The sequence below is a fragment of the Curtobacterium sp. MCBA15_001 genome, from assembly GCF_001864835.1.
In the GTDB taxonomy this organism is placed as follows: Bacteria; Actinomycetota; Actinomycetes; order Actinomycetales; family Microbacteriaceae; genus Curtobacterium.
In genome coordinates, this window is record NZ_MJGI01000007.1 from 84,371 (window position 1) to 141,685 (window position 57,315).

Consider the following 57,315-nt stretch of genomic DNA (forward strand, 5'->3'; position numbering starts at 1 on the left):
GGCGGGCTGCTGGCCGTACGGCTTCGGCTGCCCGTACGGGTCCTGCGGCGGGTTCTGGTCGGTCACGGTTCCCCCTGGGGTCTGAGTGGTCGTCAGGGCGATTCAACCAGAACCCCGGTCGTCCGGATCGCGCGACCGCTACCCCCGATCGGGACGGTCGAACCGCTGCCCCTCGGCGCGCGAGCCCTGGAGCGTCATGATGAACAGCACGATCCAGCCGATGAGGGGGATCACGCCGATGATCCACCACCAGCCGCTGTGCCCGGCATCGTGCAGGCGGCGCATGAGCAGCGCGATCGACGGCAGCAGGATCGCCAGCCCCCACAGGAAGGCCGGCAGCGTGGCGACGAAGTTGTCCGAACTGGCCCGGACACCGAAGTAGCCGGTGCTGGTCGAGGTCACGGTGGTGCCCGTCGCGCCCGCGAGGAGACCGTCGAGGATGTTCACGACGATGCTCGCCAGGAACGCCCAGAGGATCCACCACCAGAACTCGCTCCGGCTCGCGCGGCCGTCGAAGCGGACGTACTTCTTCCAGAAGCGCCCGAAGGCCTTCGGGAACGAGATGCCGTACCAGGGTGCCCAGAGCGGAGGCTCTCCCCCCTTGCCCACCGGCGCCGGCGAGCCGTACTGCGGCGCACCCCCGGGCTGCTGGCCGTACGGGTTCGGTTGCGGGTACTGATCGGTCACGGGTCCCCCTGGGAGTCGAGTGGTGCTCGCTCCGAGTCAACCAGAAGCGCGCGTCTCAGGGCAGGAGTGCCAGCTTGCCGCCCGGGTGCCCCGACTCCAGCAGCTCCGCCGCCTGCCGCGCCTCAGACAGAAGGAAGGTCCGTGCGACCGGCACCTGGAGCGCCCCGTCGGCCGCCAGGTCGATGAGCCGCTGTCGGACCGAGTCGCGGAACGCCTTGCTCTCGGGCTGCGCTCCCCCGACCATCGGGACGCCCTCGGCCGCAGCGCGCCGCTGCGCCGCGATCGTCACGATGCGGCTGCGGTCGGCCACGAGCGCCAACGAGACGTCGACGGCCTCGTCGGTCCCGACGCAGTCGACGGCCACGTCGATCCCGCCCGGTGCGAGGTCACGCAGACGTGCCTCCAGGCCGTCGCCGTAGGCGATCCACTCGCCGCCGAAGCGGCGCACGGTCTCCGCGCTGCCTGCCGACGCCGTCCCGATCACGCGCGCGCCGACCAGGCGGAGCTGTTGCAGCACGCTCACACCGACCGCCCCGGAAGCGCCGTGCACCAGCACGGTGTCCCGTCCGGAGGCCCGGGTCACGCGGATCACGTCGGCGGCGGTCGTGCCCGCCAGCAGCAGGTTCGCCGCCTCGGGGAACCCGAGCGACGCCGGCTTGGCGAACACGTCCGCGGCCGGCACGGTCAGCTCCTCGGTCCAGCCGCCCTGCACCCGGAACGCGAGGACCGCGTCACCGACGGAACCGCCGCCCGACGCGATGGTCGTGTCGGGCCCGATCGCGCTGATCACGCCGGCCACCTCGTACCCGATGGCGATCGGGTACGCGTCCGCGTCGGCGGCCCGCGTGTGCTTGGTGTCGGCAGGGTTCATCCCGGCGGCACGCACCGCGATCGTGACCTCGCCGGGCCCGGGCGCCGGCACGTCCACGTCGACGGACTCCAGGACCTCGCTGCCACCGGGACGGGGTGCCACCCACTGCTTCGTCATGCACCGGACGCTACGCCTCGACGCAGTACTGTCGGCTGCGTGCCGTCCCCCGAGCGCTCCCCCGACCCGACCGCCCTCGGCACGCCGTTCGCCGCCGTCGTCGTGAACCCGTCCGGCATCGACGTCCGGGTGCTCCGGGCGGCCGTGACCACCGAGCAGGAGTCGTCCGGCTGGGCCGACACCCGCTGGTTCGAGACCGACCGTGACGACGACGGTCGGGCCGCGGCGCGGGCAGCCGGCGCCAGTGGCGCCGCCGTGGTGCTCGTCGCCGGTGGTGACGGGACGCTCCGGGTCGCCGCCGAGGAACTGCACGAGACCGGCATCCCGATCGCGCTCGTCCCGACCGGCACCGGGAACCTGTACGCCCGGAACCTCGGGCTGCGCCTGAACGACGTGACCGGTGCCGTCCGACGGGCCTTCCACGGCACGGACCGCCCGGTCGACATCGCCTTCGCCGACCTCACCACCGCCGAGGGTGTCACCACCCGCCACGCGTTCCTGGTGATGGCGGGCATCGGGCTCGACGCGAGCATGGCCGCGAACACGAACGCCCGGGCCAAGAAGTGGTTCGGCTGGGTCGCCTACTCGGACCCGATCGCCCGGTCGGTCATCGGGAACCGACGCATCGAGCTGCGGTACCGCCTGGACGACGCCCCGGAACGGAGCATGCGCGCCCACACCGTCATCGTCGGCAACTGCGGGACGCTCACGGCCGGGGTGCTCCTGTTGCCGGCTGCCCGGCCCGACGACGGCGTCCTGGACGCGGTGGCGTTCCGCCCGGACGGGGCGCTCGGCTGGACCAAGGTCGGGTACGGACTGTCGATGAACCGCTTCCACCACCGGACCCGCTTCGGCCGGCTGCTCGCCTGGTTCCTGCCGAAGTCCCGCGCGCTCGGCTACACGACCGCCCGGCGACTCCAGGTGACGCTCGACGAACCGCAGCAGGTACAGCTCGACGGTGACCCGTTCGGCACGGTCGTCGGGACGGTGCTCACCGTCCGCCACGGCGGCCTGACACTGCGCGGCGCATGACGGGAGGCCCGGTGCCAGCTGGCACCGGGCCTCCAGTCAGTCACGTGGTGACGCTACGAGCGCGCGGACCGCACCCGGTCGGTGAGCGCAGCGTGCAGCGGGTGCTGTGCGTCGAGGCCGGTGATCTCGGTCGCGACGTCGGCGTCGCTCCGCTCCGAGGTCAGCAGCGCCTGCAGTTCCACGCTCTGCTCGTCGTCCGGGACGTCGAAGCGCAGCGCCGCGCCCATGGCGTCGAGCAGGGCGACCGGTTCGGTCCCGTCCTCGGCCAGCGCGGCCGCGGGCGAGACGAAGCGCTCGTCACGCGACAGCTTGCGGAGCGGCTGCCGGCCCACGCGGGTCACCGTGTCGGGCAGGTGCACGTTCTCGAACCGGGCGATGATCGCCTGGACGTACGCACGGTGCACCTCGGGGTCCAGCTCGTGCCGACGGACCAGCAGGTCGCTCGTCTCGGCGAGCACCGACTCGAGCTCGGACCGGACCGCGGGGATCGCGATCGCGTCGGAGATCTTGTCCGCCCCCGCGAGGAACCCGTGGTACGCAACCGTGGCGTGTCCGGTGTTGACCGTGAAGAGCTTGCGCTCGATCGATGCGGCCAGCCCGTCGACGTAGTGCGCGCCGGGGATCTCCGGCTCGTTGCCGCCGAACGGGGTGCGGTCGATGGCCCACTCGAAGTAGGTCTCGACGGTGACGTCGAGCCCGCCGTCCGCGGCCTGGGCCGGGACGATGCGGTCGACCGCCGTGTTCGCGAAGACCGCGGTGGCGAGCGCCCGGTCGCGCACGTCGCTCGGCAGGGCGTCGACGATGAACTCGCGCAGCCGGTCGGTCGCGTTGAGGGCGTTCTCGCAGGCCATCACGGCGATCGGGGCGGCCGACGGGTCGCGCTGCTGGAGCGCCTTCGCGATGACCGGCGCGATGAACTTCAGGACGTTCGGCCCGACGGCGCAGGTGACGACCTCAGCGGTCGCGATCGCGTCGACGACGGCCTGCTCGTCCTGGGCGCTGTTGAGCGCGCGGAACCCGGTGACCTCGTGGTCCTGGGCACCAGCGCCGACCTCGTGCACGGTGTACGAATCGGCGGCGGCCAGCGCGTCGATGAGCGGGGCGGCGACGTCGGCGAAGACGACCTCGTAGCCGGCCTGGTGCAGCAGGAGTCCGACGAAACCGCGGCCGATGTTGCCGGCGCCGAAGTGGACGGCGGTGCGGTGCGCGGAGCTCACTCGTTGACCTCGCCCAGGATCGCCAGGATGCTCGCGGTGTCCGGCGCCTCGGTCAGCTTGGCGACCTCGTCCTCGTCGGAGAACACGATCGCGATCTTGGACAGGATGTCGAGGTGCTCGTTGTTGACGCCGGCGATGCCGACGACGAAGCGGACCTCGTTGCCGTCCCAGTCGATCGGCGACGCGTAGCGGATGAACGACAGGGCCGAGGACTTGATGGCGTCCTTGGCGTCGTTGGTGCCGTGCGGGATCGCGAGGAAGTTGCCCATGTACGTCGAGACGCTCTTCTCACGCTCGAGCATCGCCGGGTAGTACTCGGCCGTGACCGCGCCCGCCGCCTCGAGGATCTCGGCGGCCTCCTTCATCGCCTCCGACTTGGTCGGGGCGGTGTCCTCGGTGTGGATCCGGATCTGGCTCTCCTGCAGGACGGGCATGCGGTGTTCTCCTTGCTTCGTTGTCGTGCACGTCGTGGACGTGTGCGTCCGGGACGTGGTGGAGGGGACGGGCCGTGGCCCGTCCCCTCCGATACTGCACTTGCTTACTGGTTCTTGAGCTGCTCGACGACCTGGTCGTACTGCGGCGCGTTCATGAAGTTGCCGACCGACACGTGCTGCGCGTTCGGGTTCTTCTGCTTGGCGCGGTCGGTGAGCTCCTCCTGCGTGATGATGAGGTCCTCGGTGCCGTCGAGGTTCGCGATCGCCTTGTTGACGACCGTCACGCCCTCGATGCCAGCCTTCTTGACCTTGTTGCGCAGGACACTGGCGCCCATCGCGCTCGATCCCATGCCGGCGTCGCAGGCGAACACGACGTGCTCGACCCGGGTCGCCGTCGCGGTGCCGGTACCGACGCCACCGAAGGCGGCCTCGGTCTCCTCGTCGGTGCGGGGGGCGGTGTTGCCCAGGAGCCCGGCGGTCGCGGCGTTGACGTCGCGGCCCTTGTTCGCCTGGAGCTTGGCCATCGCGGCGGTCATGTCGCCACCGCCGTTCGCCAGGTCACGCTTGCGGCTCGCCAGGAGGAAGAACGACGCCACCGCGAAGGTCACACCGGCCGACAGGATGACGGACAGGATGACGCCGACGTAGCTGTCACGGGAGGTGTTGAACAGGACCGCGAGGATCGATCCCGGAGACGCCGGGGCGGTCAGACCGGAGTTGAAGATCACGTTGGTCAGGACGCCCGTGCCACCGCCGAGGATGACGGCGATGAACAGGACCGGCTTCTGCAGCACGTACGGGAAGTAGATCTCGTGGATGCCACCGAAGAACTGGATGATGATCGCGCCGGGGGCGGTCGAGCGGGCGATGCCGACACCGAAGAAGGTGAAGGCGAGCAGGATGCCCAGGCCGGGGCCGGGGTTCGCCTCGAGCAGGAACAGGATGCTCTTGCCGGACTCCTTGACCTGCTGTGCGCCGAGCTGGTCTAGCACACCGTGGTTGATGGCGTTGTTGAGGAAGAACACCTTCGCCGGCTCGATGAAGACGCTCGCGAGGGGCAGCAGGGAGTGGTTGATCAGGAACTCCACGGCGGACCCGAGCGCGAGGGCGATGCCCGTGAAGAGCTTGGAGAGCCAGAAGAACCCGGCCATGAACAACCCGAACCCGAGGATGCCCGCGGCGTAGTTGTTCACGAGCATCTCAAAGCCCGGCTTGATCTTGCCGTCCCACAGACGGTCGACCTGCTTGATGATGTACGCGCCGAGCGGGCCGCAGATCATGGCACCGAGGATCATGGTCGTGTCCGAACCCAGGATCACACCCATGGCGAAGATCGAGCCGACGACCGCACCGCGGATGTCGTAGACCATCCGGCCGCCCTGGATCGCGATCGCGAGCGGGATGAGGTAGGTCAGGATCGGACCGACGACGCCGACGACGCTGCCGTCCTTCGACCCGCCGAGGGCGGCGACCGGCGTCCACCCGGTGGGGATGAAGAACGCGGTGATGATGCCCCACGCGATGAAGATCGCGATGTTCGGCATGACCATGCCGGACAGGAACGTGCCGAACTTCTGGACGCGGACACGCCCCTGCCCCCGCGCGGGGGCGCCTTGCGATGCAACGGACGACGTTGTCATGTGCGGTGACTTTCTGTGTGGTGGAACTGCTGCGTGGAGGGTGTGACGGGTGTGGAGCGCGGGCTAGACGGCGTGCGCGGCCGCAGCGGCGGACTTGGCAGCCGCCGCCGTGGACGCGGCGAGTGCCGCCCGGGCCATCTCGCGGGCCTGTTCGAGCGTGTGCTTGCCGAGCTCGGCGCGCACGTCGGCCAGGGCCGCGGGGGTCATGGAGAGGGTCGTGGCGCCGAGGCCGACCAGGACGACGGCGAGCAGCGGGTCGGCCGCGGCCTCGCCGCAGATCCCGACGCCTTTGCCGGCGTCCGCACCGGCGCTGCCGAGCTGCGCGACCAGGCGCAGGACGGCAGGGTGCCACGGGTCCTGGTAGGACGCGACGGTGCCGAGCATCCGGTCGGCGGCCATCGTGTACTGGGTCAGGTCGTTCGTGCCGATCGACACGAAGTCGGCGGACTGCAGGACCTGCTCGGCCATCAACGCGAGCGAGGGGACCTCGGCCATCACGCCGGCGGTGCGGATGCCGAGCTCGCGGGCCAGGTCGACGAAGTACTCGGTCTCCTCGGCGTCGGCGACCATCGGGGCCATCACCCAGAGGTCGGCCTCGGTCTCGGCGTCGGCCTGTGCGAGCGCGGTGAGCTGGTCGCGGAGCACCTCGGGGTGGTTCCGGAGTGCACGGAGACCGCGACGGCCGAGCGCCGGGTTCTCCTCGTCCTTGTCGGTGAGGAACGGCAGCGGCTTGTCGGCACCGGCGTCGAGCGCACGGACGACGACCTTCTTGCCCGGGAACGCGGTGAGGAGCTGCCTGTAGGACTCCTGCTGCTCCGCGACGGTCGGCGCCTTCGGCGAGTCGAGGAAGAGGAACTCGGTGCGGAAGAGCCCCACGCCCTCCGCACCGAGAGCGACGGCACCGGCGGCGTCGGCGGGGCTGCCGAGGTTCGCCAGGAGCGGCACGGTGTGGCCGTCCGACAGCGCACCGGCGGTGAGCGGTGCGGCTGCGGCGGCCAGGCGGTCGGCGATGCGCTGGTCGACGTCGGCGACCAGGTCGGCCGAGGGGTCGGTCACGACGGTGCCGGCGGCGGCGTCGACGACGACGTGGGTGCCGTCGGACAGGTCGTCCGCACCGGTCACGCCGACGATCGCGGTGATGCCCTTGGCACGGGCGAGGATCGCGGTGTGCGAGGTCGGGCCGCCGTCGCGGGTGACGAGTGCGAGCACCTTGTCGAGGTCGAGGAGCGCGGTGTCCGCCGGGGCGAGGTCGCGGGCGACGAGCACGAAGGGCGTGTCCGACTCGGGCACACCGGGTGCGTGCACGCCGCGGAGCTTGGCGATGATGCGCTGGGCGACGTCGTCGAGGTCGGCCGCACGCTCCCCCATGTAGCCGCCCATCGAGACGAGCAGGTCGCGGAACTGCGCGAACGCCTCGTACACCGCGCGCTCGGGGTTGGTGCCGCCGTCGATGCGGGCGTGCACGTCGTCGAGCAGCGTCGGGTCCTGCGCCATGAGGGCCTGCGCCTCGAGCACGGCCTGGGCGTCGCCGCCGGCGAGCTGTCCGCGCTTGTTGAGGTCCTCGGCGACCGCGGCGAGCGCGGCGTGCACGGCCTGCTTCGCGTCGTCCGCCGATCCCTCGAGTGCCGCCGTCGACGGTTCGCCGAGCGGGTCCGCCATCCGGAGCACGGGGCCGTGGGCGACGCCACGGCCGACGCCGGTTCCGAGCAGTTCGGGCATTCGAGACTCCTTCATCTCACGTGCGGGGCGGTGGGCCGGCAGCGGTGGGGCAGGTGGGGCAGATGCGGTGTTCCCGGTGTGCCCGCGGGTGACGGAGCACACCGCCGAACGGACCACGCCCGTGCGGCTTGGCAGCACCATACATCGATCAGCGTTGACAAACAAACACATCCGGGGATAAAAATGCAGAAACAGATGCCCGTTTGCGTCTGGAGGATGAACCGGTCCGGCGCGTTCCATCGTGATCGTGCCCGGTCATGTCCGTTCCGATCCGAACCCGACAACGAGGTCCGATGTACGCACCAGAGCGCCACCAGCGCATCGTCGAACAGGCGCGCGCGCACGGCCGGGTCGACGTGAAGGACCTCGCCGAGCTGCTCGCGGTCACCCCGGAGACGATCCGCCGCGACCTCACGTCGCTCGAGCGTCGCGGCCTCGTGCGGCGGGCGCACGGCGGCGCGATCCCCGTCGAGCGCATCACCCTGCACCCGGGCGTCGGGGACCGGGGCGGGATCAACCAGGCCGAGAAGATGGTCATGGCCGAGGCCGCGCTCGAGGAGCTCCCGGAGAACGGCTCGGTGATGATCGACGCCGGCACCTCGACGATCTGCCTGGCCGAGATGCTGCCGACCGACCGGGGGCTGACGGTCGTCACGCACTCGCTCCCCGTCGCGATGGCCGTGGCCAACCGCGCGGGCATCGACCTGCACCTGCTCGGCGGCAACATCCGGAGCGACTCGCTCGCGGGCGTCGGCACGTGGACGCACCAGCTCATCGGGATGGTCAGCGTCGACGTGGCGTTCATCAGCATCAACGGCATCACTCCCGAGCGCGGCCTGACGACGCACAACATGGCCGAGGCCGCCGTGAAGTCCGCGATGATCAAGGCCGCCCGCCGGAGCATCCTGCTGGCCGACCACACCAAGTTCGGGCGCGAGGAGTTCGGCCGCGTCGCCCCGCTCGCCGCCATCGACACGATCATCACCGATCCCGGGGTCAACCTCGACCTGGTCCGCGAGGTCGAGGCCGCCGGCACCGAGGTCTTCTGGCCCGGACGCACCTGACCGGCCGGACGCACCTGACCGGCACCCCGGTCCCATCCACCGCGCGCTCGCTACCATGAGCGCTCCACCCATCGACGAGGAGTCCATCGATGTCCGAAGCCACCCGTACCGTCACCGTCGCCAGCGGATCCGGCCTGCACGCCCGTCCGGCGTCGCTGTTCGTCCAGACCGTCACCGCGTCCGGCCACCAGGTCACCATCGCCAAGGGCGAAAAGTCCGCCAACGCGGGCAGCATCCTGGGCCTGCTCGGCCTGGGCGTCGAGAACGGCGACGAGGTCACCCTCACGGTGACCGGCGACGATGCCGAGAGCACTGCGGACAGCCTGGTCGAGTTCCTGAAGACGGACCACGACGCGGCCTGACGCGCGCCCGTCGCGACCACGTCCGGACGGGAGGCCCGGTGCCAGCAGGCACCGGGCCTCCTGTCTGCGCGCGCTCGCGTCCACAGCCGTGCGCCGATGCGTCGCACCCCGCCGATAAGGTGGTCGGCATGACTCGCCTGCGCCTCGCATCCGTCAACGTGAACGGCGTCCGCGCCGCCTTCCGCAAGGGCATGGGCGACTGGCTGGCGACGCGCGACGTCGACGTGCTCGCCCTGCAAGAGGTTCGCGCGTCGACCGACGACCTCACCGCGCTGCTCGGCGACGAGTGGGACGTCGTGCACGACCCCGCGTCGGCGAAGGGCCGGGCCGGGGTCGCGATCGCGTCGCGCCACCGGGCGCACGTCCACCGCGTCGAGCTCGGTCCGTCGGAGTTCGACTCCGCCGGGCGGTGGCTCGAAGCCGACTACGAGATCGGCGGCACGCTCGTGACCGTCGTCTCGACGTACGTGCACTCGGGCGAGGTCGGCACCGACAAGCAGGACGAGAAGTGGAAGTTCCTCGACGCGATGACCGAGCGGCTGCCCGCCGTCCGAGCGCACAACCCGCTCGCGGTCGTCGTCGGTGACCTCAACGTCGGCCACGACGAACGGGACATCAAGAACTGGAAGGGCAACGTCAAGCGCGCCGGGTTCCTGCCGCAGGAGCGCGCGTACTTCAGCCGCTTCTTCGGCGCCGAGGGGACGCCGGTGCAGGGCGCCGACGGCTCGACGGGTCCGGGGCTCGGGTGGGTCGACGTGGGGCGGCAGCAGGCTGGCGACGTGGACGGGCCGTACACGTGGTGGTCCTGGCGTGGTCAGGCGTTCGACAACGACTCCGGCTGGCGCATCGACTACCAGATGGCCACGCCCGAGCTCGCCGCCAAGGTCGACGCGTACACGGTCGACCGGGCAGCCGCGTACGACCAGCGATGGTCCGACCACGCCCCCGTGGTCGTCGACTACGCGCTCTGACCCCTCACCACTCCCGGCAGTACAGGACCAGCACCATGACCAAGACCCGCATCTTCTCGGGCATCCAGCCGTCGGCCGGCTCGCTCCACCTCGGCAACTACATCGGCGCGCTCATGCAGTGGCGGGACCTGCAGGACGAGCACGACGCGATCTACTGCGTCGTCGACATGCACGCGATCACGTCCCCGCAGGACCCGGCGGAGCTCCGCGCGAGCACCCGGGCGACCGCGGCGCAGTACATCGCCTCGGGCATCGACCCGTCGAAGTCGACGCTGTTCGTCCAGTCGCACGTGCCCGCGCACGCCGAGCTCGCGTGGGTGCTCAACACCCTGACCGGCTTCGGCGAGGCCAGCCGGATGACCCAGTTCAAGGACAAGTCGGCTCGGCAGGGCGCCGAGGCGGCCTCGGTGGGCCTGTTCACCTACCCGGTCCTGATGGCCGCGGACATCCTGCTGTACGACACCGCCGTGGTGCCCGTCGGCGACGACCAGCGGCAGCACGTCGAACTGACCCGCGACCTGGCGAACCGCTTCAACTCGCGCTTCGGCGACACGTTCGTCGTCCCGACGGCGCAGATCGGGTCCGAGACGGCACGGATCTACGACCTGCAGGACCCGACGAGCAAGATGAGCAAGTCCGCGGCGTCGGACAACGGTCTCATCCGGCTGCTCGACGAACCCGGGCGCACCGCGAAGAAGATCCGGTCGGCGGTCACCGACACCGAGCGCGAGATCCGGGCAGACCGCACCGCCAAGCCCGGCGTGACGAACCTGCTCGCGATCCTGTCCGCGTTCACCCGGACGCCCGTCGCCGCGCTCGAGGCGTCGTTCGCCGGCAAGGGCTACGGCGACCTGAAGGGCGCGGTCGCCGACGCGGTCGTGGCCGAGCTCGAGCCGGTCCGGGCGCGCACGCTCGAACTGCTCGACGACCCGGCCGAGCTCGACCGGCTGCTGGCCGTCGGGGCCGACCGTGCCGCCGCCATCGCCGAGGACACCCTCGCGCGGGTGTACGACCGCATCGGCTTCGTGCCCCGCGGTCGTCGCTGACGTGCTCCCCGTCACGCTGCGGTCCGACCGGGTCCTGCTCGAGGTCCCGACCCGCGCCGACACCGTCGCCATCACCGAGGGCTGCCAGGACCCCGAGGTGATCCGCTGGACGACCATCCCGACGCCGTACCGCCCGCAGGACGCCGCTGCGTTCGTCGACGCGCTCGTCGGTCCCGCCTGGGCGTCGGACCGCGAGTACACCTGGGCGATCCGGCAGCCCGGCTCGACCTGGCTCGACGGCGTCATCTCCTACCGGACCGCGCGTCGCGACCTCGGGTTCTGGCTCGCGCCGTCCGCGCGGGGCAAGGGGCTGGTCCACGACGCCGTGCGCATGGTCGCGGACTGGGCCTTCGAGCGCGGTGCGCCCGACGTGTCCTGGGAGTGCTACCTCGGCAACACCGCCTCGGCGGCCGTCGCGCGCCGTGCGGGGTTCTCCTACACCGGGACCGGCGAGGCGAACATCCCGAACCGCGACGGCTCCCCCACCACCGCCTGGAAGGGCCTGCTGCGCGCGGACGGCACCCCGGCCTCCGACCTGTCCTGGCCGGACGCGTCCTACGCCCCGGGCACGGCCCCCGAGGGCACCCCCGGGTCCGCAGCGTCCGCCGGTAGTCTCGGTCCGTGAACGAGCACGTGTCGGCGGCGGTCTCCCCGGCCGAGGTCCGCGCCATGCACCGAGCCCTCGAGGTCGCAGCCCGCGGCCCCGCCGTCGGTGACCACGCCCGCGTCGGCGCAGTGGTCCTCGACGCCGACGGCGAGCCGCTCGCCGAGGGGTGGCACCGCGGCGCGGGGACCCCGCACGCCGAGGTCGACGCGATGTCCCGCTGCACGCCCGAGCAGCTGCGCGGCGCGACGATCGTCGTGACCCTCGAACCCTGTGACCACACCGGTCGGACCGGACCGTGCTCGGTCGCGCTCATCGACGCCGGCATCGGGCGGGTCGTCTACGCGATCGACGACCCCGGCCCCGCGGTGCACGGCGGCGCCGATCGGCTCCGTGCCGCCGGCGTCGACGTCGTGTCGGGGGTGCTCGCCGACCAGGCGTCCGCGTTCCTGGAGCGCTGGCTGGTGTCCGTGCGACACGGCCGGCCGTGGGTGACGGTGAAGTGGGCGTCGAGTCTCGACGGTCGTGCTGCGGCTGCCGACGGCACGAGCAAGTGGATCACCGGCGCGGCCGCTCGGCAGCACGTCCACGAACAACGTGCCGCCCACGACGCGATCCTCGTCGGCACCGGCACCGTGCTGGCCGACGACGCCTCGCTCACCGCCCGGGGCGACGCCGGCGAACTCCTGCCCGACCAACCGCTGCCCGTCGTGGTGGGCGACCGCCCGGTCCCGGCCGACGCCGCGGTCCGACGCCACCCCCGCGGCCTGGTGCAGCTCCCCGGCCACGACCTGCACGCCGCGATGCAGACCCTCGCCGACCGAGGCGTCCGCACGGTCCTGGTCGAGGGCGGCCCGACGGTCGCGTCCGCCTGCATCGCCGCCGGCCTGGTCGACGAGGTCCTGGTCTACATCGCCCCGGTGCTGCTCGGCGGTGCGCATGTTGCACTGAGCGACATCGGCGTGGGAAGCATCAACCAACGTCTGCGGTTGGACGTACTATCGACCACCAGCCTCGGCCCCGACCTGCTGGTGCGTGCACGACCCGTCACGACCGCCCCCGGTGGGCGTCACGAGGACGGCGCAGCCGACGGGGCCCGTACCGACCGGAGCACCCCATGACCGACGCACTGACCTCCGCCACCCCGGGCAGTCCGGTCCAGTTCGAAGTCGCCACGAACGTCCCGACCACCCACGGCACCTTCGAGATGCGCGCCTACCGCGACCTGGTCACCGGCGCCGAGCACGTCGCGATCATCGGCACGACACCGGACGGCGCGGCTCCGACCGACGGCGCGCTGGTCCGCGTCCACTCCGAGTGCCTGACCGGCGAGGCGTTCGGGTCGCTGAAGTGCGAGTGCGGCCCGCAGCTCGACGCAGCGCTCGACACGATCGCTGCCGAGGGCGGCGTCGTGGTGTACCTCCGCGGACAAGAGGGCCGCGGCATCGGCTTGGTGAACAAGCTCAAGGCCTACCGCCTGCAAGAAGACGGCCTCGACACGCTCGACGCCAACCTGGCGCTCGGGCTGCCCGCCGACTCGCGGGCCTACGGCGGCGCCGCCGGCATCCTCGCCGACCTCGACATCCGCCGCGTGCGGCTGCTCTCGAACAACCCCGAGAAGCAGCGGCAGCTCGAGGAGCACGGCATCACGGTCGACGCGCTCGTGCCGCTCGTCGTCGGCATCTCGGTGCAGAACGCCGGGTACCTCGACACCAAGCGCGACCGGATGGGGCACCAGCTGCCCACGCACCTCGAGGCCGGCGCGCACCACTAGCGATCGGCGGGGCCGCTCCTGTCTCGGCGGATTCGCAGCTCCGCGACATCCGTCGTACACTGGTGACCCCGTCACGAGCGGCCCACCACCACCCGAACGCACCCGAACCGAGTCCCGCCCACCACGCGGAAGGGTCGGAGTCCGCCGTTCGCGCCGCCTCTCGCGTCGCCTGCCATCGCCGCAGCGCAACGTTCCTCGGAGTCCTCGCATGCCTGCCACCTCGGCCGCCCCCACGACCCCCGCACCTCCCGCGACGAACCCGCGCTCCCGCGTCGTCGTCGCCAGCCTCATCGGCACGTCGATCGAGTTCTACGACTTCTACGTCTACGCGACCGCAGCCGTCCTGGTCTTCCCCACGCTGTTCTTCCCGAACGAGGACCCGACCGCGTCGCAGCTGTCCTCGTTCGTGACGTTCGCGCTGGCGTTCTTCGCCCGCCCCGTCGGCTCCGTGCTGTTCGGCCACTTCGGTGACCGCATCGGCCGCAAGACCACCCTCGTCGCGTCACTGCTGGTGATGGGGACGGCGACGTTCCTGATCGGCTGCCTGCCGACGTTCGACACCATCGGGATCTGGGCTCCCGTCCTGCTCGCCGTGATGCGCTTCGCCCAGGGCGTCGGGCTCGGTGGCGAGTGGTCCGGCGCCGCCCTCCTGGCGACCGAGAACGCCCCGAAGGGCAAGCGCGGCGTCTTCGGCTCGATGCCGCAGCTCGGCGCCCCGATCGGGTTCCTGCTCGCCAACGGCCTGTTCATCGCGATCAACGCCGCGATGCCCGCCGGCGCCGACGGCACCCCGAACGCGGACTTCCAGGCGTGGGGCTGGCGCCTGCCGTTCCTGCTGTCGGCCGTGCTCGTGCTCGTGGGCCTGTACGTCCGCTTCCGCCTGGTGGAGTCGACGGTGTTCCGCGGCGTGCAGGAGTCCGGCACGGTCGCGAAGCTGCCGCTCGGCCGGGTGTTCCGCACCTCGTGGAAGGCGCTCATCGTCGGCACCTTCGGCATGGTCGCGACCTACGTGCTCTTCTACTTCATGACGACGTTCACGCTGTCGTACGGCACGACCGGGTCCACCGCCTCGGCCCTGGTCCCCAAGGTCGGTCTCGGGTACTCGCGCGGCGAGTTCCTCACCCTGCTCATGATCGGCGTCGTGTTCTTCGGCATCTTCACGCCGATCGCGGGGCTGCTGGCGGACCGCTTCGGTCGTCGCCGGACGCTCATCCCCACGACCGTCGGCATCGCGCTGTTCGGCCTGACGTTCCAGCTCTGGTTCGCCGCCTCGACCGGGCCGATCACCGTCGTGACGTTCCTCATCGTCGGCCTGTCGCTGATGGGGCTCACGTTCGGGCCGATGGGCGCGCTGCTGCCCGAGCTCTTCCCGACGAACGTCCGCTACACCGGCTCGGCGATCGCGTACAACGTCGCGTCGATCCTGGGCGCGTCCCTGGCGCCGACGATCGCGCTGGCGCTCTGGAAGCCGGACGGGAACATCTTCCTCGTCGGCCTGTACCTGACGATCGCCGCCGTGGTCACGCTCGTCGCGCTGCTCTTCATCCGCGAGACCCGCAGCAGCGACTTCGCCGACGCGGACACGCGCGCCTGACGCCGGAGTCCTGCTCGCCCGACTCGCGAAAGCGACAGTTCCCCGCCGATCGTCGGCGGGGAACTGTCGCTTTCGCGGTGGTGACGGGGTGCGCCAGCGGGGAACTGTCGCTTTCGCGATGGTGACGGGGTGGGCCAGCGGGGAACTGTCGCTTTCGGGATCGAGACCGGACCGCCTCCGGACGGGAGGCCCGGTGCCAGCTGGCACCGGGCCTCCCGTCCGTCTGGGCGCACGTTCGTCGCCGCCCGCGCGACAGAACCGCTGTCGTACGACGACGGGCGTGTCGTTCCGAGTCGGATGCCACGTGAGGACGCGACCCGCGCGACTGAACCGCTGTCATACGACAACGGAGACGTCGTTCCGAGTCGGATGCCCCCCCGCCCGTACGCCCGCCTGCATGTCAACTCAGGTTGACACTGTCAGTACGTCAATGTAGGTTGACACCCATGGACCGGCCGACGATCACGCACCTCGCCGCAGGGGCCTCGGGGGACGACCCGTTCTCCGCCCTGGCCAGCGTGCGGGAACTCCGACGCGAGCTCGACCGGACCGAGGAACTCGCTGCCCGCCGCGCGCGGAACGCCGGGGCGTCGTGGCAGGAGATCGCCACGCTGCTGGGCGTCAGCCGCCAGGCAGTGCACAAGAAGTACGGCAGAGACTAGGACACGATGAGCTCCCCCTTCGCCCGCCCGAAGAAGACCGACGGACCCCGCGCGACCTTCGGCCGTCTGCTGTCCTACCTGTTCGAGAACAAGCCCGCGATGGTGGTCATCATCGTGCTGAGTGTCCTCGGTGCGGGCGCCTCACTCGCGCAGCCGCTGCTGGTGAACCAGGTCGTCACCGCCGTGCAGCAGGGCAACACACTGAGCACGCTCGTGTGGCTGCTCGTCGGCCTGGTCATCGTCGCGGGTCTGCTCAACGGCATCCAGCACTTCCTGCTCCAGCGCGCGGGCGAGGGCGTCGTGCTGTCGACGCGCCGCAAGCTCATCGCGCGCATCCTCAACCTGCCGATCTCGGAGTTCGACACCCGCCGCACCGGCGACCTGGTGTCGCGCGTCGGCAGCGACACGACCCTGCTGCGCGCCGTGCTGACCCAGGGCCTCATCGAGTCCATCGGCGGCATGCTGACCTTCGTCGGGGCGATCATCGCGATGGCGATCATCGACCCGCTGCTGCTCGGGATCACCCTGGGCATCGTCGTCATCGCGATCGTGGTCGTCGGAGGCCTGAGCCGTCGGATCCGCATCGCCTCGAAGCGGGCGCAGGAGAAGGTCGGCGACCTGACGGCCGCGGTCGAGCGCGGCATCGGCGCCGTCCGCACCATCCGTGCCGCCGGCGCCACCGAGCGCGAGGTGCACGAAGTCGACAGCCACGCCACCGAGGCCTACCGCCGCGGTCTGGACATCGCGAAGATGTCCGCCTTCGTCGTCCCCGTCGCGAGCATCGTGATGCAGGTCGCGTTCATCGCCGTCCTCGGCGTCGGCGGCGCGCAGGTCGCGGCCGGCACGATCACGATCGCCACGCTGATCACGTTCATCCTGCTGCTGTTCATGATGATCATGCCGCTCGGCCAGGCGATGGGCGCAGCGGTCGCGGTGGCGCAGGCACTCGGTGCCCTCGGCCGGATCGAGGAGATCCTGCACCTGCCCACCGAGGACCAAGACGACGCCGCCGTCCGGCCCGCAGCGGCCATCGCCACCGACGACGCGATCTCCTTCGAGCACGTGTCGTTCCGCTACGCCGCCACGGCCGACGCGGCTGGCCCCGACGGTGCTGTTGCGTCGCAGAGCGCGGACCGGCCTGGAGGCCCCACTGACGGCTCCGACGCCGGTGACGCCGACCAGGTGGTGCTGCAGGACGTGTCGTTCCGCGTCCCGCGCGGCTCGCGTGTCGCCCTCGTGGGCCCCTCCGGCGCCGGGAAGTCGACCACCCTGGCCCTCATCGAGCGGTTCTACGACCCGACCGACGGGGTGATCCGCCTGGGCGGGATCGACGTCCGCGGGCTCGACCGTGACGAGCTCCGTGCCCAGATCGGCTACGTCGAACAGGATGCCCCGGTGCTGGCCGGCACGATCCGCGCGAACCTGCTGCTCGGCTCGCCGAACGCGTCCGAGTCGGACTGCGAGCGCGTGCTCGAGGCGGTCAACCTGGGCGACGTGCTGCACCGCGACCCGCGCGGCCTCGACGCGCAGGTCGGTGAAGACGGCGTGATGCTCTCGGGTGGTGAACGCCAGCGTCTGGCGATCGCCCGCACGCTGCTCGCCGCTCCCCCGATCCTGCTGCTCGACGAGTCGACGTCCTCGCTCGACGGCGTGAACGAGCAGAAGATGCGACTGGCGATCGATGCCGTGGCCGAGGACCGCACGCTGCTCGTCATCGCCCACCGGCTGTCCACCGTCGTGGACTCCGACGTCATCGTCGTGCTCGAACACGGACGCGTCGTCGGGGTCGGCACGCACTCAGAACTCGTCGAGTCCACACCGCTGTACCGCGACCTGGCGAAGCACCAGCTCCTGGTCTGACCCGACCCGAGCGGCGCCGGGTTCAGAGCTGGGCGCCGCCGGGACGGGCGATGCCCTCGTCCATGTCGCTGACGTCGACGTGCCCGCCGGCGTTCGCGATCTCGGCCAGTGCGGTGGCGCTCCGCTCGGGGTCGACACCGACGACCAGGTCGCGGAGGACGACGACGTCGAGGCCCGCACGCAGCCCGTCCTGCGCGGTGGCCCGGACGCAGTGGTCGGTGGCGATCCCGACGATGGCGATCTCGTGGACCTGCCGGTCGAACAGCACGTCGGCGAGGTCCTGCCCGGTGTCGGTGGTCCCCTCGAAGGCCGAGTACGCAGGCTCCCCCTGCCCCTTCATCACGTGCACGTCGATCGGCGCGGTGTCGAGGTCGGGGTGGTAGTCCGCACCGGGTGTGCCGGCGACGCAGTGCACCGGCCACGTGGTGGTGAAGTCGGGTCCGGCCGCGCCGGCGAAGTGACCGCCGTTGTCGCCATCGCCGTCGTGCCAGTCCCGCGAGCCCACGATCAGGTCGTACTCGTCGGCGTGCCGCCGCAGGAAGGCGGAGATGCGGCCCGCGAGGGCGTCCCCGCCCACGACACCGAGCGCACCGCCCTCGGTGAAGTCGTTCTGCACGTCCACGACGATGAGTGCCCGGGTCATGTGTCCATCCAACACCGCCGACCCGAGGGCACCGGGCGGGCCAGTTGCCGCGGGCCAGTTGCGGCGGGTCAGTTGCCTCGGGTCAGTTGCCGGAGAGCTTGTTCCCGCAGGAGTACGCGGCCGCGGTGACGGCGTCGAGCGCGGGCAGTGCTGCCGCGCGCGAGGAACCGATCGCGTAGAACGCGAACGTCAGCTTCGTGCCGTCGGCGGCGTCGATGTAGCCGCCGAGGGTGTTCGCGCTGTCGATCCACCCCGTCTTCGCGTGTACCTTGCCCCGGGCGACGGCGTTCGCCCCGGTGAAGCGGCTGGACAGCGTGCCCGACTGTCCGGCGACGGGCAGCGCCTGCGCCAGCGTGCCGAGGCCGTTCGCCCCGGCCGCGACCGGGACCATGAGGTGGGCGACGAAGTCCGGGGAGACGGCGTTGGCGGCGCTCTCGCCGGAGCCGTCCTTGATGACGATCCCCGACGGGTCGACGCCGTAGGTCGCCAACGCCTTCTGGTACACGCCGGTCAGGGACGCCGCGGACCCGTTCGCGCCGGACACCCGGGAGGAGATCCGCGCGAGCATCTCGGCGAGGGTGTTGTCGGAGTTCGGGATCATCTGCCCGATGAGCGTCGACACGGGCTGCGAGTCGACCTGGGCGATCGTGGTCTGGCTGGTGGTCGCTCGCTTGACGATCTGGGCGTTCCCCGCGCCGACGACCCCCGCGTTCGCGAGAGCGGAGCGGAACGCCGCACCGGCACGGCCGACCGGGTCCTCCGAGCGCGGTGAGGTCGCAGCGCCCGGGTTCGCACGGTCACCGTCGACCATGAGCGCCGTGACCTCGGGCTGGTACCCGATGGTGCGCTCGCTGACGGGCCACGTCGGGTCCCAGGCGTCGGCGTCGTCCCAGTAGGAGTCGTCGGTGACGATCGTCGTGACCGGGGTGTCGCCGAGCTTCGCCTTCACCTGGGCGGCGAGCTGCCCCAGCGTCGGTGCGCCCGGGTAGACGGTCGCCCCGCCGGCGGACAGCGTGGCATCGCCGTGTCCGACGATCGCGATCACGCCGTTGCCCTCGTCCGTGACGGTGGTCGGGATGGTGTGCCCGGCACCGAGCACTGCGAGGGCGGTGGCCGTCGTCAGGGTCTTCATCACACTGCCGGTCTGCGCGGCCGTGTCGCCCTTGCGCGAGAACAGCTGCTCCCCCGTCGTGGCGTTCATGACGTAGCCCTCGAATTCGCCGAGGCCGGCTGCGGACGCGGGCCCGGCGATCGAGCACGTCCGGATCGCACTCGGACCGGGAGCGTCGGCCGGCTTGGTCCGCGGCGCGACCGTCGGCGTCGGCGTCACGCTCGGGGAGGCCGTGGCGGACGCGGTGCCGCTGGATGCCGAAGCCGACGCTGCAGCGACCGGGGTGCTGGACGGCGAAGTCATCGCCGTGGCGACGGCGACCGCGCCGCCGGACCCAAGGACCAGGACCGCGGCCAGTCCCCCGACGGCCCACGGCACGGGCTTCCGCGCGATGGCCGCACGCAGACCCGCCAGTGCCCCGGACAGGCCCGTGGCCCCGGACACGCGCGCGGCACCCGGCAGGCGCGCCGCGCCGGGACGCTTCGTGGTCTCGGACGGACGCGTGGGCTCGGACGGACGGGTGGGGTCGGTCGGTTGCTCGGACATCGGGGACGATCCTACGGAACTGCGGCAGGAGCCTCCAGGCCGTCCCCCCGGATCGGTGGAGCGACGAGCGGTCTCAGCCGTCTGTGGAGGAGGTCCCGTCTGCCGCGTACCGGACGCCGACCTGTCGACGTGCCTCGTCCATGACCGCCATCACGGCGACCGTGCCGTCGGGCGTCATCGCACCGGTCCCGTGGTCGCCGGAGGCGATCATCGCCTCGAACGCCCGGACCTCGTGCGCGTAGCCGGTCAGCTCCTCGCGCCCGTCGAACTCCTCGACCACGGCGCCGTCGCGGTCGCGGATGCGCCACGTCGTCGGGGTGAACCAGGTGTGGTCGAGGTCGATCCGACCGTCCTCGCCGATGACCGAGGCCGTGTTCGGGCTGGCGAGGTCGAGCGCGAAGTGCAGCGTCGACTGAGCGCCGCCGTCGTGGGTGAGCACGATGCCCATCTGTGTGTCGACGCCCTGGTCGCTGAGGGTCCCGGCAGCGGCGACGCCCGTCACCGCGCCGAGGACGTCGACCGCGAACGACACCGGGTAGACGCCGAGGTCGAGGATCGCGCCACCGCCGAGCGCGGGGTCGTTGAGCCGGTGAGCGGGATCGCTCGGCAGCGCCTGGTGGTGCGTGGCCTCGACGAGCCGCGGACGACCGATGCGTCCCTCGGCGACCACCTGACGGATCATCGTCATCTGTGGCAGGAACCGGGTCCACATCGCCTCCATGACGGCGACCCCGCGCTCCCGGGCCGCGTCGAACACCCGCTCGGCCTCGGCAGCGGTGATCGTGAACGCCTTCTCGACCAGGACGTGCTTGCCGGCGGTGATCGCGAGCAGGGCGTCCTCGGCGTGCCGCGAGTGCGGCGTGGCGACGTAGACGGCGTCGACCTCCGGGTCCGCGACCAGGTCCTCGTAGCTGCCGTGCGCCCGCGGGACGCCGAACTCCGCCGCGAACGTGTCCGCACCCGTCTGCGTGCGGCTGCCCACCGCGACGAACTCCACCCCCGCCCGGACGCAGTCGCCGACGAAGGACCGGGCGATGCCGCCGGTCCCGATGACTCCCCATCGAACGGTCATGAGGCCTGTCTACCAGGCGGTCCTCCGCGGGCCGTCCTCCACAGGTCGGTCGGACAGACGACGTGTCCACAGCCACCGGGTCGGTCTGGACTTCACGGCCGATTGCCAGCTAGCGTGCTCGAACGGCCCTCGATCGGGGGTCGTCGACTGTCAGATCAGGAACCCCATGCGCCGTACTGCGTCCTCGTCCCGGTTGTCCTCAGCATCTCGTCTCCTCACCGTCGCCGCGGTCGGCACGGCGCTCGTGGTCACCTCGACGGTCGTGGGCGGTGCGTCCGCGTCGGCACACGGCTGGGCGCCACCCGGGCACGGGCACGACCCGGACGCGGGTCTGACGCCACGCACCTCCTTTACCATGGCTGCCGACGGGTCCTCCGGCGCGACGCAGGGCGGCGAAGGCATCCCGAACATCGACTCGGTCAAGAAGACGATCGCCACCTACTACGGCGACCCCGGCACGGGCATCGCGGACAAGACCGATTCGCCGTACATCCGTGAGATGCGCTCGATCGTCGACCAGCAGACCCGCCAGCTCCGGCAGGTCCACGACCGCGCTGTGCGCCGGGGTCAGAAACCCGCGATCGTGCTCGACGCCGACGACACCACCCTCTGGACCTACGACATGGAGGTCGCCGACATGCACTTCGTGTTCGACCCGGCCGAACAGGACGTCTGGGTCCAGGACCAGCGCTTCCCCGCCACGCCCTCCATGGTCGAGTTCGTCGACACCGCGTCGAGCATGGGCTTCACCGTGTTCGGGTTGACCGGCCGGAACGACGACCAGAAGGCCGCCACGCTGGCCAACCTGACCAAGGTCGGGTACCAGGGCTTCACGGCCGACCACTACTTCACGAAGTGGACCGGCGTCGGCGCCTCACAGCAGCCCGACTACGTCACGTGCGCCACCGCGAAGTGCACCACGGTGGAGTACAAGGCCCAGACCCGCAAGCACATCGAGCAGGACCTGGGCTACGACATCACGCTGAACATCGGTGACCAGTGGAGCGACCTGCAGGGCGGGTACGCGGACCGCAGCGTGAAGCTGCCGAACCCGACCTACTTCCTGCCCTCAGCGGACCTGCCGGGCGTCTCGGAGCCGTGGCTGGCTCCGCGGACCCACTTCACGATGGCTGCCGACGGGTCGTCCGGTGCGACGCAGGGCGGCGAAGGCATCCCGAACATCGACTCGGTCAAGTCGACGATCGCCACCTACTACGGCGACCCGGGCACGGGCATCGCGGACGAGACCGATTCGCCGTACATCCGTGAGATGCGCTCGATCGTCGCCCGCCAGGCGCCGGTGATCGCCGCCCAGTGCGCCGCCGGGCGGTACCAGCACCGCAACCCGGCGATCGTGCTCGATGCCGACGACACGACGCTCTGGACCTACGACATGGAGGTCGCCGACATGCACTTCGTGTTCGACCCCGCCGAACAGGACGTCTGGGTCCAGGACCAGCGCTTCCCCGCGACCCCGTCGATGCCCTCGCTCGCCGGGATCGCGCAGCGCGCCGGATGCACCGTGATCGGGCTGACCGGTCGGAACGACGACCAGAAGGCGGCGACGATCGCCAACCTGCAGCGCGTGGGGTACCCGCAGGTCGCCGCCGAACAGCACGGCACCCAGACGTACTACACCAAGTGGACCGGGGTCGGTGCCTCACAGCAGCCCGCGTACGTCACGTGTGCCACGGCGAAGTGCACCACCGTCGAGTACAAGTCGCAGACCCGCGTCCACATCGAGTCGCCGAGCGGCGGCCGGTACGACATCGTCGCGAACGTCGGCGACCAGTACAGCGACCTGCTCGGCGGCGCTGCCGACCGCAGCGTGAAGCTGCCGAACCCGACGTACTACCTGCCGTGAGCGCGTAGCGTCCGACGTGACCGGTGTGCCGGACAGGAGGCTCGGTGGCGGGATCGCCACGGGCCTCCCGTCCGGCTCGTCGTCAGCCGCTCCCGTGGTGTGCGGCGGCACTGTCCGGTCGGGTCCGCGCGCCGACGCGGACGGCGCGAGGAGGCGACCGTGGACGAACCAGCACCGTGGTGGACCGACGCGGTCGTGTACCAGGTCTACCCACGCAGCTTCGCGGACGGCAACGGGGACGGGGTCGGCGACCTGGCCGGGCTCCGCCGTCGGCTCGACCACATCGCGGACCTCGGCGTCGACGTCGTCTGGCTGTCGCCCGTGTACCGATCCCCGCAGGCCGACAACGGCTACGACATCAGCGACTACGAGGACATCGACCCGCTGTTCGGCACGCTCGACGAGTTCGACGCGCTCCTGGTCGAGGTGCACCGCCGCGGGATGAAGCTCGTGATGGACCTGGTCGTCAACCACTCCAGCGACCAGCACCCCTGGTTCCAGGCCGCGAAGACCGGCCGACACTGCCCGAAGCACGACTGGTACATCTGGCGCGACCCGGTGGACGGACACGAGCCGAACGAGTGGCGCGCCGCGTTCGGTGGCCCAGCCTGGTCGTGGGACCCCGGCACCGGCCAGTACTACCTGCACATGTTCACGCCGCAGCAGCCGGACCTGAACTGGGACAACACCGACATGCGCGCCGCGGTGTACGCGATGATGAACCACTGGCTGGACCGCGGCGTCGACGGCTTCCGGATGGACGTCATCAACCACATCGCGAAGGACCCCGCCGCCCTCGCGGACGGCAGCGCCGCGTACGTCATGCAGCCGCGCATCCACGACCACCTACAGGAGATGCACGAGCGGGTGTTCGCCGGCCGTGACGCCCTGCTGACCGTGGGCGAGATGCCGGGGGTCACCGTCGAGGACGCCGCGTTGTTCACCGACCCGGCACGCCACGAGCTCGACATGGTGTTCCAGTTCGAGCACGTCGGGCTCGACCACGGTGCGGGGTCGAAGTTCGACAACCGGCCGTTCGACCTGCCCGCGCTCAAGGCCTCGCTCGCCCGCTGGCAGACCGGGCTGGCCGCGGCCGGGTGGAACTCGCTCTACCTGGCCAACCACGACCAGCCGCGGCCGGTTTCCCGCTTCGGCGCCGCCGCGGTCGCCGCTGCCCACGGCTTCGAGGCCGACCCGTTCGCCCTGCGCTACGAGTCGGCGACCCTGCTGGCGACCGTGCTGCACCTGCACCGCGGGACGCCCTACCTGTACCAGGGCGACGAGATCGGCATGGTGAACGCCGGGTTCGACGCGCTCGACGACTACCGCGACGTCGAGTCGCTCAACTGGTTCCGCGGGGCCGTCGGCCGGGGCATGCCCGTGGCCGAGGCCCTCCGGTCCCTCGCGGTCCGCAGCCGGGACAACGCGCGGACGCCGATCCCCTGGGACGACACCACACCGGCCGGCGGGTTCTCCGAGGTCGAACCGTGGATCGGCATGGGCCAGGGCTGGCCGCGGGTCACCGTCGCCGCCGACCGGGCAGCCGGGGACCGGTCGGTGTACGAGCACCACCGTCGGCTCATCGCCCTGCGGCACGCGTCACGCACCGTCCAGCTCGGGGAGTTCACCCTGCTCGAGCCCGACCACCCGGAGCTCTGGGCGTTCACGCGGTCGCTGTCGGACGGGTCGGAGGTGCCGCTCGTCGTCGTCGCCAACCTGTCGTCGTCGGAGCTCACCCTGCCGGCTGTCGTCGAGGGACGGCTCGGCCCGTGCGTGCTCGGCAACCTCGGGGCGGTGTCAGCCGGGACGGTGTCGGCCGGTGCGGTGTCGGCCGGGACGGCGCCGGTTGGGACGGTGCCGGCCGGTGCGGTCGGCCGGCTCGCTGCGTGGGAGGCCCGGGTGCACGAGCAGGCGTGATCTCATCCGTTCGGGGGAGGATACCGCGTCACGCCCTGTCGTACCGTGGCCGCCGTGATCGAAGTCGACCATCTCACCAAACGATACGGTCCGAAGCTCGCCGTCGACGACGTCTCCTTCGTCGTGCGACCGGGCAGCGTGACCGGCTTCCTCGGGCCGAACGGCGCCGGGAAGTCCACCACGATGCGCATGATCATGGGGCTGGACCGACCCACCTCCGGCAGCGCCACGGTGAACGGGAGGCCCTACCAGACCTTCCGAGACCCGCTGCGGCAGGTGGGCGCCCTCCTCGAGGCCAAGGCCGTGCACACCGGCCGGAGCGCGTACGCCCACCTGCTCTCGCTGGCCGCGACCCACGGCATCCCGAAGGCCCGCGTCCACGAGGTCATCGAGATGACGGGGTTGGAGTCGGTCGCGCGCAAGCGTGTGGGCGGGTTCTCGCTCGGCATGGGGCAGCGTCTCGGCATCGCGGCCGCGCTCATCGGTGACCCGAGGACGCTCATCCTCGACGAGCCAGTGAACGGACTCGACCCGGACGGCGTGGTGTGGGTCCGTCAGCTCGCCCGGCGGATGGCCGCAGAGGGACGGACCGTCTTCCTCTCCAGCCATCTGATGAGCGAGATGGCGCAGACCGCCGACCGCGTCGTCGTGCTCGGCCGCGGTCGTGTGCTCGCCGATGCGCCGATCTCCGAGTTCGTCGCCGGTCCCGAGGGCGGTGGCGCACGCGTCGTCGTCCGGACGCCCGCTCCGGACCAGCTCTTCGCCGCGATCGGCCAGGCGGCGACCGCCGTGACGCCGCGCGACGACGGGTCCTTCCTGGTCGTCGGCCCCGACGCACCGTCGATCGGTGCCGTCGCTGCACGGGCCGGCGTCGTCCTGCACGAACTCACCCCCATGGGCGCCAGCCTCGAGGAGGCCTACATGGCGCTCACCCGCGACGACGTCGAGTACCGATCGGAGGGCGCGCGATGACCGCCGTCAGCACGCCGACGGGGACCGGCCTGTCCTTCCCCCACCTCGTCCGCAGCGAGTGGATCAAGCTCCGCAGCATCCGGTCCACGGTGTGGTGCTACGGCATCCTGGTCCTCCTGACCATCGCCATGGCCGTCCTGCTCGGTGCCCTGGTCAACCGCGGCGGCCCCGCGGTGCCCACCGAGGCCGCGAACGCGCAGCTCGTCAGCATCAACACCGCCGGCGTCTCCATCACGGCGCTCGTGGTCGGGGTGCTCGGCGTGCTCATCATCACGGGTGAGTACGGCACCGGACAGATCCGCTCGACGTTCACCGCCGACCCCCGCCGCACCGGGGTCGTCCTCGCGAAGGCGTTCGTCCTCGCGGTGACCACGTTCGTCGTCAGCGCGGTGGCGACCTGGATCGGCGTCGCGATCTCGACCCCCCTGCAGGCGGCGAACGCCGTCCGTCCGGACCTCGCCGACCCGGCTGTCATCATGCCGATCCTGGGGTCCTCGGTCTACGTGACGCTGCTCGCGCTGCTGGCGTACGGCATCGGGCTGCTCGTGAAGTCGAGTGCGGGAGGGATCGCCATCACGCTCGGGATCCTGCTCGTCCTGCCGGTCATCCTGTCGGTCTTCGCCGGACTGACGAACGCGCAGTGGGTGATGGACCTGCTCGCGCTGCTGCCGGACCAGGCCGGTTCGCACCTGTTCGCGTACGGCACCGCGGCCGCGGGGCCAGGGCCGCAGGCCGGGCTCGTGCTGAACGGGTGGGGCGGGTTCGCAGTGCTGGCGGGCGAGGTCCTCGTCGTCGGTGGTGCGGCGCTGGCTGCGGCTCGCGCGCGGGACGTCTGACGACGCTCACGCAGACCGGCCGGCCGGCCGGTCTGACCGGCTGGCCGCCGGCTGGCTGGCCGCCGGCTGGCTGGCGGCTGGCTGGCTGGAAGCACGAAGGGCCCCGTTCCGTGGATCGGGGCCCTTCGTCGTGGAGCCGCCTGTCGGAATCGAACCGACGACCTATTCATTACGAGTGAATCGCTCTACCGACTGAGCTAAGGCGGCGGACACTCCGGAAGACCGGAGCGGCACGGGTCACGACTATACAGGTTCAGACGAGCGAGCGCGAAACGAGCGTGCCGAGTTCGTCGAAGGAGCGCTGCAGATCGTCGACCAGGTGCGATTCCGCCGGGGACTCGGACCACTCCCACCAGGCGTGTCGCAGCGTGGCGAGGGACACCAACGACGCGAGTCGGGCGCGTCGGTGCAGGCGCGGCTGATCGTCCGCGGCGAGCGGGTCGTCGTGGGTCATCCGCCGCGCGATCACCGACTCGAGCTCGGCCTGGAACTCCTTCATCGAGGCCATGCGCTGGCTGAACAGCTCCGGGTTCGCCCGGAGGACCGACTGCCGCTCGTTGATCAGGCCACGTTCCTCGATGAGTTCCCGCGCCGAGTGCACGAGCAGCGCGCCCACGTCGCCGAGCAGCTCCCCCGTCGGGCCGCCCTCCACGAAGATGTCGAGCGCTTCGTCGTCCGGCAGCGTGGGGTCGTCCCCGAGGATCGCCTGCTCCTTGCTCGGGAAGTAGTTGAAGAACGTCCGTGGCGAGATGTCGGCGCGGCGGGACACCTCGTCCACCGTGACCGCGGCCAGGCCGTCCTCGATCGCGATCCGGAGGGCTGCCTGCTGGATGGCGAGTCGGGTGGCGCGTCGCTTCCGCTCCCGCAGGCCGGGTTCTGCTTCGGGCATGCGCTGATCCTCCCACGTACGAGCCGCTCTCCGGCCGCTCCTCGGTGTGCCCTCAGCGAAGGACGTCCCGGTCAGCGCAGCGCGCGCACCACGGTGACGAGCAACGCCTCGAGTGCGAGCAGCGCGGCCACGTTCGCGGCGATCCGTGTGCGGGCGAGCGCGACCGCGTCGAGGATCTCGAGCGCGGCAGCGGGCGGCACCGAGTCACGCGCTCGGTCGAGGTCGTCCTGCATCGACAGGTTCACGGGGTCGCCCGGCGCACCGAGGCCCATCAGCAGCAGGTCCCGGTACAGCGAGGACACGTCGACCAGGATGCGGTCGAGGCCGTCACGCAGGCTCCGGGTGGCTCGACGCTTCTGGTCCTCCTCCATCGCGCGCAGCTGGGACCGCAGTGCGGGTGGGACGGTCCCCCCGGGTTCGACGCCGAGCGACCGGAGTGCGGCGTCGCGCTCTTCGGCATCGCGCTCGAGGGTGATCGCCTTGGCGTCCTCGTCGGCGACGGCCAGGAGTTCAGCAGCGGCACCGACCGCGTCACCGACGCTCCGGATGCGCAGGACGGTCTGCAGGGTCCGGCGACGGCGATCCCGCGCGTCGGCGCTCGTCGCGAGTCGCTGGGCCATGCCGATGTGGCTCTGCGCCTGCCGTGCGGCGTCCAACGCCAGTACCCGGTCGACGCCGTTGCGCGCGACGAGCAGGTCAGCGACGGCCTCGACACCGGGCACGCGGAGGCGGACCGAGCGGACACGGGACCGGATCGTGGGCAACAGGTCCGCTTCGCTCGGCGCACAGAGGATCCAGACCGTGCGCTCGGGCGGTTCCTCGAGCGCCTTGAGCAGCAGGTTCGACGTGCGCTCGGTCATGCGGTCGGCGTCCTCGATGATGACGACACGCCACCGCCCCACCGACGGCGAGTAGTACGACGAGGTGACGAGCTGGCGGATCTCGTCGATGGTGATGATGACGCGCTGCGTCGTGAGGACGGAGACGTCGGGGTGCGTGTGGGCCGTGATCTGCCGCAGCGTGTGGTCGTCGTCGGGGCCGGACCCCACCAGCGCTGCGGCGAACGCCGTCGCGACGTTCGACCTGCCGGAACCGGGCGGACCGGTGATGAGCCACGAGTGGGTCATGCCACCGGTGCCGTCGGGCGACTCGGCCGCGTTCCGCAGCGCGGCCACGGCGTCTTCCTGCCCGGTCAGGCCGTCCCAGACGCTCACGGTGCCATCCTGGCAGCGACCACCGTCACGGAGCGATCCCCACGACGGGTGCGAGGCCCGCACGGATGGCGGCCTGCACGTCGTCCTGGGCTGCGGACGCATCGACCGTCAGGAAGCGCTCCGGCTCGGCGCTGGCCATGTCGAGGAAGGCCTGTCGGACCGTCTCGTGGAAGGCAGCCGCCTCGGACTCGAGCCGATCGAACGTGTCGCCGCGGGCAGCGGCGACACGAGCGCGGCCGACCGTGACGTCCAGGTCGAGCAGCACGGTCGCATCCGGCACCAGGCCGTCGGCGGCCCAGTCGGACATCCCGCGGATCGCTTCGGCGCCGAGGCCCCGGGCGACGCCCTGGTACGCCACCGACGAGTCGATGTACCGGTCCTGCAGCACGACGTCGCCGCGAGCGACGGCCGGCCGCACCACCGTCTCGATGTGGTGGGCACGGTCAGCGGCGTAGAGCAGCGCCTCGGCCCGGGGCGACACGTGGCCGCGGTCGTGCAGCACGATCTCTCGGATCCGGAGGCCCAGGTCGGTGCCGCCGGGCTCGCGCGTCCGGACGACGGTGCGCCCGTGCGCTTCGAGCCACGCCGTCAGGAGCTCGGCCTGGGTGGTCTTCCCAGCGCCGTCACCGCCCTCGAGCGTGATGAAGCGTCCGGTCACTTCTTCTTGGCCGGTGCGCGTCGGGTGGCGGGCTTCTTCTTGACCGGACCCTTGGCACGCTTGTCCGCCAACAACTGCACGGCACGGTCGAAGTCGACGCTCTCGACTTCCTCGCCGCGGGGGATCGTGGCGTTCGTCTCGCCGTCGGTGACGTAGGGGCCGAAGCGGCCGTCCTTGACCTTGATGGCCTTGCCGGAGACCGGGTCCGCCTCGAACTCCTTGAGCGCCGCGGTCGCAGCACGCTTCGCGCCGTACTTGGGCTGGGCGAAGACCTCGAGCGCTCCGGGCAGGTCGATGTCGAAGATCGCATCCTCGCTCGGCAGGGTCCGGGTGTCGGTGCCCTTCTTGAGGTACGGGCCGTAGCGACCGTTCTGCGCGGTGATCTCGGCCCCGGACTCGGGGTCGGTGCCGACCGTGCGCGGCAGGTCGAGCAGCTTGAGCGCCGTCTCGAGGTCCACGGACTGCGGGTCCATCGACTTGAACAGCGACGCCGTGCGTTCCTTCGGCGCGGCCGCCTTCTTGGTGGTCTTCTTCTTCGGTGCGGCAGCGGTGTCCGAAGCAGTGGCCTTCGCGGACGTGGCCTTCGCGGACGTCGTCTTCGCGGACGTCGACTTCGTGGACGTCGGCGCGGCCGGTGCCTGGTCGAGGACCTCGCCGGTCGACGGGTCGACGGCGGGCTCGGGCTCGGGGGTGCGCTCGGTCACGTACGGCCCGAAGCGGCCGTCCTTCGCCAGGACTTCCTTGCCGGTCTCCGGGTTGATGCCGACGACACGGTCGCTGACGACCGGTGCCTCGACCAGCTCGCGGGCCTTGTCGGCCGTCAGCTCGTCCGGAGCCAGGTCCTCGGGCACGTTGACCCGGCGTGGCTTCTCGGGGTCGTCGCTCGGGGTCTCGATGTAGGGCCCGTACCGACCGATGCGCAGGGTCAGCCCGGGCGAGAGCTCGACGGAGTTGATCTCGCGCGCGTCGATCTCGCCGAGGTTGTCGATGACGGTGCGCAGGCCGCGCTGGTCGCCGCCGCCGAAGTAGAAGCCCTTGAGCCAGTCGACCCGGTCCTCTTCACCGCTGGCGATGCGGTCGAGGTCGCTCTCCATCTCGGCGGTGAAGTCGTACTCGACCAGGTCACCGAAGTAGTCCTCGAGCAGCCGGACCACGCTGAACGCGATCCAGTTCGGCACGAGGGAGCTCCCCCGCGGCGTGACGTACCCACGGTCGACGATCGTCGAGATGATCGCGGCGTAGGTCGACGGACGGCCGATCCCGAGCTCTTCGAGGGTCTTCACCAGGCTGGCCTCGGTGTAGCGCGGCGGAGCCGAGGTGTCGTGCCCCTTGGCCTCCACCTCGTCGACGCCGAGGTGGTCGCCCTCGGTCATCTGCGGCAGCTTGGCGTCCGCGCCGCTCGCCGAGGCGTCGTGACGGTCTTCGTCGCGGCCTTCCTCGTAGGCGTTGAGGAAGCCACGGAAGGTGATGACCGTGCCGGACGCGGTGAACTCGACGTCGGTGCCGGCGGCGGTGGACGCGAGCCCCTCGACCGACTCGGTGGAGGTGATCCCGAGCACGACGGACGCGGTCGAGCCCTTGGCGTCCGCCATCTGCGACGCGACGGTGCGCTTCCAGATCAGGTCGTAGAGCTTCCAGTCGTTGCCGCGCAGCACCTTCTCCATCTGCGACGGCGTCCGGAAGACGTCGCCGGCGGGACGGATGGCCTCGTGCGCTTCCTGCGCGTTCTTGCTCTTGCCGGCGTAGCTGCGCGGCTTGTCCGGCACGGTCTCCGCGCCGTACAGGTCAGCCGCCTGCTTGCGGGCCGCGGTGACCGCCTGCTGCGAGAGCGAGGCGGAGTCGGTCCGCATGTAGGTGATGTGGCCGTTCTCGTACAGCGACTGCGCGACGCTCATGGTCTGCCGTGCCGAGAAGCGGAGCTTGCGCGCGGCTTCCTGCTGCAGCGTCGAGGTGGTGAACGGTGCAGCCGGACGACGCGTGTACGGCTTGGACTCGACGCTGCGGACGACGGCGTCACCAGCCCGCTCGAGCACGGTCGTGAGCGCGGTGGCGGATGCCTCGTCGAGCCGGACGGCCTCGGAGGTGGTCTGGCCGCGGTCGTCGAAGTCACGCCCGGAAGCGACCCGGGTGCCGTGGATGCGTGCCAGGCGAGCGGAGAACGCCGCGTCGCCGGCCTTCTCGAAGCGGGCGGTCAGGTCCCAGTAGTTCGCGGAGACGAACGCCAGGCGCTCGCGTTCGCGGTCGACGACGAGTCGGGTCGCTGCGGACTGCACGCGGCCGGCGGACAGCCCGGGGCCGACCTTGCGCCAGAGCACGGGTGACACCTCGAAGCCGTAGAGGCGGTCGAGGATGCGGCGGGTCTCCTGCGCGTCGACGAGCGCCGTGTCGAGCTCGCGCGTGGCTTCCTGGGCGCGCTGGATCGCTTCCTTGGTGATCTCGTGGAACACCATGCGCTTGACCGGCACCTTGGGCTTGAGCACCTGGAGCAGGTGCCAGGCGATGGCCTCGCCCTCGCGGTCTTCATCTGTTGCGAGGAAGAGCTCGTCGGCGTCCTTCAGGGCGCGCTTGAGGTCGGCGACCGTCTTCTTCTTGGCGTCGGAGACGACGTAGTACGGCTCGAACCCGTTGTCGACGTCGACGGAGAACTTGCCGAGCGACCCCTTCTTCAGCTCAGCAGGCAGGTTCTTGGGCTCGATGAGGTCACGGATGTGCCCGACTGACGCCTGGACCTCGTATCCGTCACCGAGGTATTGCGCGATCGTCTTCGCCTTCGCGGGGCTCTCGACGATCACGAGCTTCTTCGTGCCTGGCACGTGTCTCCTTGATCGATGGTGCTGTCGGCCCGGGGACGCTCGCCGCGTCCGGGTCGACCGGGACATCGATGACCGGCGGGCCGACAGGCACACCATACACACAGTGCTGCAGGATGCCTGCCGGACGGTCATCGGGCGCTGCCGGTCAGTTCGGTGCCGGACCGGCCACGGCGTGCGCCGTGACGGTGAGCGCGCCGGACCGGGCGGCGACCGCGACCCGGACGTGACTGCCCGCGGTCTCGCAGGTCATCACACGGACGCCCGATGCCGCCGCGACCGCCCCTGCCCGGGCGCACGGTCCACCGGGAACGAGCCCGACGAGCGAAGCCGCCGCCGCGGTCGCCGCGGCGTCGGCACCGCCCTGGGCGCGGACCGTGGCGACCCGGACCGCCGCGGCCGCCAGCACGATCCCGGCCAGCACCAGCACGGTGGCGACGACGGCGACCATCACGACCGTGGCCGATCCGCGGTCGTCCGCACGACCATGCCCGGGCCGGGTCATCCCCCACCGTCCGCTGCGCATGCGGTGCCGTGCAGGAGGACGGGGAGCGGTCCGGCCGGTCGGCGCTCGAGCGTCACGCACACCAGGACGTCGCGGTGCGTGACCGACGAGGCCGTGCCGGGACCGGCGGCGGCGAGCGCCGCCCGTGCGGTGTCGGTGTCCGCGCGGCCGAGCGCTCGGGACGCCGTCGCCGCCGCGAGTTGCAGCCGCCCCTGTGCGTCGACGAGCACGACCCCGGCGATCGCCAGGCCGACGACCACGGCCACCACCGGCAGGGCGACCGCGAACTCGACCGTGACCGACCCGCGGTCACACCGCGCTCGACCTGGCCCCCGATCCCGCCGAGCGCGACCCGACCCGCGGTCACGATGTGAGCGCACCGCGGACGAGGTCGGTGAGGATCGCCTGGACCTCGCCGGAGCGCATCACGGCGACGAGCACGCCGGCGAAGGCGACCGCCGCCAGGATGACGACCGCGTACTCGGCGGTGGCGGAGCCCTGGTCGTCCGCCGGTCGTGGCAGTCGGAGCGACGGACGAGGACGAGGCGCGACGGGACGTGCGCCGTGTGGATGGTCGGACCGTGTCATGGTGTTCCCCTTCGTGTCTGGTCCGCCCAGCGTGCCGACACCCGGTCACCCGCTGCGGGCCGAGGTCCTGCGGTGTGGATGCCTCACGTGAGGTCCCCGACTGTGGAGGAGAGGAGCGCGACCACGACCGGGACGACTCCGACCAGGACGAACGCCGGCAGGACGCACACCCCGAGCGGGACGACGAGCCGGACCCCGAGCCGCTCGGCTGCCGCGAGCGCGTCGGCAGCGGCGTCGTCGCGCAGGTCCTCGGCCGCCGATCGCAGGAGCGCCGCCGCCGGGACCCCCGCACGACGAGCGAGCGTCAGCGTCTCGGACAGCCGCGCCTGCGCCACCGGGTCGTCAGCACCCCCCAGGCCGGTCTGGCGGACCGCGTCACCCGCTCCGGACCACGACCCACCGCCGGACAGCGCCACCGCCCAGACGTCGAGCAGGACCCCCGGGATGCGGCCGTCCGGCTCCACGGCCCGCACCAGCCGCCGCGACCACCAGCGTCCGAGGGCGACGAGCGCAGTGGCGGCAGCCAGGCTCACCCGGCCGAGCGGTGCACCGGTCAGCGCACCGAGCGTGTCCACGCCGCCGACGGCAGCGAGCAGCATCCCGACGACGGGGAGCGCGAGGACGACGGTCGCGCTCGTGCGGGGTCCGGCGAGGGCCACCACGACGGCACGGTCGGCGCCGGCGCTGCGTCGGAGTGCGGCCGCCACGGAGTGGAGCGTCGGCGCCACGGGTGCTCCGGTCCGTGCAGCGACCTCGAGCACCGCGCGGACGTCCGGGTGCGCCGAGACGAGTCGGGCGGCACCACCTGCGTCGGGGCCCGTGCGCACGGCTCCGACCAGTTCCCAGGCGCGGGGCGGGCTCGCCCCGGCGGCGACGAGCGTCGCGACGCGGTCGAGCAGTCGAGCTGCCACGACCGGGTCGAACCCGCCGTGACGACGACCGGTCCCCGTCACGGGCGCCGACGACCAGGCGCCGTCCCTGCGACCGGACGTCCGACAGCCGCGGACGCACCTGAGCGTTCGACAGCCGCGGACGCACCTGAGCGCTCGACGGCCGCGTGCACCGCGCCGGGGCGCTCAGCCGCCACCCGCTCGACGACCAGCCGACCGGCGTCATCCAGCCGGAACCGCCCCGCGGCACCGAGCCGGCGCACTCCGCGGCGCCGCTCGACGTGCAACACGAGGTCGAACGCACTGACGGCCTGTCGGGCCAGGACGGTGGGCTCGAGTCCAGCGAGGGCACCGAGGGCCTCGAGCCGGGCCGGGACGTCGTCGAGTCCGTTGGCGTGCACGGTGCCCGCTCCGCCGTCGTGCCCGGTGTTCAGTGCCGACATGAGCTCGCGGACCTCGGCACCGCGGCACTCCCCCACGACGAGCCGGTCCGGGCGCATCCGGAGCGCTTCACGGACCAGGCGGTCGAGCCCGAGCGCACCGGCACCCTCGGCGTTCGCCTGACGCGCTTCGAGCCCGACCACGTGCGGGTGGTCGATGCGGAGTTCGGCGACGTCCTCGACGGTGACGATGCGTTCGTCGGCGGGGACCCGCGCGAGCATCGCCCCGAGGAGCGTCGTCTTGCCGCTGCCCGTCGCCCCGGAGACGAGCACGTTGCGTCGGAGCCGGACGGCGTCCTCGACGACCCGCCGCGGCACCCGGTCGAAGGTGGCGGAGCGGTCCAGGTCGTCGAGCGTCGGACGACGGCCGCTCGGCAGCCGGATCGAGATCGCGGTCCCGCGGACCGCCACGGGCGCGAGCACGACGTGCACCCGGATGCCGTCGCCGTGGCGGACGTCGGCGACCGGCGTGGTCTCGTCGACGTGTCGCCCGCCTGCGGCGACCAGGGCCCCGGCGAGGTCGCGCGTCCGTCGTTCGTCCAGCCGGAGTCCGGTCCGGACGAGGCCGTCCCCCCGGTCGACCCAGACCCCGGCGCCGCCCTGGACGAGCACGTCGGTGACGGCATCGTCGAGGACGAACGGTGCGAGTTCCTCGAACACCAGGGGGTCGGCCCCGGTCCTGAGGCGGTCGGGTGCGGCCGCACCGGGGAGGAACGGGGCAGCGTGGGCGCGGTGTCGGTGCATCTGCCGCACGCTAGGGCGGCGCTCGGACCCCGGCAGCGGTGCGGTGTGCTCCTGTGCGGAACGGCGAGTGTCCCCAGCAGTGCGAACTTTTGTCCCCCGATCACTGGCGCCGTACCCCACACGGTGTCGCGACCGTCACCGACGTCGAGCACCACCGGAGGGCGCCTGCGAGGCGCGCGGACGGGCATGCGACCGAGCGGGTCGCACCACGCGACGGCGTTCCCCACCATGGACCGGTCTGTCCATGCATCCGCGGCGCTGCGCCGATCGGCCCGGAACCAGCGTGCGGACAGTCGGCGACAGGTGTCGAGCGAGTCCGGGAAAAAGAAGAGGCGGCACCGGTTGGGGGGAACAGGTGCCGCCAGGACAACGGAGGATTGGGGGGAATCCGATCCGATGCCGCCGGAAACGAGTCCGGCAAGAACGAGTGTACCCCACGCGAGGGTGCCGCGGGCAACCCCGACGCGCCGCTGTGCGCCGACCGGCTGGTGCGCAGTGCACACCCCCGCCGGTCCGGCGATCGGAGCGGCTGGCCCCGGGGGTAGTCTCCGACTGGCACCACCAGCACCACGGACGAAACGACGCAACGACGCGAAAGGACATCGATGTCCACTCCGACCCAGGTCGACCCCCGCAACGAGGACCACGGAGCCGACGGCGACCGCACCTTCCCACCGTCTCCCGAGTTCGTGGCGGACGCCGTCGCGCACGAGGACCTGCACGAGGCCGCCAGGCAGGACCGACCGGCCTTCTGGGGCGAACAGGCCCGGACGCTGCTGGACTGGCGCACGCCGTTCACGAAGACGCTCGACTGGTCGGGAGCGCCGTTCGCGAAGTGGTTCGACGACGGCACCCTCAACGTCGCCGAGAACTGCCTCGACCGTCACGTCCGCGCGGGCAACGGCGACCGGGTCGCGATCCACTTCGAGGGTGCTCCCGGCGACACCCGACGCATCACCTACGCCGAACTCACCGCCGACGTGCAGCGCGCCGCGAACATGCTCACCGACCTCGGCGTCACCCAGGGCGACCGGGTCGTCGTCTACATGCCCCTCATCCCCGAGGCCGTCGTCACGATGCTCGCGGTCGCCCGGATCGGCGCGGTGCACTCGGTCGTGTTCGGCGGGTTCAGCGCCGAGAGCCTCCGTGCCCGGATCGAGGACGCCGGCGCGAAGCTCGTCGTCACCGCGGACGGCGGCTGGCGGCGCGGCGCGGTCGCAGCGCTCAAGCCCGCGGTCGACGAGGCACTGCAGGGCGAGGGCACCGACAGCGTCGAGCGCGTGCTCGTCGTCCGCCGCGGCGGCAACGACGTCGCCTGGGACGACGACCGCGACCTGTGGTGGCACGACGCGTTCGCACAGGCCGCACCCGAGCACGAGGCACAGGCCTTCCCCGCCGAGAACCCGCTCTTCATCCTGTACACGTCCGGCACCACCGGGAAGCCCAAGGGCATCGTGCACACCTCCGGTGGCTACCTGACCCAGGCGTCGTACACGCACAAGAACGTCTTCGACATGCACCCGGAGAAGGACGTCTACTGGTGCACGGCCGACATCGGCTGGATCACCGGCCACTCCTACGTCGTCTACGGCCCGCTGGCGAACGGCGTCACCCAGGTCCTCTACGAGGGAACGCCGGACGAGCCGAAGCCCGGCCGCTGGTGGGACATCGTCGACTCCTACGGCGTCACCGTCCTCTACACCGCACCCACCGCGGTCCGCGCCGCCATGAAGGCCGGCCGACAGATCCCCGAGGCCCGCAGCCTGGCGTCCCTCCGCCTGCTCGGCAGCGTCGGCGAGCCGATCAACCCCGAGGCCTGGCAGTGGTACCGGCAGGTCATCGGCCATGACCGCACCCCGATCGTCGACACGTGGTGGCAGACCGAGACCGGCGCGATCATGGTCTCCGCACTCCCCGGCGTCACCAAGCTCAAGCCCGGCGCAGCGCAGACACCGCTGCCCGGCATCGTCGCCGAGATCGTGGACGAGGACGGCCACCGCGTCGACCCCGGCGGCAGCGGCTACCTCACCATCGCCGAACCCTGGCCGTCGATGGCACGCGGGATCTGGAACGACCCGGAGCGCTTCGTCGAGACGTACTGGGACCGCTTCCCCGGCCGCTACTTCGCCGGCGACGGCGCCCGGCTCGACGGCGAGGGCGACATCTGGGTGCAGGGCCGCGTCGACGACGTCATGAACGTCTCCGGCCACCGGCTCTCCACCGCGGAGATCGAGTCGGCCCTCGTCGGACACGAGGGCGTCGCCGAGGCCGCCGTCGTCGGCGCAGCCGACGAGACGACCGGTCAGGCCATCGTCGCGTTCGTGATCCTGACCACCGAGGCCGCCGAGGGCGTCGACCGTGACGCCGTCGCGGCCGAGCTGCGCGCCTGGGTCGGCACCCGCATCGGCGCGATCGCGAAGCCCCGACAGATCGTCATCGTGCCCGAGCTGCCGAAGACGCGGTCCGGCAAGATCATGCGGCGGCTGCTCCGCGACGCGGCCGAGGGACGCAGGATCGGCGACACGACCACGCTGGCCGACCCGACGATCATGGCGACCATCGCGGAACTCATGTAGACCGCGGAACGTGATGAGGGCCTCCAGTCAGTACCGACTGGAGGCCCTCATCACTTCCGGCAGACGGGGAACACCCGTCAGGCGGTCAGCTCCACCACCAACTCGACCTCGACCGGTGCGTCCATCGGGAGCACCGCGACGCCCACCGCGCTCCGCGCATGGACGCCGGCGTCGCCGAAGACGTCGCCGACCAGGGTCGACGCGCCGTTCGCGACACCGGGCTGCCCGGTGAAGGCGGGATCGGAGGCGACGAAGACCGTCACCTTGACGACCCGGGCGACGCGGTCGAGCGAGCCGGCGACGGACTGCACGGCGGCCAGCGCGTTGAGTGCTGCCTGGCGCGCCTGCGCGGTCGCGGTGTCGGCGTCCACGTCCGCACCGACCTTGCCGGTCACGGGCAGCGCACCGTCGACGAAGGGCAGCTGCCCCGCGGTGTACACGTACTGCCCGGTCACGACGGCCGGCACGTAGGCGGCCACGGGGGCTGCGACCTCCGGGATCGTGAGCCCGAGCTCCTGCAGACGCGCGTCGATGCTCACGCGTCGGCCTTCGGACGCTTCAGGTAGGCGACGAGTCCGCCCTCGGGACCGGTGACGATCTGGACCAGTTCCCAGCCCTCGCCCCCGTGCGCGTTGAGGATCGCGGTGGTGTTGTGGATCATCAGCGGCGTGGTGAAGTACTCCCAGCGAGTCATGCGGTTCCTTGCCAGCCTTTCAGTCGGGGGTGTCGTTTAGGCTGCATCATATGTCTGCCCAGAAGACGTCTGCCTCGCGGACCAAACCAGTCTCTGCAGTCGGCGCCTTCGTCGGGTTCGTCGGGTTCAGCGTGCTGGCCGGCCTGTTGGTCACCATCGGTGTCACCCCGGCGATCGCGGTGGCCGGTGTCACCACGACCTCGACGATCGGCGTCTTCGAGTCGCTGCCGGAGTACATCGAGATCGGTGACCTGCCGCAGCGCAACGAGGTCCTGGCCTACCAGGGCGGGCAGCCCGTGCACCTGGCGACGGTCTACGACCAGAACCGGCAGGAGCTCAAGTTCGACCAGATCAGCGACCAGCTGAAGAACGCCGCGATCGACGGCGAGGACAAGCGCTTCTACGACCACGGCGGCGTCGACATGACCTCGCTCGTGCGCGCCGGCGTGGGTTCGCTCGCCGGTGGTCTGGGTGAGTCCGGCGGCGGGTCGACGCTGACCATGCAGCTGGTCCGCAACATCAAGATGCAGCAGGCACTCGAACTCCCCACCCCGGAAGAGCGCGACAAGGCCTACAACGACGCGGTCGAGCAGACCATCCCCCGCAAGCTCGAGGAGATGAAGCTCGCGATCGGCCTGGCGAAGAAGTACTCGCACCAGGAGATCCTGACCGGCTACCTCAACATCGCCTACTTCGGCGACCAGACCTACGGCGTGCAGGCCGCCGCGCAGCACTACTTCAACAAGAACGCCACGGACCTGACCCCGCAGGAAGCGGCGTCGATCCTGGCCATCGTGCAGTCGCCGAACACGCGCAACCTGTCCGACCCCAAGTACTACGACGCCAACGTCGCCCGACGTGACGTCATCCTCAAGTCGATGTTCGCGCAGAAGCACCTGACGCAGGAGCAGTACGACGCCGCCATCGCCTCGAAGCCGGCCGACTACGTGCACCTGACCGAGCCGAACCAGGGCTGCAAGTCCGCAGCGGGCAACGGCTCGCAGTTCTTCTGCGACTACGCCGTGAAGGTCGTCAAGCAGATGTCGCAGCTGGGCTCGACCGACAAGCAGCGTGCGACCGCCTGGCGCAACGGTGGGTACACGATCCAGACCACGCTCGACCTCGACGCCAACGGCACCCAGAAGGACGTCCTCAACAAGTACGACCGCAACACCGAGACGCGTCTGGCCCTCGGCGCCGCGTTCGACTCGGTCGAGGTCGGCACCGGCCGCATCCTGACGATGGCGCAGAACAAGGACTACGACCAGTCGCTGCAGTCCCCGCCGACCGCCACGTCCATCAACTACAGCGTGGACAAGGAGTACGGCGGCTCGATCGGCTTCCAGGTCGGGTCGACGTACAAGGTCTTCACCCTGCTCGACTGGCTGAAGGCCGGGCACGGGCTGAACGAGGTCGTCAACGGCACCCCGCACAACACCTCACGGTGGACGATCTGTGGACAGACCGACTACACGAACTGGGCACCGAAGAACGACTCCGCTGGTGAGAAGGGCAACTTCACCGTCATCGCCGCGACCGCAGCATCGGTGAACGCCGCGTTCGCCTCGATGGCCGCCAAGCTCGACATCTGCGACATCAAGCAGACCGCCGAGGACCTCGGCGTGCACTCCGCCGACGAGAAGACCCCGCTGAACAGCTACCCGTCGTCCATCCTCGGTACGAACAACATCGCGCCGCTGACGATGGCCGCTGCCTACGCCGGCATCGCGAACAACGGCACGTTCTGCTCCCCGATCGCGATCGACAACGTGACCGACGCGGCGGGCAAGAGCCTCGGCGGGCAGCCCAAGGACTGCAAGCAGGTCCTCGACCCGTCCGTCGCCCAGTCCGCGATCTACGCCATGAAGCGCACGATCTCGAGCGGCACCGCGGTCGGCGCCCAGACCCCGGACGGCACGCAGCTGTTCGGCAAGACCGGCACGACCGACGACGCGGACCAGATCTGGCTCGTGGGCTCCAGCTCCAAGGTCGCCACCGCGTACTGGCAGGGCAACACGGACGGCAAGAAGCTCAACCTGCGGCACTACAGCAACGGCGTCAGCAACACCTACGCCGGGTACCGTGCGAATGCCTGGCGTCAGGCGCAGGCACCGCTGAACGCCCTGTACCCGGCCGGCCCGTTCACCGATCCGTCGGCGACGGCGCTCAAGGGCAACAGCATCGCGATCCCCGACGTGTCGGGCAAGACCGCTGACGAGGCCCGCGCGATCATCTCGGGCGCAGGACTCACATACGTCGACGGCGGCACGCAGCCCGGCGGCGGCGCAGCGGGCACCGTCTCGTCCACCTCGCCCGACGTCGGATCGCTCCTCTCGCGGGGATCGAGCGTCACGGTGTACACCACCGACGGCAGCCAGGCGAACGTGCCCGACGTGAACGGCCAGTCCGTCGGCGACGCCCGCGCGGCCCTCGGCGCGGCCGGGTACGGCACGGTCAACCTCACCCCCGACTACGCCAAGGGCGACGGCAAGAACCAGTGCACCGTCGCCGCGATGGACCCGGCTGCCGGCACTGCGATGGCGAAGGCGACCGCCGTCACGATCAAGCTCTTCGGCGACAAGGACGGCAACCCGCCGAAGGACTGCAAGTGACGCGGAGCCGCGCCGCGCTCGGGGCCCTCGCCGTCGGGGCTGCCGCCGGCGTCGGCGCGGCAGCGTGGGGCACGCTCGTCGAACGGCGACGCTTCGGCATCCGCTGGGAGACCGTGCCCGTACTGCCCCCGGGGTCGCGCGACGTCGTCGTCCTGCACCTGTCCGACATCCACATGGCACCGTGGCAGGCCGACAAGCAGCAGTGGATCCGCGACCTCAGCCTGGTCGAGCCGGACTTCGTCATCAACACCGGCGACAACCCCGGGCACGAGACCGCGAACGCCGCGATCGAGTACGCCCTCGAGCCGTTCCGCGGCGTCCCCGGCGCATTCGTCCACGGGTCGAACGACTTCTTCGGTCCCGCGCCCCGCAACCCGCTGCGCTACTTCAGCGGCCCGAGCGCGATGCACACGAAGGCGACGCCGGTCGACCTCGACGTCGAGCGCCAGACGGCGTTCTTCGAGTCGCTCGGATGGCTCGACCTCAACGACCACGCCCGCGCCATCGAGGTCCGCGGTTCGCGGTTCGAGCTCTTCGGCACGTCGGACGCCCACCGCGACTGGGACCGGCTCGACCTGCTCCCCACGAACGTCGACGAGATGCGCGGCGAGGTCCCCTGGTCCGAGGACGAGGACGGCCCCGCGCCGGTGTCCATCGGTGTGACGCACGCGCCGTACCGCCGCGTGCTCGACGCGTTCGTGACCCAGGGCGCCGACATCGTCTTCGCCGGTCACACCCACGGCGGCCAGGTCGCCGTGCCCGGGGTCGGCGCACTCGTCACGAACTGCGATCTCCCCCGTGCCTACGCCAGCGGCCTGCATCGCTGGCAGAACAAGACGCACTGGTCGTGGCTCCAGGTGTCCGCGGGCCTCGGCACGTCCATCTACGCCCCGGTCCGGTTCGCCTGCCGTCCCGAGGCCGTCGTCGTGACGCTCACGGCTCGCACCGCCTGAACCCGGTCGCGCGGGTGGTCGTGAGCACCCTCGATCATCCGCTAGACTGCTTCAGGTCGCTTCATGGAGTGACCAACACACCTCGGGGTGTGGCGCAGCTTGGTAGCGCGCCTCGTTCGGGACGAGGAGGTCGCAGGTTCAAATCCTGTCACCCCGACAGACGAAGGCCCGGATCCACACGGATCCGGGCCTTCTGTGTTGCTCCGGCTGCCGCGCCGCGCCAGCGATGTCGCCTGGGACACACAGCAGCCCAGCGACCCCCGGAGCGGAGACGTGCGCCGCTACCGTCGGCGACATGGCGACGTCCGGACCGAGCGGTACAGAGCATCACGAGAGGCGGACCGCCGCGGTCCTCACGGGAACGGTCGCCGGACTCGTGGCGATCCTCTTCCCCATCATCACTCTCGTCGTCGTCTACCTGGTGATCGCGGGACTGACGACGCGGACGGAGTCGGCCGACCGCTCCCTCAGCCTCGCCGGGTACTTGGGCTTCGCGTTGGCCGCTGTCGTGATCTGCGGGCTGGGCGGCGTGGGAGGGAACGCGCTGTCCTCGTTCCCGAGCGCCGGCTGCGTCGGCATCGCCGTGGGGTGGCTCCTCTTCGGCGTCGTGATGCTCCTGCTCCTGGGGTTCGATCTCCTTCCTTCAAAGCCACCTTGGTACAGCTGGGGATCATTCCTTTCATTCATCGGCCTGCTCGGTACTCCCCTCGTTTTTGCCGCCGCCATGGCCACTTTCACGGTCGGAGTCGTCGTCCGCGACGCACGGCGACGGTGGCTCGCGGTTGCCCTCCTCTCCTCGATGCCTGGGCTGATGATCGCGCTGTACGGCTGCCTCGACCCGTTGTCGTGACCAACGCCGGAACGCGTTGACGCGCACCACCGCTCGCTCCCTGTCCGCGCGCTTCGCGACCGCGGTCATGTCGTTCGTGGCCGCGCTGGCACTGAGCATCGCGAACGCCTCGAACGCAGCGCACGTCATCATGCGCGCTTCGTCCGAGACGGGGTTGCACGCGTCGCTGCTCGCGCCGATCATCGGCTGCTCGGTGCTGTGCCTGCTGTTCGGCATGAGGATGGGCAGTCCGAAGGCAGTCAGGCAACGACGATGGGCAGCGATCGGCTCGGCCCTGGTCGTGATCCCGACGCTCGCTGTCGTCGGCACCTTCTGTCTCGTGTTCGTGCTCGGCGCGAGGACGAACCCGCACGCGGTCGGCTTCGCGGTCATCATCCTCAGCCCTGCCGTCGCCGCGGGAGCGGTCCTCGCCACGGTGACCGTCCGGAGCTGGGCCCTCCCACGATGGGCGTACGCGGGTGCGCTGCTGCTCCTCTCCGCCACGCCGGTCCTGCTGGCGGTGGCTCGCGTCCTCCTCGTGCCCTGACGCGGGGCAGAACGGCGCCGCGAGCCGGCGCGATGTGCCCGAGGACACACCGGCCCCGGCCGTCGCCCGGAGGCGGAACACTCCCCCGTTAGCCTGAGACGGCCATGGAGATCCCCGAGCGACTCGTCCCCGTCCTGCAGCGCATCGCCGCGACCGCACCTGAACTCGGTGACGACCCCGTGCTGGCCGCCAGCCTGGTCGAGAACGTCACGTCGATGCTCGCTGACGCGCACCGGCACTACGCCGAGGGGACCGATGCGTCGATCACCAGCGACGACCTGATCGCCGACGAGCACCTGGCGACCGGGGCCCTGCACGCCGAGCGGATGCAGCACCCCGCCGGGGCGATGCTGGCAGCCGAGATCCTGTTCGACGAGTACCTGCCCGTCTTCGTCGACGAGGTCGGTGCGACGACCCCGACCGAACTCCTCGCGGCCTCCAGGGCGCTGCACGCGGGCATCTGGCGGCGCTTCCCGGCCGGGGCCATCGCGTACACCGAGGCACTCCGCCAACGCGTCACGACGGCGAACCTGGACTCGCGCGCGCACATCGCCCGGGACCTGCACGACCGGGTCGCGCACGGCATCCTGGCCGGGCTGCAGCGCATCGACCTCGCACTCCTCACCGATCCCCCGGCGCCGGAACGCACCACGCAGCTCGAGGCCGCGGCAGCCCAGCTCCGACGAGCGCTCGGCGACGTGCAGAACCTCGCCGTCGCCCTGCACGCCCGCGTCGGGGACGACCTGCTCGACGCCGCACTGGCCCGACACGTCGCCGATCTGTTCCCGGACACCGAGCACGTCAGCATCGCGTCGCACGGCACGCCCAGCACGCTGGTGAACTGGCGCGCCGAGGAGTCGCTGACGATCCTGCTCGAGGCGCTGACGAACTGGTGGAAGCACGCGCGGGACAGCGACGTCCGGGTGGTGTTCACCTGGGCGGACGACGCGGTGACGGTCAGCGTGCAGGACGACGGCCCCGGGTTCGACCGGTCCGAGCACGCGCAGGGCCGGCTCGGGCAGTCGACGATGCGCGAACGGGCGGCACTGATCGGGGCCTCGCTCGACGTCGTCAGCGCTCCGGGAGCGGGCACGCGGGTGACGCTCGTCGTGCCGCGGGGATCGCTGTGAGCGGCGGCGTCACACACGTCGCGATCGTCGACGACCACCGCCTGTTCCGCGAGGGCCTGGCGACGATCCTGGCAGCGGTGTCCAGCCTGCGGGTCGTCGCCCACGGTGAACGGCCGTCCGACGTGCTGGACGGTCCCGAGGCCGCTGCGATCGACGTCCTGCTGCTCGACGTCGAACTCGACGGGCCTCCGGCACGCACGACCATCGCGTCGGTGCGGCGGAACCACCCGCACATCGCAGTGGTCGTGCTGACGATGCACCGGGACGCCGTCCTGCGCCGGGCGCTGCTCGATGCCGGAGCGGTCGACTTCGTGACGAAGGACACGCCGAGCCGCGAACTCGTCGGACGGATCGTGCGCGCCGCGACCCGGACGGACACGCCGGTGACCTTCCCGGTCGACCTGGTCACGGACGCCCGCGCGGGCTCACCGCTGAGCGACCGCGAGACCGAGGTCCTCCGGCTCCTCGCCCGGGCCCGGTCGAACGCCGAGATCGCCGCCGACCTCGGACTCGCCGTCGGGACCGTGAAGCGCCACGTCTACAACGTGTTCCGCAAGCTCGACGTCAGCAGCCGGGTCGGAGCCGTGGCGACGGCCACGCGACTCGGCCTGCTCGGCTGACCCGGGCCTCCAGGCCGACCGCGACGAAACTGGCGGACCGCGACGAACCGGCCGACCGCGACGAAGTGGCCGACCGAACCGCACCAAGCGCTCAGGCCGCGACGGCGGAGCGCACCAGACGTCCCTCGCGGTGCAGCGCCGCGACGACGTCGAGCGCCTGGTGCCGGTACTGCGCCTGCGCGGCACCGGGCGCCACGATCACACCGTCCGCGCCGGTGGACGCAACGAGCGCGTTGATCTTCTCGGCGACCTGGTCGGCCGAACCGTAGGCCTGACGCTCGGTGCGCGCGGCGATGAACCGGCGCTCGAGGTCGCTGAACTCGTAGGCGCGGGCCTCGTCCATCGACACCGGCTCGGGCTTCGTCCCCTGGCGCATCCGGATGAACGAGATCATGCCGGGGGCGCTCTGCTCCTCGATGATGCGCGGGTCCTCGTCGGTGACGACCTGTACGCCGATCAGCGCGTTCGGCGTCTGCCGGAAGCGCGACGGGCGGAAGGAGTCGCGGTACAGCGCCAGCGCGGCCTCGGTGTTGTCCGAGGCGAAGTGGTGCGCGAACGCGAACGAGGTCCCGAGCGCGCCGGCGACCTGCGCGCTGTACCCGGAGGAACCGAGCAGCCAGAACTCGGGGACGTCGCCGTAGCCGGGCACGGCACGGATGCGGGAGAGCGGGTTCGACTCGTCCATGCCCGTGAAGAAGCCGATCAGGTCCGCCAGGCGCTCCGGGAAGTCGTCGACGTCCAGACGGTCCGTCCGGCGCAGCGCCATCGCGGTCGCGCCGTCGGTACCCGGCGCACGCCCGAGGCCGAGGTCGACCCGGTCGCCGTACAGCGCACGGAGCGTGCCGAACTGCTCGGCCACGACGAGCGGCGCGTGGTTCGGCAGCATCACGCCGCCGGAGCCGATGCGGATGGTGCTGGTCGCGGCACCCACGGCGCTCAGCAGCACGGCCGGCGCGGAGGAGGTGATCCCGGGCATCCCGTGGTGCTCGGCGACCCAGAAGCGTTCGTAGCCGGCCCGTTCGGCGTGCACCGCCATGTCGACGGAGCCCTGCAGGGCCTCGGTGTTGGACTGGCCGTACTCACGCGTGGCCAGGTCGAGGACGGACAGGTGCAGGGATGCGTCGCTCATGTGGTCGCCAACGCGCGACGACGCGCGCCCATTCCGACGGGCACAGGGACCGACGGGAGGCACGGGGCGGGCTCGCACCGCGCCTCCCGTCCGGCGGGCGGTCCGGTCCGGTGCCGTCAGCCGAGGTCGCCGTCGAGGCGACCGCCGGACTCGGTGAGGTAGCAGTTGGCGCAGAGGGACTCGTAGGTGACGCCCGCGCCGTCGATCGCCACCTGGGAGCCGTCGAACACGAACCGGCCGTCGACCTTGCGGGGGTTGAACACCGCCTTGCGACCGCACCGGCAGATGGTCTTCAGTTCCTCGAGCGAGTGCGCGATCTCGAGCAGACGGGCGCTGCCCGGGAACGCCTCGGTGCGGAAGTCCGTCCGGATGCCGTAGGCCAGCACCGGGACCCCGTCGAGCACCGCGATCCGGAGCAGGTCGTCCACCTGTCGCGGCGTGAGGAACTGTGCCTCGTCCACGAGCACGCAGCTGACCGGCCGGACCATGCCGTCGAGGTGGTCGGACTCCGGGTCGATCGCTCCGGCCCGGGCCACGGCCGCGCGGACGTCCTGGTCGGGGGCGATCACCAGGTCGACGGCGCGGGTGACGCCGAGGCGCGACACGATCGCGTGGTCACCCTTGGTGTCGACGGCCGGCTTCGCGAGCAGCACCCGCTGCCCGCGCTCCTCGTAGTTGTAGGCGGCCTGCAGGAGCCCGGTGCTCTTGCCGCTGTTCATCGCGCCGTAGCGGAAGTAGAGCTTCGCCACTACGCGAGGAAGCCGTCCTCCGCCGCACGACGGATCAGGTCGGACTTCTTGGACGCCGGCCGGCCGACCTTGGCGTACTTCTCGCGGACGCGCCGCAGATAGGTCTTGGCGGTCTCGTACTGCACGTTCATCTGGCTGGCGACCTCGTTCGTGGAGTAGCCGGACACGTACAGCCGCAGCGCCTCTTCTTCACCGTGGCTGAGCTTCGGGCGCTGGTGCGCGGCAGCACCGGTCGGCAGGGGACGCCACTCGCGCTGCGGCGGGGTCTCCCTGGCGACGCCCATGACGTCACGGGCGACGTCCATCACCTCGCGCATCGGCAGCGACTTCGACAGGAACGCAGCCGCGCCGGCCGCGAGGGCACGGTCGCGCGACTCACGGGTGTCGACGCTGGACAGGACGATCACCTTGGCGCCGGCTGCGCGGCAGGTCCGCACACGGGCTTCGATCGAGACGGGTTCCTTGAGCTGGAAGTCGAGGAAGACCAGGTCGGTCGGGAAGCTGTCGCTGTGCACCATCTCGAGCCAGGTGTGCGCGGTCAGCGACAGGTCGAAGTCGAACGCGTTGACGGCGATCCAGCTGGACAGGCTGTCCAACAGGACTTCGTGGTCGTCGAGGATGGCCAGACGCACCCGGCGGGATCCCGGGTTCGGCAGGGCGGGCGTGCCCTCCGTCAGCCTGTTCGGGTCAGTGCTGGTCATACGAGAACCTTAGTGCGAGGGACGATGGTCGGACGGCGACGTCGAGGTCCGGGAACGTCACCCGGAGCACGGCGAAGTAGGGGTCGAACGTGCGGTGGATCCCGACGTCGGAGTCAGCGACGCCCACGTCGAAGGCCACCACGACACAGTCGGGCGGGACGGCGCCGAGGGCGTCCGTGTCCGAGGCCCGCCGGACCATCGCGCGGAAGTCGGCGGGGTCGACCGTCGGCGCCCGGAGCACCGCGCGCACGACCGTGCGGACGACGGTGCGCTGGTCGGTGTCGAGGGTCGCGATCAGGCCGTCCGGGTCGTCGATCACGGCGAGGGCACCACCGTCGGCACGGACCGCCTGCTCGAACCAGGTGCGGTCGGCGTCCGCGACCATCGACCGGCGGATGCCGTCGGCGATCGACCGGGCACGGGCACGGTCGACGTCCGTGATGGTCTCGCGGGTGCGGAGCTCGGCGAAGAACGGGCCGACGTCACGGGTCAGGATGGTCGACCGGTCCTCTTCGACGCTGGCGGCGATGCCGTCCCGCTCGGCACGCTCGACGGAGTAGGACCCGGCGCGGATCTGTACGCGCTCGGCGAGCCCGGCGAAGGTCCACGCGAACACCCCGGCCGCCGCGGTGAGCACGAGCGTCGGTGCTGCGGCGAGGAACCCGGAGACCGACACGGGCACCCCGTGCGGGAACACCGTCGCGGCGGTCCCCCAGGCGACGGCGTCGACGACTGCCAGGAACACGCCGCCCACCACGAGGTCCACCCAGGGCCGGTAGGGCGCGGCCATCACGATGCCGGTCGCGGTCAGCAGGGACATGAAGTCGTTCAGCGCGCTGCGGTCCGGTCCCCACTGCGCCGCGACGCTGGTCACCGCGGCGACGGCGAGCAACCCGACGTGCAGCACGAACGCCCACCGGGGGAACGGTGCGCGGAAGGGGCTCGACGCGACGAGGACCACGGCGGCCGACGCGGCAAGCAGCAGGACCGTCATGGCGCTCAGGGTCGGGGAGCCGACGACGTCGCGGTCGAACAGGGACGTCAGGATCGCCCAGAGGACCCCCGCTGCGCCGAGCACCACCGCGAGCGGCCGGGACCCCATCGCGCCGAGCGGGTCGTACTGCTGCGCCGTCCGACCGGAGGCCGTCACGGACCCCGGACCGCCGGTGCGGCCGACGCGGGCGGAGCGGGCAGTGCGGCCGGTGCGGTCGGCACGGTAGGTGCGGCCGGCGCGGCCGGCGCGGCCGGCGCGGTCGGCGCTCATGAGCTCGCTCCGTCCGGCACGGCGACGGCGGCTGCGCGGGCGCCGTGGGGCACGGTCATCATGACGCTGGTGCCGGTGCCCGGCGACGACCACACCTGCACGTCGCCGCCCACGCGGCCGATGCGCTCGCGCACCGAGTTGCGCAGGCCCATCCGGTCAGCGCCGGTCTGCTGCTCGTCGAAGCCGCGGCCGTCGTCGACGACCATCACGGTGCAGGCGACGCCGTCGTCGAACACGCTGACCTCGGCGGTGTCGGTTCCGGCGTGCTTGCGGACGTTCGCCAGGCACTGCCCCACCGCGCGGACCAGGGCGGTCACCGCGTCGGACTCGAGTCGGCCCATCGCCGCGGGGTCGCCCGTCACCAGGACCTCGAGCCCCTCGGCACGTTCGTCGGCGAGCATGTGCTCGAAGGCGTCCACCGCAGCGCCGGGATCCGGTTGCGGCGCGGGCGCGAGCCATTCGGTGCCGGTGAGCATCGCGACGTCGGCCTCGACCGTGCGGGCCAGCTGCGCGTCCATCGGCCCGTCGGGCGCGAGCGAGATCGCGCCGAGGTGGTTGAGGACGGTGTCGTGCAGGATCGCCGACGCCTCGAGCTCCACCCCGGCGCGGTAGGCGGAGACGTGTTCTTCCCGCGCGGACCGCAGCAGTTCGGGCTGGACGCGCTGCGACCGTGCCGTGGTCCGGCTGGCGACGAGCACGATGGCGACCACGAACGCCAGGGTCACCCACGCGAGCACGAGCGGGTGTCCCGCTCCCCCGGTCTGCGCCGTCGCGATGGACGTGGCGACGCGGCCGACGACCAGCCCGGCGATGGACCACAGGACGACGCGACCGGGGACCGCGCCCGCGCCGCCCACGAGCACGAGGGGCACCACGACGAGCGACAGCAGGTACGAGGCGACCCAGGGCACGGGGACCTCGCGCAGCACGACCACGGCGCACCACCACGCGCAGATCCCGCCGACGAGCAGGAAGGCGACCGCAGAGCGCCACGTGCTGAACTGCACGTGCACGCCGATCATCGCGAGCATCGGCAGGAGCGCGAGGACGGCCGGCACCACGGCGACACGGGGGTCGTCGAACCGGAACAGCAGCAGGCTGACCGCAGCGACCAGGACCGACCCGACGGCAGCGGCGTGGAACGCCCGCACGGTCGACCACGCGTTGACCCGCGGAGCGAGGTGCGTGGGGATGCCGAGCACGGTGCGTCGTCCTTCCGGGAGCCAGGGAGCGCCGTCCACGATCCAACCACCATCGAGGAGGTCGTGTACCCCGGATCGGGTACCGGAAGACGACTGACACCATGATACCGGCGGCCACTGACGTCCGGTGTCCCCCGAACGTGCTCGCCGGGTGACGGACCAGCCGCGCTCAGAACAGGGTCGGAGCCCCGTTCGTGATGCCGGTCGCGCCGCCGGAGGATGCCGGGACGAGCGCGCGCGTGCGCAGGTCGGGGCGGTCCTGCCGGTGGCGTTCGTCCCAGGACCGATCCGCACGCTTGAGGGGCGAGATGCCGGCGGCACGGTCATTGCCCGGACCGGAAGCGGGATCGCCGACAGCGGTTCCGCCAGTCGCTTCGTTGCTCGGCGCGGAGAACCCCATCGAGCCCGTCGCCGGATCGACCTTCCCCACACCGACGCCGTGCGCGCGCAGGATCGGCCGGATGCGCTCGGCGAGCCAGCGTCGGTAGTCCTTCGGCGCGTACGTGTTGTCGAGGTACATCGCGCGGTACCGCGGCACCAGGTCCGGGTGCGTGCGCGCCAGCCAGTCGAGGTACCACGGCTTGACGCCCGGCTTCAGGTGCAGTGCGGAGTACATCACGCTCGTCGCACCGGCAGCTGCCGCTCGGCCGATCGCGTCGTCGAGGTGCGCGACGGTGTCGGTGACGTAGGGCAGCACGGGCATCAGGAACACCGAGCAGTCCAGCCCGGCGTCCCGCACGGCGCGGACCGTCGCCAACCGGGCCGCGGTGGTGGGAGTCCCCGGTTCGACGGACTGCTGCAGGTCGTCGTCGTACACCGCGATCGACATCGCCAGGTCCACGGGGACCTGCTCGGATGCCGCCACGAGGGCCGGGATGTCCCGCCGCAGCAGCGTGCCCTTCGTGAGGATGCTGAACGGCGTCCCCGAGTCGGCCAGCGCCGCGATGATGCCCGGCATCAGGCGGTACTTGCCCTCGGCGCGCTGGTACGGGTCGGTGTTGGTACCGAGGGCGACCGGGTGGCGGTCCCAGGTCGGCTTCGCGAGCTCGCGACGCAGGACCTCGGCCACGTTGGTCTTCACGACGATCTGCTGGTCGAAGTCGGCCCCGGCGTCGAACTCGAGCCAGGTGTGGGTCGGGCGGGCGAAGCAGTACACACACGCGTGCGAACACCCGCGGTAGGGGTTGATCGTCATCCCCCAGGTGCCGCCGTCGATGCCGTCGACGCGGTTCAGCGCGGACTTCGCCAGGACCTCGTGGAAGGTCACCCCCGCGAACTCCGGGGTCGTCACGCTCCGGACGAAGCCGCTGTTCGACTCGAGCCCCGGCAGCATGTCGCTGCCCGAGGCGCCGATCGCCTGTCCGTCCCACCGCATGCCTTCATTCGAACACACGTTCGAACGCGGCGCAAGCGCGGCCCGCCTAGTGGTGGAGTCCGAGCACCTTCGCGGTCCGGGTCAGGGTCTCGTCGGCCAGGGCAGCGTCCTCGCCGAGGTCCTTGCCGTACGTCGGCACCATCACGCGGACCGCGTCTTCCCACCGGTCCCAGCGGTCGGGGAAGCACGTGCGGAGCAGCCCGAGCATGATCGGCACCGCGGTGGACGCCCCCGGGGACGCGCCGAGCAGCCCGGCGATCGAGCCGTCCGCGGCCGTGATCACCTCGGTGCCGAACTGCAGCACCCCGCCCTTGTCCTTGTCCGGCTTGATGACCTGCACGCGCTGGCCGGCGATGATCTTGTGCCAGTTGCCCGGCTCGGCCGCGGGCATGAAGTCGCGGAGGGCTTCGAACTTGGTCTGCTTCGACGCCAGCAGCTGACCGACCAGGTACCGCACCAGGTCGAAGTTCGAGAACGCGACGCTGAGCATCGGGCGCAGGTTGTGCGGGCGGATCGACCGGAACAGGTCGAACAGCGAGCCCTGCTTCAGGAACTTCGGGCTGAACCCGGCGTAGGGACCGAACATCAGCGAGGCCGAGCCGTCGACGATCCGGGTGTCGAGGTGCGGGACCGACATCGGGGGCGCCCCGACGCTGGCCTTGCCGTAGACCTTCGCAGCGTGCTTCTGGACGACCTCGGGGTCGTCGGTGCGCAGGAACTCACCGGACACCGGGAAGCCGCCGTACCCGCGGATCTCCGGGATGCCGGACTTCTGCAGCAGGTGCAGGGCCCCGCCACCGGCGCCGACGAAGACGAACTTGGCGGCGATCGACTGCTTCGAACGGCCGACCTCGTTCCGGACGTCGAGCGCCCAGCCGTCGAAGACCTTGCCGCGGCGGATGCTGGTGACCTGGTGGTTCGGTTCGAACTCGACACCGTCGATCTCGAGCTGGTCGAACAGCTGCCGCGTGAGCGACCCGAAGTCGACGTCCGAACCCGCGGCCGAGTACGTCGCCGCGATCGGCTGGTCCCGCTTGCGGCCCGGGATGAGCGCCGGGGCCCACTTGCGGATCTGTTCGGCGTCGTCGCTGAACTCGAGCCCGGCGAAGAGCGGGTGGTCCTTCATCGCCTCGTACCGCTTGCGCATGTACTCGACGTTGTCGGCGCCCCACACGAATGAGATGTGCGGCGTCGGGTTGATGAAGCTGGTGGGGTCGGGCAGCGTGCCGTTCTCCACCAGGAACGACCAGAACTGCCGCGAGACCTGGAACTGCTCGTTGACGTTGACGGCCTTGGTGATCTCGACGCGACCGTCGGGCAACTCGGGCGTGTAGTTCAGCTCGCACAGCGCGGAGTGGCCGGTCCCGGCGTTGTTCCACGGGTTCGAGCTCTCCTGCGCGACACCGCCCAGCCGCTCGTACACGCGGATCCGCCAGTCGGGCTCCAGCCGGTGGATGAGCGCGCCGAGCGTGGCGCTCATGATCCCTCCGCCGATGAGGACGACGTCGATCGGTTCCACCTGCTTCACTGCCACCCGACGATCCTACAAGCGTGCGCCGACAGGGTGACCAGCTGCACCTCAGACAGACGGGAGGCACGGTGCCAGCTGGCACCGTGCCTCTCCCCACCGACACGGCCGGCGCGCCGCTGGCGCGTCGCGCCGGAACCGGCGGCGTGGGCCCTGTCGGAGCGCGTGGCTAGGCCGCGACCGCGCGGCGCGCGACGACGACCTCCGCGATCTGCACCGCGTTCAGCGCTGCACCCTTCCGCAGGTTGTCGTTGCTGACGAACAGCACCAGGCCGTGCCCGGCGGGCGCGGACTGGTCGGCGCGGATCCGCCCGACGAAGGTCGGGTCCTGCCCGGCGGCCTGCAGCGGCGTGGGGACGTCGGAGAGCTCGACGCCCGGGGCGCTCGCGAGGACCTCGGTCGCGCGCTCCGGCGTCAGCGGCTCGGCGAATTCGGCGTGCACGGAGATCGAGTGGCCGGTGAAGACCGGGACCCGGACGCAGGTGCCGGCGACGAGCAGGTCGGGCAGCTCGAGGATCTTCCGGCTCTCGTTGCGGAGCTTCTGCTCCTCGTCGGTCTCCCCGGTGCCGTCCTCGACGATGCTGCCCGCGAGCGGCACGACGTCGAACGCGATGGGACGGACGTACTTGACGGGCTCCGGGAAGGTGACCGCAGCGCCGTCGTGGGTCAGCGCGGCGGTGTCCTGCTCGAGCGCGGCACGGGCCTGGCCGAGCAGTTCCTCGACGCCGGCGAGGCCGGAGCCGGAGACCGCCTGGTAGGTCGTCGCGACGAGCCGGCGGAGACCGGCCGCGGCGTCGAGGACCTTGAGGACCGGCATGATCGCCATCGTCGTGCAGTTCGGGTTCGCGATGATCCCCTTCTCCGCCTGGTCGATGGCGTGCGGGTTCACCTCGCTCACCACGAGCGGCACCGCGGGGTCCAGGCGCCACGCGCTGGAGTTGTCGATGACCAGGGCCCCGGCGGCGGCGAACTTCGGCGCCAGCGCGCGGGACGCGGTCGCTCCGGCGGAGAACAGCGCGATGTCGATGCCGGACGGGTCGGCGGTCTCGGAGTCCTCGACGACGATCTGCTCGCCGCGGAACGGCAGCGTCGTGCCGGCGGAACGCGCGCTCGCGAAGAAGCGCACCGTCGTGGCGGGGAAGGCGCGCTCCTCGAGCAGGCGGCGCATCACGGCGCCCACCTGGCCGGTGGCACCGACGACGGCGATGGTGAGGTCGGACATGCTCTGCTCCTGGTGGGTCAGCGGTCGGCGGAGGTCAGCGGTCGGCTGGGCTGAGTGGTCGGCTGGGCTCAGCGGCCGGTGCCGGCGTAGACGACGGCTTCGTTGTCGGCGTCGAGCCCGAACGCCTGGTGCACCACGCGCATCGCGTCGTTGAGCGTGTCGGCGCGAGTGACGACCGAGATGCGGATCTCCGACGTGGAGATCATCTCGATGTTGATCGACGCCTGGTGCAGCGCGCGGAAGAGCTCCGCGGAGACGCCGGCGTTGGTGCGCATGCCGGCGCCGACCAGGGCGAGCTTGCCGATCTGGTCGTCGTACTGGATGCCCTCGAAGCCGATGTCGCCCTTGGCCACACCGAGCGCGGTCAGGACGCTCTGGCCCTGGTCCTTCGGCAGCGTGAAGGAGATGTCGGTGCGCCCGTTCGAGGCCGACACGTTCTGCACGATCATGTCGATGTTCGCGCCGGCGCGGGCGACGATCGTGAAGATCTCGGCGGCCTTGCCGGGCTGGTCGGGCACGCCCACGACGGTGATCTTGCCCTCGGACAGGTCTCCGGCGATCCCGGTGATGATCGGTTCTTCCACGGTTTCCCCCTCGGCAGGGTTGTAGACGATGGTGCCCTCGACGTTGCTGAACGAGGAGCGGACATGGAGGGTGACGCCGTGCCGACGGGCGTACTCGACGGCACGGATGTACAGGACCTTGGCGCCGGACGCCGCGAGCTCGAGCATCTCCTCGCTCGTGATCCGGTCGATCTTGCGGGCCTTCGGGACCACGCGAGGGTCGGCGGAGAAGATGCCGTCGACGTCGGTGTAGATCTCGCAGATGTCGGCGTCGAGCGCTGCGGCCAGGGCGACGGCGGTGGTGTCCGAGCCGCCGCGACCGAGCGTCGTGATCTCGCCGGTCGTGCGGTTGAACCCCTGGAAGCCGGCGACGATGGCGACGTGCCCGGCGTCGAGCGCCTCGCGCACGCGCTTCGGGGTGACGTCGACGATGCGGGCCTTGCCGTGCTGGGCGTCGGTGAGCATGCCGGCCTGGCTGCCTGTGTACGACGACGCTTCGACGCCGAGGCTCTTGATCGCCATCGCGAGCAGCGCCATCGAGATGCGCTCCCCCGCGGTCAGCAGCATGTCGAGTTCGCGGCCGGCCGGGATCGGCGTGACCTGGTGGGCGAGGTCGACCAGTTCGTCGGTCGTGTCGCCCATCGCCGAGACGGCCACGACCACGTCGTTGCCGGCCTTCTTGGTCTCGACGATCCGCTTGGCCACGCGCTTGATGCTCTCGGCGTTCGCGACGGACGATCCACCGAACTTCTGCACGATCAGGGCCACGGGTGCGTACTCCAGGGGACGACGTTCCGCGTCGGAGCGCGGCTTCGTCAATGGTAGAGGGTGTTTCGGGGATGTTGCGTGCGAGCGGGCTGCGACGCAAGGATCGTGCGTGGGGCTCCTCAGCCGCCGACGAGTCGGCGGCCCTCGAAGGCACGACCCAGCGTGACCTCGTCGGCGTACTCCAGGTCGCCGCCGACGGGCAGGCCGGACGCCAGCCGTGTCGTCCGGATCCCCATCGGCACGAGCAGGCGGCTGAGGTAGGTCGCCGTCGCCTCGCCCTCGAGGTTCGGGTCCGTCGCGATGATCACCTCTTCCACGGTGCCGTCGGCCAGGCGGGTCATCAGCTGCTGGATGCGCAGGTCGTCCGGGCCGACGCCGTCGATCGGGCTGATCGCCCCGCCGAGCACGTGGTACAGCCCGCGGAACTCACGGGTGCGCTCGATCGCGGCGACGTCCTTCGCCTCTTCGACGACGCAGATCACGCCGGGCTGGCGGCGCGGGTCGCGGCAGATGCTGCAGCGCTCCGACTCGGTCACGTTGCCGCAGACCTCGCAGAACCGGACGCGCTCCTTGACGTCGGCCAGCAGCTCCGACAACCGCGAGGGGTCGAAGGACTCGCTCTGCAGGATGTGGAAGGCGATGCGCTGCGCCGACTTCGGACCGATGCCGGGCAGGCGGCCGAACTCGTCGATCAGGTCCTGGACGATGCCGTCGTACATCAGGCCTCCTCGCTCAACGAGGTCTCCTCGATGAACTGCGCACCGAGGATCTCACGCACGACGGCCTCGCCGTAGCGGCCGGGGACCGCGGCGCGACGCGGCGCCTGCGGCTGCGGGGCGGCTGCCTGCGGCGGCCGTGCCTGCTGGGCAGGCGCCTGCGGCGGCCGTGTCTGCTGGGGTGCCTGCGGCGCGGCCGACCGGCCGCCGCCGGGGCCCGGATCCGGGAACGGGGCACCGTCGTCGAAGGGTTCGTCGTCGAGCGGGTAGTCGTCGACCGGCACGGGAGGCTCGCCCTGCGTCGGCTGCGCGGCCTGCGGTCCGCGACCAGCGGCCTGCGGTCCGCGACCAGCGGCCTTCAGGGCGTCGAGTGCCGACTGCGTCTCGGCGACCGGCCCGGAGGTCTCGGTCACGGCGGGCGCGGCCGCGACCGGTGCGTCCGCGACCGTGTCCGTCGGCCCGGTGGAGCCCATCGGCGCGGCCCACGTGGGCTCGACGTCGTCCGCTACGGCCCCGGCAGTGGGGTCGGTCGCCGGGATGGTGGCGACGGCCCACTCGGTCACGGGGTCGTTCGAGGCGGCGGGGGCCTGGCGCTGGGGCTGGGGCTCGGGCTCGGGCTCGGGCGGGGTCGCGGCACGAGCCGGTGCAGCGGACGCCGCAGGGGTCGGCTCGACCGTCGCCGAGGTCGTCGGTTCCGGTGCGGGGGCCGGCTCGGACGCGGACACCGTCGGGGTGGCGGTGTCGGGGGTGGCGGTGTCGGGGGTGGTGGGGTCGGGGGTGGTGG

51 protein-coding genes, 2 tRNA genes and 2 pseudogenes are annotated in these 57,315 nt (G+C 71.3%); 23 read left to right on the plus strand and 32 right to left on the minus strand.

Annotated elements, in window-relative coordinates:
* Positions 1–138: 138 nt before the first annotated feature.
* Both BIU90_RS04155 and BIU90_RS04160 read right to left on the minus strand, forming a co-directional pair.
* Complete coding sequence (locus BIU90_RS04155) at positions 139–687, minus strand: DUF805 domain-containing protein (protein ID WP_071298978.1); 549 nt, start codon at positions 685–687, stop codon at positions 139–141.
* A gap of 55 nt (positions 688–742) precedes the next feature.
* The gene (locus BIU90_RS04160) at positions 743–1,675 is read right to left on the minus strand and encodes an NADP-dependent oxidoreductase (RefSeq protein ID WP_071298979.1); all 933 of its coding nucleotides are present in this window, start codon (positions 1,673–1,675) and stop codon (positions 743–745) included.
* A gap of 39 nt (positions 1,676–1,714) precedes the next feature.
* Between BIU90_RS04160 and BIU90_RS04165 the strand changes: the two genes are divergently transcribed.
* Entirely contained in the window at positions 1,715–2,707 is a 993-nt protein-coding gene (locus tag BIU90_RS04165; RefSeq protein ID WP_071298980.1) for a diacylglycerol kinase family protein, read from the plus strand.
* Between the two features lie 53 nt (positions 2,708–2,760).
* On the opposite strand, the gene BIU90_RS04170 is transcribed toward BIU90_RS04165, so the two are convergent.
* From BIU90_RS04170 to ptsP, 4 genes are all read right to left on the minus strand, one after another.
* Positions 2,761–3,924 (minus strand): mannitol-1-phosphate 5-dehydrogenase, encoded by a 1,164-nt coding sequence (locus BIU90_RS04170; RefSeq protein WP_071298981.1) that lies wholly within the window; start codon positions 3,922–3,924, stop codon positions 2,761–2,763.
* Positions 3,921–4,358, minus strand: coding sequence for a PTS sugar transporter subunit IIA (locus BIU90_RS04175; RefSeq protein ID WP_071298982.1), 438 nt, complete (start codon positions 4,356–4,358; stop codon positions 3,921–3,923). The genes BIU90_RS04170 and BIU90_RS04175 overlap by 4 nt, the downstream gene beginning before the upstream one ends.
* A gap of 104 nt (positions 4,359–4,462) precedes the next feature.
* The gene (locus BIU90_RS04180) at positions 4,463–5,998 is read right to left on the minus strand and encodes a PTS mannitol transporter subunit IICB (protein WP_071298983.1); all 1,536 of its coding nucleotides are present in this window, start codon (positions 5,996–5,998) and stop codon (positions 4,463–4,465) included.
* 63 nt (positions 5,999–6,061) lie between these two features.
* On the minus strand, positions 6,062–7,717 hold the full coding sequence (gene ptsP / locus BIU90_RS04185) for a phosphoenolpyruvate--protein phosphotransferase (protein WP_071298984.1): 1,656 nt from the start codon (positions 7,715–7,717) through the stop codon (positions 6,062–6,064).
* Between the two features lie 293 nt (positions 7,718–8,010).
* Between ptsP and BIU90_RS04190 the strand changes: the two genes are divergently transcribed.
* The 10 genes and pseudogenes from BIU90_RS04190 to BIU90_RS04235 all read left to right on the plus strand — a co-directional run bounded on the left by BIU90_RS04190 (position 8,011) and on the right by BIU90_RS04235 (position 17,654).
* Entirely contained in the window at positions 8,011–8,781 is a 771-nt protein-coding gene (locus BIU90_RS04190) for a DeoR/GlpR family DNA-binding transcription regulator (RefSeq protein ID WP_071298985.1), read from the plus strand.
* A gap of 89 nt (positions 8,782–8,870) precedes the next feature.
* A complete protein-coding gene (locus BIU90_RS04195; RefSeq protein ID WP_071298986.1) occupies positions 8,871–9,143 on the plus strand; it encodes an HPr family phosphocarrier protein in 273 nt (90 codons plus the stop codon).
* 128 nt (positions 9,144–9,271) lie between these two features.
* Positions 9,272–10,114, plus strand: a complete 843-nt coding sequence (locus BIU90_RS04200) for an exodeoxyribonuclease III (RefSeq protein WP_071298987.1) — start codon at positions 9,272–9,274, stop codon at positions 10,112–10,114.
* 35 nt (positions 10,115–10,149) lie between these two features.
* Positions 10,150–11,160 carry a tryptophan--tRNA ligase gene (gene trpS / locus BIU90_RS04205; RefSeq protein ID WP_071298988.1) on the plus strand — a complete coding sequence of 337 codons (1,011 nt, stop codon included), beginning with the start codon at positions 10,150–10,152 and terminating at the stop codon, positions 11,158–11,160.
* A 1-nt stretch (position 11,161) separates the two neighbouring features.
* Positions 11,162–11,785, plus strand: a complete 624-nt coding sequence (locus BIU90_RS04210) for a GNAT family N-acetyltransferase (protein ID WP_071298989.1) — start codon at positions 11,162–11,164, stop codon at positions 11,783–11,785.
* 44 nt (positions 11,786–11,829) lie between these two features.
* Entirely contained in the window at positions 11,830–12,885 is a 1,056-nt protein-coding gene (gene ribD, locus BIU90_RS04215) for a bifunctional diaminohydroxyphosphoribosylaminopyrimidine deaminase/5-amino-6-(5-phosphoribosylamino)uracil reductase RibD (RefSeq protein WP_139195106.1), read from the plus strand.
* Positions 12,886–12,914: 29 nt separating this feature from the next.
* A pseudogene (gene ribA, locus BIU90_RS04220) lies at positions 12,915–13,538 on the plus strand (GTP cyclohydrolase II); the annotation flags it as partial.
* Between the two features lie 208 nt (positions 13,539–13,746).
* Positions 13,747–15,132 carry an MFS transporter gene (locus BIU90_RS04225; RefSeq protein WP_071298991.1) on the plus strand — a complete coding sequence of 462 codons (1,386 nt, stop codon included), beginning with the start codon at positions 13,747–13,749 and terminating at the stop codon, positions 15,130–15,132.
* Positions 15,133–15,578: 446 nt separating this feature from the next.
* Entirely contained in the window at positions 15,579–15,794 is a 216-nt protein-coding gene (locus BIU90_RS04230; RefSeq protein WP_071298992.1) for a hypothetical protein, read from the plus strand.
* A gap of 6 nt (positions 15,795–15,800) precedes the next feature.
* The gene (locus tag BIU90_RS04235; RefSeq protein ID WP_071298993.1) at positions 15,801–17,654 is read left to right on the plus strand and encodes an ABC transporter ATP-binding protein; all 1,854 of its coding nucleotides are present in this window, start codon (positions 15,801–15,803) and stop codon (positions 17,652–17,654) included.
* A 22-nt stretch (positions 17,655–17,676) separates the two neighbouring features.
* Here BIU90_RS04235 and BIU90_RS04240 read toward each other — a convergent pair whose 3' ends face one another.
* The 3 genes from BIU90_RS04240 to BIU90_RS04250 all read right to left on the minus strand — a co-directional run bounded on the left by BIU90_RS04240 (position 17,677) and on the right by BIU90_RS04250 (position 21,026).
* Complete coding sequence (locus BIU90_RS04240) at positions 17,677–18,297, minus strand: isochorismatase family protein (protein WP_071298994.1); 621 nt, start codon at positions 18,295–18,297, stop codon at positions 17,677–17,679.
* 82 nt (positions 18,298–18,379) lie between these two features.
* On the minus strand, positions 18,380–19,954 hold the full coding sequence (gene dacB, locus BIU90_RS04245) for a D-alanyl-D-alanine carboxypeptidase/D-alanyl-D-alanine-endopeptidase (protein WP_071298995.1): 1,575 nt from the start codon (positions 19,952–19,954) through the stop codon (positions 18,380–18,382).
* Between the two features lie 73 nt (positions 19,955–20,027).
* On the minus strand, positions 20,028–21,026 hold the full coding sequence (locus tag BIU90_RS04250) for a Gfo/Idh/MocA family protein (protein WP_071298996.1): 999 nt from the start codon (positions 21,024–21,026) through the stop codon (positions 20,028–20,030).
* A gap of 166 nt (positions 21,027–21,192) precedes the next feature.
* Here BIU90_RS04250 and BIU90_RS04255 point away from each other — a divergent pair, with 166 nt between their 5' ends.
* From BIU90_RS04255 to BIU90_RS04270, 4 genes are all read left to right on the plus strand, one after another.
* Positions 21,193–22,890 (plus strand): HAD family acid phosphatase, encoded by a 1,698-nt coding sequence (locus BIU90_RS04255; RefSeq protein ID WP_083403683.1) that lies wholly within the window; start codon positions 21,193–21,195, stop codon positions 22,888–22,890.
* Between the two features lie 159 nt (positions 22,891–23,049).
* Complete coding sequence (locus BIU90_RS04260) at positions 23,050–24,807, plus strand: alpha-glucosidase (protein ID WP_071298998.1); 1,758 nt, start codon at positions 23,050–23,052, stop codon at positions 24,805–24,807.
* A gap of 54 nt (positions 24,808–24,861) precedes the next feature.
* Complete coding sequence (locus BIU90_RS04265; RefSeq protein WP_071299038.1) at positions 24,862–25,779, plus strand: ABC transporter ATP-binding protein; 918 nt, start codon at positions 24,862–24,864, stop codon at positions 25,777–25,779.
* Entirely contained in the window at positions 25,776–26,615 is an 840-nt protein-coding gene (locus BIU90_RS04270) for an ABC transporter permease (protein ID WP_071298999.1), read from the plus strand. Before BIU90_RS04265 ends, BIU90_RS04270 begins: the two co-directional genes overlap by 4 nt.
* A gap of 131 nt (positions 26,616–26,746) precedes the next feature.
* Here the strand turns inward: BIU90_RS04270 and BIU90_RS04275 are convergent.
* The 10 genes from BIU90_RS04275 to BIU90_RS04320 all read right to left on the minus strand — a co-directional run bounded on the left by BIU90_RS04275 (position 26,747) and on the right by BIU90_RS04320 (position 35,353).
* A tRNA-Thr gene (locus BIU90_RS04275) sits at positions 26,747–26,822 on the minus strand.
* Positions 26,823–26,868: 46 nt separating this feature from the next.
* Positions 26,869–27,504: a TetR/AcrR family transcriptional regulator gene (locus BIU90_RS04280; RefSeq protein ID WP_071299000.1), complete on the minus strand. Its 636-nt coding sequence runs from the start codon at positions 27,502–27,504 to the stop codon at positions 26,869–26,871.
* A gap of 71 nt (positions 27,505–27,575) precedes the next feature.
* Positions 27,576–28,718, minus strand: a complete 1,143-nt coding sequence (locus BIU90_RS04285; RefSeq protein ID WP_071299001.1) for a DNA polymerase III subunit delta' — start codon at positions 28,716–28,718, stop codon at positions 27,576–27,578.
* 25 nt (positions 28,719–28,743) lie between these two features.
* Positions 28,744–29,376 (minus strand): dTMP kinase, encoded by a 633-nt coding sequence (gene tmk, locus BIU90_RS04290; RefSeq protein WP_071299002.1) that lies wholly within the window; start codon positions 29,374–29,376, stop codon positions 28,744–28,746.
* Entirely contained in the window at positions 29,373–32,189 is a 2,817-nt protein-coding gene (gene topA / locus BIU90_RS04295; RefSeq protein WP_071299003.1) for a type I DNA topoisomerase, read from the minus strand. Before topA ends, tmk begins: the two co-directional genes overlap by 4 nt.
* A gap of 145 nt (positions 32,190–32,334) precedes the next feature.
* Positions 32,335–32,691, minus strand: a complete 357-nt coding sequence (locus tag BIU90_RS04300; RefSeq protein WP_071299004.1) for an Rv3654c family TadE-like protein — start codon at positions 32,689–32,691, stop codon at positions 32,335–32,337.
* Positions 32,688–33,071 (minus strand): TadE/TadG family type IV pilus assembly protein, encoded by a 384-nt coding sequence (locus tag BIU90_RS04305; protein WP_302847384.1) that lies wholly within the window; start codon positions 33,069–33,071, stop codon positions 32,688–32,690. Before BIU90_RS04305 ends, BIU90_RS04300 begins: the two co-directional genes overlap by 4 nt.
* Entirely contained in the window at positions 33,055–33,279 is a 225-nt protein-coding gene (locus BIU90_RS04310; protein ID WP_071299006.1) for a DUF4244 domain-containing protein, read from the minus strand. The genes BIU90_RS04305 and BIU90_RS04310 overlap by 17 nt, the downstream gene beginning before the upstream one ends.
* 83 nt (positions 33,280–33,362) lie before the next feature.
* Positions 33,363–34,190 (minus strand): type II secretion system F family protein, encoded by an 828-nt coding sequence (locus BIU90_RS04315; RefSeq protein WP_139195101.1) that lies wholly within the window; start codon positions 34,188–34,190, stop codon positions 33,363–33,365.
* 38 nt (positions 34,191–34,228) lie between these two features.
* The gene (locus tag BIU90_RS04320) at positions 34,229–35,353 is read right to left on the minus strand and encodes a CpaF family protein (protein ID WP_083403694.1); all 1,125 of its coding nucleotides are present in this window, start codon (positions 35,351–35,353) and stop codon (positions 34,229–34,231) included.
* A 605-nt stretch (positions 35,354–35,958) separates the two neighbouring features.
* Here BIU90_RS04320 and acs point away from each other — a divergent pair.
* Positions 35,959–37,929 (plus strand): acetate--CoA ligase, encoded by a 1,971-nt coding sequence (gene acs / locus BIU90_RS04325; RefSeq protein ID WP_071299008.1) that lies wholly within the window; start codon positions 35,959–35,961, stop codon positions 37,927–37,929.
* A gap of 77 nt (positions 37,930–38,006) precedes the next feature.
* Here acs and BIU90_RS04330 read toward each other — a convergent pair whose 3' ends face one another.
* Together BIU90_RS04330 and BIU90_RS18180 are read right to left on the minus strand one after the other, a co-directional pair.
* The gene (locus BIU90_RS04330; RefSeq protein ID WP_071299009.1) at positions 38,007–38,468 is read right to left on the minus strand and encodes a RidA family protein; all 462 of its coding nucleotides are present in this window, start codon (positions 38,466–38,468) and stop codon (positions 38,007–38,009) included.
* Positions 38,465–38,623, minus strand: a complete 159-nt coding sequence (locus BIU90_RS18180) for a DUF4177 domain-containing protein (protein ID WP_139195102.1) — start codon at positions 38,621–38,623, stop codon at positions 38,465–38,467. Before BIU90_RS18180 ends, BIU90_RS04330 begins: the two co-directional genes overlap by 4 nt.
* A 50-nt stretch (positions 38,624–38,673) precedes the next feature.
* Between BIU90_RS18180 and BIU90_RS04335 the strand changes: the two genes are divergently transcribed.
* The 7 genes from BIU90_RS04335 to BIU90_RS04365 all read left to right on the plus strand — a co-directional run bounded on the left by BIU90_RS04335 (position 38,674) and on the right by BIU90_RS04365 (position 45,314).
* The gene (locus BIU90_RS04335) at positions 38,674–41,235 is read left to right on the plus strand and encodes a transglycosylase domain-containing protein (protein WP_071299010.1); all 2,562 of its coding nucleotides are present in this window, start codon (positions 38,674–38,676) and stop codon (positions 41,233–41,235) included.
* The gene (locus BIU90_RS04340) at positions 41,232–42,188 is read left to right on the plus strand and encodes a metallophosphoesterase (protein WP_071299011.1); all 957 of its coding nucleotides are present in this window, start codon (positions 41,232–41,234) and stop codon (positions 42,186–42,188) included. Before BIU90_RS04335 ends, BIU90_RS04340 begins: the two co-directional genes overlap by 4 nt.
* Before the next feature lie 83 nt (positions 42,189–42,271).
* Positions 42,272–42,345: transfer RNA gene (locus BIU90_RS04345), tRNA-Pro, on the plus strand.
* Positions 42,346–42,483: 138 nt separating this feature from the next.
* A complete protein-coding gene (locus BIU90_RS04350; protein ID WP_071299012.1) occupies positions 42,484–43,038 on the plus strand; it encodes a hypothetical protein in 555 nt (184 codons plus the stop codon).
* Between the two features lie 16 nt (positions 43,039–43,054).
* A complete protein-coding gene (locus BIU90_RS04355) occupies positions 43,055–43,564 on the plus strand; it encodes a hypothetical protein (RefSeq protein WP_071299013.1) in 510 nt (169 codons plus the stop codon).
* 104 nt (positions 43,565–43,668) lie between these two features.
* Complete coding sequence (locus tag BIU90_RS04360; RefSeq protein ID WP_071299014.1) at positions 43,669–44,694, plus strand: sensor histidine kinase; 1,026 nt, start codon at positions 43,669–43,671, stop codon at positions 44,692–44,694.
* Positions 44,691–45,314 (plus strand): response regulator, encoded by a 624-nt coding sequence (locus tag BIU90_RS04365; RefSeq protein WP_071299015.1) that lies wholly within the window; start codon positions 44,691–44,693, stop codon positions 45,312–45,314. The genes BIU90_RS04360 and BIU90_RS04365 overlap by 4 nt, the downstream gene beginning before the upstream one ends.
* 91 nt (positions 45,315–45,405) lie before the next feature.
* Here the strand turns inward: BIU90_RS04365 and BIU90_RS04370 are convergent, their stop codons facing one another.
* From BIU90_RS04370 to BIU90_RS04420, 11 genes and pseudogenes are all read right to left on the minus strand, one after another.
* On the minus strand, positions 45,406–46,443 hold the full coding sequence (locus BIU90_RS04370) for an LLM class flavin-dependent oxidoreductase (protein WP_071299016.1): 1,038 nt from the start codon (positions 46,441–46,443) through the stop codon (positions 45,406–45,408).
* Positions 46,444–46,559: 116 nt separating this feature from the next.
* On the minus strand, positions 46,560–47,192 hold the full coding sequence (locus BIU90_RS04375; protein WP_071299017.1) for a thymidine kinase: 633 nt from the start codon (positions 47,190–47,192) through the stop codon (positions 46,560–46,562).
* On the minus strand, positions 47,192–47,893 hold the full coding sequence (locus BIU90_RS04380) for a response regulator (RefSeq protein WP_254786945.1): 702 nt from the start codon (positions 47,891–47,893) through the stop codon (positions 47,192–47,194). The genes BIU90_RS04375 and BIU90_RS04380 overlap by 1 nt, the downstream gene beginning before the upstream one ends.
* Positions 47,880–49,157: a hypothetical protein gene (locus tag BIU90_RS04385; RefSeq protein WP_071299018.1), complete on the minus strand. Its 1,278-nt coding sequence runs from the start codon at positions 49,155–49,157 to the stop codon at positions 47,880–47,882. The genes BIU90_RS04380 and BIU90_RS04385 overlap by 14 nt, the downstream gene beginning before the upstream one ends.
* Positions 49,154–50,359, minus strand: a complete 1,206-nt coding sequence (locus BIU90_RS04390) for a sensor histidine kinase (protein WP_139195103.1) — start codon at positions 50,357–50,359, stop codon at positions 49,154–49,156. The genes BIU90_RS04385 and BIU90_RS04390 overlap by 4 nt, the downstream gene beginning before the upstream one ends.
* Positions 50,360–50,528: 169 nt before the next feature.
* A complete protein-coding gene (locus BIU90_RS04395; RefSeq protein ID WP_083403686.1) occupies positions 50,529–51,734 on the minus strand; it encodes an Rv2578c family radical SAM protein in 1,206 nt (401 codons plus the stop codon).
* 46 nt (positions 51,735–51,780) lie between these two features.
* Positions 51,781–53,268: a malate:quinone oxidoreductase gene (locus tag BIU90_RS04400; RefSeq protein ID WP_083403687.1), complete on the minus strand. Its 1,488-nt coding sequence runs from the start codon at positions 53,266–53,268 to the stop codon at positions 51,781–51,783.
* 163 nt (positions 53,269–53,431) lie between these two features.
* The gene (locus BIU90_RS04405) at positions 53,432–54,484 is read right to left on the minus strand and encodes an aspartate-semialdehyde dehydrogenase (RefSeq protein WP_071299020.1); all 1,053 of its coding nucleotides are present in this window, start codon (positions 54,482–54,484) and stop codon (positions 53,432–53,434) included.
* Positions 54,485–54,552: 68 nt separating this feature from the next.
* Complete coding sequence (locus BIU90_RS04410; protein ID WP_071299041.1) at positions 54,553–55,815, minus strand: aspartate kinase; 1,263 nt, start codon at positions 55,813–55,815, stop codon at positions 54,553–54,555.
* A 119-nt stretch (positions 55,816–55,934) separates the two neighbouring features.
* Positions 55,935–56,534, minus strand: coding sequence for a recombination mediator RecR (gene recR / locus BIU90_RS04415; RefSeq protein ID WP_071299021.1), 600 nt, complete (start codon positions 56,532–56,534; stop codon positions 55,935–55,937).
* Positions 56,534–57,315 (minus strand): annotated as a pseudogene (locus tag BIU90_RS04420) (hypothetical protein); the annotation flags it as partial. The gene recR and the pseudogene BIU90_RS04420, both read right to left, overlap by 1 nt.

Excerpts from the sequence above, each read along its gene's own strand:
- BIU90_RS04160 (WP_071298979.1), bottom strand. The coding sequence starts at position 1,675 with ATGACGAAGCAGTGGGTGGCACCCCGTCCCGGTGGCAGCGAGGTCCTG.
- BIU90_RS04175 (WP_071298982.1), bottom strand. The coding sequence starts at position 4,358 with ATGCCCGTCCTGCAGGAGAGCCAGATCCGGATCCACACCGAGGACACC.
- BIU90_RS04200 (WP_071298987.1), top strand. The coding sequence starts at position 9,272 with ATGACTCGCCTGCGCCTCGCATCCGTCAACGTGAACGGCGTCCGCGCC.
- acs (WP_071299008.1), top strand. The coding sequence starts at position 35,959 with ATGTCCACTCCGACCCAGGTCGACCCCCGCAACGAGGACCACGGAGCC.
- BIU90_RS04180 (WP_071298983.1), bottom strand. The coding sequence starts at position 5,998 with ATGACAACGTCGTCCGTTGCATCGCAAGGCGCCCCCGCGCGGGGGCAG.
- BIU90_RS04360 (WP_071299014.1), top strand. The coding sequence starts at position 43,669 with ATGGAGATCCCCGAGCGACTCGTCCCCGTCCTGCAGCGCATCGCCGCG.
- BIU90_RS04320 (WP_083403694.1), bottom strand. The coding sequence starts at position 35,353 with ATGCACCGACACCGCGCCCACGCTGCCCCGTTCCTCCCCGGTGCGGCC.
- BIU90_RS04225 (WP_071298991.1), top strand. The coding sequence starts at position 13,747 with ATGCCTGCCACCTCGGCCGCCCCCACGACCCCCGCACCTCCCGCGACG.
- BIU90_RS18180 (WP_139195102.1), bottom strand. The coding sequence starts at position 38,623 with ATGACTCGCTGGGAGTACTTCACCACGCCGCTGATGATCCACAACACC.
- BIU90_RS04350 (WP_071299012.1), top strand. The coding sequence starts at position 42,484 with ATGGCGACGTCCGGACCGAGCGGTACAGAGCATCACGAGAGGCGGACC.
- BIU90_RS04250 (WP_071298996.1), bottom strand. The coding sequence starts at position 21,026 with ATGACCGTTCGATGGGGAGTCATCGGGACCGGCGGCATCGCCCGGTCC.
- BIU90_RS04190 (WP_071298985.1), top strand. The coding sequence starts at position 8,011 with ATGTACGCACCAGAGCGCCACCAGCGCATCGTCGAACAGGCGCGCGCG.
- ptsP (WP_071298984.1), bottom strand. The coding sequence starts at position 7,717 with ATGCCCGAACTGCTCGGAACCGGCGTCGGCCGTGGCGTCGCCCACGGC.
- trpS (WP_071298988.1), top strand. The coding sequence starts at position 10,150 with ATGACCAAGACCCGCATCTTCTCGGGCATCCAGCCGTCGGCCGGCTCG.
- BIU90_RS04195 (WP_071298986.1), top strand. The coding sequence starts at position 8,871 with ATGTCCGAAGCCACCCGTACCGTCACCGTCGCCAGCGGATCCGGCCTG.
- dacB (WP_071298995.1), bottom strand. The coding sequence starts at position 19,954 with ATGTCCGAGCAACCGACCGACCCCACCCGTCCGTCCGAGCCCACGCGT.
- BIU90_RS04235 (WP_071298993.1), top strand. The coding sequence starts at position 15,801 with ATGAGCTCCCCCTTCGCCCGCCCGAAGAAGACCGACGGACCCCGCGCG.
- ribD (WP_139195106.1), top strand. The coding sequence starts at position 11,830 with ATGCACCGAGCCCTCGAGGTCGCAGCCCGCGGCCCCGCCGTCGGTGAC.
- BIU90_RS04395 (WP_083403686.1), bottom strand. The coding sequence starts at position 51,734 with ATGCGGTGGGACGGACAGGCGATCGGCGCCTCGGGCAGCGACATGCTG.
- BIU90_RS04370 (WP_071299016.1), bottom strand. The coding sequence starts at position 46,443 with ATGAGCGACGCATCCCTGCACCTGTCCGTCCTCGACCTGGCCACGCGT.
- BIU90_RS04310 (WP_071299006.1), bottom strand. The coding sequence starts at position 33,279 with ATGACACGGTCCGACCATCCACACGGCGCACGTCCCGTCGCGCCTCGT.
- BIU90_RS04270 (WP_071298999.1), top strand. The coding sequence starts at position 25,776 with ATGACCGCCGTCAGCACGCCGACGGGGACCGGCCTGTCCTTCCCCCAC.
- BIU90_RS04255 (WP_083403683.1), top strand. The coding sequence starts at position 21,193 with ATGCGCCGTACTGCGTCCTCGTCCCGGTTGTCCTCAGCATCTCGTCTC.
- BIU90_RS04405 (WP_071299020.1), bottom strand. The coding sequence starts at position 54,484 with ATGTCCGACCTCACCATCGCCGTCGTCGGTGCCACCGGCCAGGTGGGC.
- recR (WP_071299021.1), bottom strand. The coding sequence starts at position 56,534 with ATGTACGACGGCATCGTCCAGGACCTGATCGACGAGTTCGGCCGCCTG.
- BIU90_RS04335 (WP_071299010.1), top strand. The coding sequence starts at position 38,674 with ATGTCTGCCCAGAAGACGTCTGCCTCGCGGACCAAACCAGTCTCTGCA.
- BIU90_RS04240 (WP_071298994.1), bottom strand. The coding sequence starts at position 18,297 with ATGACCCGGGCACTCATCGTCGTGGACGTGCAGAACGACTTCACCGAG.
- BIU90_RS04385 (WP_071299018.1), bottom strand. The coding sequence starts at position 49,157 with ATGAGCGCCGACCGCGCCGGCCGCGCCGGCCGCGCCGGCCGCACCTAC.
- BIU90_RS04230 (WP_071298992.1), top strand. The coding sequence starts at position 15,579 with ATGGACCGGCCGACGATCACGCACCTCGCCGCAGGGGCCTCGGGGGAC.
- BIU90_RS04280 (WP_071299000.1), bottom strand. The coding sequence starts at position 27,504 with ATGCCCGAAGCAGAACCCGGCCTGCGGGAGCGGAAGCGACGCGCCACC.
- BIU90_RS04300 (WP_071299004.1), bottom strand. The coding sequence starts at position 32,691 with ATGACCCGGCCCGGGCATGGTCGTGCGGACGACCGCGGATCGGCCACG.
- BIU90_RS04380 (WP_254786945.1), bottom strand. The coding sequence starts at position 47,893 with ATGACCAGCACTGACCCGAACAGGCTGACGGAGGGCACGCCCGCCCTG.